Annotated in this window: 64 protein-coding genes (2 of these 64 cut by a window edge); 40 read left to right on the top strand and 24 right to left on the bottom strand. The window is 55.8% G+C overall.

From position 1 onward, the window contains the following. Positions 1-810, bottom strand: partial view of an AEC family transporter gene (locus AC0L7R_RS03775; protein ID WP_348107349.1) — the 5' portion only. The gene continues 72 nt to the left of window position 1, outside the view; 810 of the gene's 882 nt are visible here — the first part of the coding sequence; its start codon is at positions 808-810; its stop codon lies off the left edge, out of view. 82 nt (positions 811-892) lie between these two features. Between AC0L7R_RS03775 and hspQ the strand changes: the two genes are divergently transcribed. Then, positions 893-1,219, top strand: coding sequence for a heat shock protein HspQ (hspQ, locus tag AC0L7R_RS03780; protein WP_247129263.1), 327 nt, complete (start codon positions 893-895; stop codon positions 1,217-1,219). Positions 1,220-1,549: 330 nt separating this feature from the next. Then, a complete protein-coding gene (locus AC0L7R_RS03785; RefSeq protein ID WP_473658899.1) occupies positions 1,550-2,074 on the top strand; it encodes a hypothetical protein in 525 nt (174 codons plus the stop codon). Here the strand turns inward: AC0L7R_RS03785 and AC0L7R_RS03790 are convergent, their stop codons facing one another. Next, positions 2,075-3,652 carry a gamma-glutamyltransferase gene (locus tag AC0L7R_RS03790; protein WP_473660354.1) on the bottom strand — a complete coding sequence of 526 codons (1,578 nt, stop codon included), beginning with the start codon at positions 3,650-3,652 and terminating at the stop codon, positions 2,075-2,077. Between the two features lie 123 nt (positions 3,653-3,775). On the opposite strand from AC0L7R_RS03790, the gene AC0L7R_RS03795 reads away from it, so the two are divergent. The 8 genes from AC0L7R_RS03795 (at position 3,776) to AC0L7R_RS03830 (ending at position 13,511) form a co-directional block, all read left to right on the top strand. Continuing rightward, positions 3,776-4,936 carry an acetyl-CoA C-acyltransferase gene (locus AC0L7R_RS03795; protein ID WP_473658901.1) on the top strand — a complete coding sequence of 387 codons (1,161 nt, stop codon included), beginning with the start codon at positions 3,776-3,778 and terminating at the stop codon, positions 4,934-4,936. A 100-nt stretch (positions 4,937-5,036) separates the two neighbouring features. Then, the gene (locus tag AC0L7R_RS03800; RefSeq protein WP_473658902.1) at positions 5,037-5,489 is read left to right on the top strand and encodes a GAF domain-containing protein; all 453 of its coding nucleotides are present in this window, start codon (positions 5,037-5,039) and stop codon (positions 5,487-5,489) included. A 102-nt stretch (positions 5,490-5,591) separates the two neighbouring features. Continuing rightward, a complete protein-coding gene (locus AC0L7R_RS03805) occupies positions 5,592-6,161 on the top strand; it encodes a helix-turn-helix domain-containing protein (protein ID WP_473658904.1) in 570 nt (189 codons plus the stop codon). Between the two features lie 12 nt (positions 6,162-6,173). Continuing rightward, entirely contained in the window at positions 6,174-6,557 is a 384-nt protein-coding gene (locus AC0L7R_RS03810; protein WP_473658906.1) for a GFA family protein, read from the top strand. A 9-nt stretch (positions 6,558-6,566) separates the two neighbouring features. Beyond that, the gene (locus AC0L7R_RS03815; protein ID WP_473658908.1) at positions 6,567-9,017 is read left to right on the top strand and encodes an FAD-dependent oxidoreductase; all 2,451 of its coding nucleotides are present in this window, start codon (positions 6,567-6,569) and stop codon (positions 9,015-9,017) included. 70 nt (positions 9,018-9,087) lie between these two features. Beyond that, positions 9,088-9,975, top strand: coding sequence for a homocysteine S-methyltransferase family protein (locus AC0L7R_RS03820; RefSeq protein WP_473658910.1), 888 nt, complete (start codon positions 9,088-9,090; stop codon positions 9,973-9,975). A 3-nt stretch (positions 9,976-9,978) separates the two neighbouring features. Beyond that, positions 9,979-10,950, top strand: a complete 972-nt coding sequence (locus AC0L7R_RS03825; protein WP_473658912.1) for a helix-turn-helix domain-containing protein — start codon at positions 9,979-9,981, stop codon at positions 10,948-10,950. Between the two features lie 110 nt (positions 10,951-11,060). Further along, positions 11,061-13,511, top strand: coding sequence for an FAD-dependent oxidoreductase (locus AC0L7R_RS03830; RefSeq protein ID WP_473658914.1), 2,451 nt, complete (start codon positions 11,061-11,063; stop codon positions 13,509-13,511). 12 nt (positions 13,512-13,523) lie between these two features. Here AC0L7R_RS03830 and AC0L7R_RS03835 read toward each other — a convergent pair whose 3' ends face one another. The 7 genes from AC0L7R_RS03835 to AC0L7R_RS03865 all read right to left on the bottom strand — a co-directional run bounded on the left by AC0L7R_RS03835 (position 13,524) and on the right by AC0L7R_RS03865 (position 20,577). Continuing rightward, positions 13,524-14,603 (bottom strand): HWE histidine kinase domain-containing protein, encoded by a 1,080-nt coding sequence (locus AC0L7R_RS03835; RefSeq protein ID WP_473658916.1) that lies wholly within the window; start codon positions 14,601-14,603, stop codon positions 13,524-13,526. A gap of 312 nt (positions 14,604-14,915) precedes the next feature. Beyond that, a complete protein-coding gene (locus AC0L7R_RS03840; protein ID WP_473658918.1) occupies positions 14,916-16,256 on the bottom strand; it encodes a S41 family peptidase in 1,341 nt (446 codons plus the stop codon). A 20-nt stretch (positions 16,257-16,276) separates the two neighbouring features. Next, on the bottom strand, positions 16,277-17,389 hold the full coding sequence (locus tag AC0L7R_RS03845) for a peptidoglycan DD-metalloendopeptidase family protein (protein ID WP_473658920.1): 1,113 nt from the start codon (positions 17,387-17,389) through the stop codon (positions 16,277-16,279). Then, positions 17,386-18,903 carry a 2,3-bisphosphoglycerate-independent phosphoglycerate mutase gene (gpmI, locus tag AC0L7R_RS03850; RefSeq protein ID WP_473658922.1) on the bottom strand — a complete coding sequence of 506 codons (1,518 nt, stop codon included), beginning with the start codon at positions 18,901-18,903 and terminating at the stop codon, positions 17,386-17,388. The genes AC0L7R_RS03845 and gpmI overlap by 4 nt, the downstream gene beginning before the upstream one ends. Before the next feature lie 102 nt (positions 18,904-19,005). Further along, a complete protein-coding gene (rlmH, locus tag AC0L7R_RS03855) occupies positions 19,006-19,476 on the bottom strand; it encodes a 23S rRNA (pseudouridine(1915)-N(3))-methyltransferase RlmH (RefSeq protein WP_473658924.1) in 471 nt (156 codons plus the stop codon). Then, positions 19,476-19,850, bottom strand: a complete 375-nt coding sequence (gene rsfS, locus AC0L7R_RS03860; RefSeq protein WP_473658926.1) for a ribosome silencing factor — start codon at positions 19,848-19,850, stop codon at positions 19,476-19,478. Before rsfS ends, rlmH begins: the two co-directional genes overlap by 1 nt. A gap of 160 nt (positions 19,851-20,010) precedes the next feature. Next, positions 20,011-20,577 carry a hypothetical protein gene (locus AC0L7R_RS03865; protein WP_473658928.1) on the bottom strand — a complete coding sequence of 189 codons (567 nt, stop codon included), beginning with the start codon at positions 20,575-20,577 and terminating at the stop codon, positions 20,011-20,013. Positions 20,578-20,647: 70 nt separating this feature from the next. Between AC0L7R_RS03865 and AC0L7R_RS03870 the strand changes: the two genes are divergently transcribed. Next, the gene (locus AC0L7R_RS03870) at positions 20,648-21,181 is read left to right on the top strand and encodes a hypothetical protein (RefSeq protein ID WP_473658930.1); all 534 of its coding nucleotides are present in this window, start codon (positions 20,648-20,650) and stop codon (positions 21,179-21,181) included. Next, on the top strand, positions 21,181-21,399 hold the full coding sequence (locus AC0L7R_RS03875; protein ID WP_473658932.1) for a helix-turn-helix domain-containing protein: 219 nt from the start codon (positions 21,181-21,183) through the stop codon (positions 21,397-21,399). Before AC0L7R_RS03870 ends, AC0L7R_RS03875 begins: the two co-directional genes overlap by 1 nt. Here AC0L7R_RS03875 and AC0L7R_RS03880 read toward each other — a convergent pair. Next, positions 21,396-22,766: a mechanosensitive ion channel domain-containing protein gene (locus AC0L7R_RS03880; RefSeq protein WP_473658934.1), complete on the bottom strand. Its 1,371-nt coding sequence runs from the start codon at positions 22,764-22,766 to the stop codon at positions 21,396-21,398. The two genes, AC0L7R_RS03875 and AC0L7R_RS03880, sit on opposite strands and share 4 nt — an antisense overlap. Before the next feature lie 96 nt (positions 22,767-22,862). Here AC0L7R_RS03880 and AC0L7R_RS03885 point away from each other — a divergent pair, with 96 nt between their 5' ends. From AC0L7R_RS03885 to AC0L7R_RS03920, 8 genes are all read left to right on the top strand, one after another. After that, positions 22,863-23,144, top strand: a complete 282-nt coding sequence (locus AC0L7R_RS03885) for a hypothetical protein (RefSeq protein ID WP_473658936.1) — start codon at positions 22,863-22,865, stop codon at positions 23,142-23,144. Between the two features lie 236 nt (positions 23,145-23,380). Beyond that, a complete protein-coding gene (gene leuC / locus AC0L7R_RS03890) occupies positions 23,381-24,787 on the top strand; it encodes a 3-isopropylmalate dehydratase large subunit (protein ID WP_473658938.1) in 1,407 nt (468 codons plus the stop codon). Positions 24,788-24,820: 33 nt separating this feature from the next. Continuing rightward, a complete protein-coding gene (locus tag AC0L7R_RS03895) occupies positions 24,821-25,309 on the top strand; it encodes a hypothetical protein (protein ID WP_473658940.1) in 489 nt (162 codons plus the stop codon). Next, complete coding sequence (locus AC0L7R_RS03900; RefSeq protein ID WP_473658942.1) at positions 25,296-25,766, top strand: hypothetical protein; 471 nt, start codon at positions 25,296-25,298, stop codon at positions 25,764-25,766. The genes AC0L7R_RS03895 and AC0L7R_RS03900 overlap by 14 nt, the downstream gene beginning before the upstream one ends. Beyond that, complete coding sequence (locus AC0L7R_RS03905; protein ID WP_473658944.1) at positions 25,763-26,227, top strand: hypothetical protein; 465 nt, start codon at positions 25,763-25,765, stop codon at positions 26,225-26,227. Before AC0L7R_RS03900 ends, AC0L7R_RS03905 begins: the two co-directional genes overlap by 4 nt. A gap of 48 nt (positions 26,228-26,275) precedes the next feature. Then, entirely contained in the window at positions 26,276-26,881 is a 606-nt protein-coding gene (gene leuD, locus AC0L7R_RS03910) for a 3-isopropylmalate dehydratase small subunit (RefSeq protein WP_473658945.1), read from the top strand. Positions 26,882-27,394: 513 nt separating this feature from the next. Next, the gene (locus AC0L7R_RS03915; protein WP_473658947.1) at positions 27,395-28,330 is read left to right on the top strand and encodes a hypothetical protein; all 936 of its coding nucleotides are present in this window, start codon (positions 27,395-27,397) and stop codon (positions 28,328-28,330) included. Between the two features lie 92 nt (positions 28,331-28,422). Beyond that, entirely contained in the window at positions 28,423-29,328 is a 906-nt protein-coding gene (locus tag AC0L7R_RS03920; RefSeq protein ID WP_473658949.1) for an endonuclease/exonuclease/phosphatase family protein, read from the top strand. On the opposite strand, the gene AC0L7R_RS03925 is transcribed toward AC0L7R_RS03920, so the two are convergent. After that, the gene (locus AC0L7R_RS03925) at positions 29,251-30,159 is read right to left on the bottom strand and encodes a Rossmann-fold NAD(P)-binding domain-containing protein (RefSeq protein ID WP_473658950.1); all 909 of its coding nucleotides are present in this window, start codon (positions 30,157-30,159) and stop codon (positions 29,251-29,253) included. The genes AC0L7R_RS03920 and AC0L7R_RS03925 overlap by 78 nt on opposite strands. Before the next feature lie 100 nt (positions 30,160-30,259). Here AC0L7R_RS03925 and AC0L7R_RS03930 point away from each other — a divergent pair, with 100 nt between their 5' ends. From AC0L7R_RS03930 to AC0L7R_RS03940, 3 genes are all read left to right on the top strand, one after another. Continuing rightward, positions 30,260-31,156: a LysR substrate-binding domain-containing protein gene (locus tag AC0L7R_RS03930; protein ID WP_473658951.1), complete on the top strand. Its 897-nt coding sequence runs from the start codon at positions 30,260-30,262 to the stop codon at positions 31,154-31,156. A gap of 59 nt (positions 31,157-31,215) precedes the next feature. Further along, positions 31,216-32,319 (top strand): 3-isopropylmalate dehydrogenase, encoded by a 1,104-nt coding sequence (leuB, locus tag AC0L7R_RS03935; RefSeq protein WP_348394294.1) that lies wholly within the window; start codon positions 31,216-31,218, stop codon positions 32,317-32,319. 120 nt (positions 32,320-32,439) lie between these two features. Further along, on the top strand, positions 32,440-33,399 hold the full coding sequence (locus AC0L7R_RS03940; RefSeq protein ID WP_473658953.1) for an EamA family transporter: 960 nt from the start codon (positions 32,440-32,442) through the stop codon (positions 33,397-33,399). Positions 33,400-33,430: 31 nt separating this feature from the next. On the opposite strand, the gene AC0L7R_RS03945 is transcribed toward AC0L7R_RS03940, so the two are convergent. Together AC0L7R_RS03945 and AC0L7R_RS03950 are read right to left on the bottom strand one after the other, a co-directional pair. Then, positions 33,431-34,423, bottom strand: coding sequence for a zinc-binding dehydrogenase (locus AC0L7R_RS03945; RefSeq protein WP_473658954.1), 993 nt, complete (start codon positions 34,421-34,423; stop codon positions 33,431-33,433). 12 nt (positions 34,424-34,435) lie between these two features. After that, entirely contained in the window at positions 34,436-35,137 is a 702-nt protein-coding gene (locus AC0L7R_RS03950) for a COQ9 family protein (RefSeq protein WP_473658956.1), read from the bottom strand. A 103-nt stretch (positions 35,138-35,240) separates the two neighbouring features. Here AC0L7R_RS03950 and rpsU point away from each other — a divergent pair, with 103 nt between their 5' ends. Beyond that, positions 35,241-35,447, top strand: coding sequence for a 30S ribosomal protein S21 (rpsU, locus tag AC0L7R_RS03955; protein ID WP_100367708.1), 207 nt, complete (start codon positions 35,241-35,243; stop codon positions 35,445-35,447). A gap of 86 nt (positions 35,448-35,533) precedes the next feature. After that, the gene (locus AC0L7R_RS03960) at positions 35,534-36,412 is read left to right on the top strand and encodes an alpha/beta fold hydrolase (protein WP_473658957.1); all 879 of its coding nucleotides are present in this window, start codon (positions 35,534-35,536) and stop codon (positions 36,410-36,412) included. Positions 36,413-36,488: 76 nt separating this feature from the next. On the opposite strand, the gene AC0L7R_RS03965 is transcribed toward AC0L7R_RS03960, so the two are convergent. Together AC0L7R_RS03965 and AC0L7R_RS03970 are read right to left on the bottom strand one after the other, a co-directional pair. Next, the gene (locus tag AC0L7R_RS03965; RefSeq protein WP_473658959.1) at positions 36,489-37,403 is read right to left on the bottom strand and encodes a hypothetical protein; all 915 of its coding nucleotides are present in this window, start codon (positions 37,401-37,403) and stop codon (positions 36,489-36,491) included. After that, a complete protein-coding gene (locus AC0L7R_RS03970; protein WP_473658961.1) occupies positions 37,364-37,585 on the bottom strand; it encodes a DUF6471 domain-containing protein in 222 nt (73 codons plus the stop codon). The genes AC0L7R_RS03965 and AC0L7R_RS03970 overlap by 40 nt, the downstream gene beginning before the upstream one ends. Before the next feature lie 108 nt (positions 37,586-37,693). On the opposite strand from AC0L7R_RS03970, the gene AC0L7R_RS03975 reads away from it, so the two are divergent. Beyond that, positions 37,694-38,656, top strand: a complete 963-nt coding sequence (locus tag AC0L7R_RS03975; RefSeq protein WP_473658963.1) for an IS1595 family transposase — start codon at positions 37,694-37,696, stop codon at positions 38,654-38,656. An 84-nt stretch (positions 38,657-38,740) separates the two neighbouring features. Next, positions 38,741-39,184, top strand: coding sequence for a type II toxin-antitoxin system antitoxin SocA domain-containing protein (locus tag AC0L7R_RS03980; protein WP_473658965.1), 444 nt, complete (start codon positions 38,741-38,743; stop codon positions 39,182-39,184). A 492-nt stretch (positions 39,185-39,676) separates the two neighbouring features. Here the strand turns inward: AC0L7R_RS03980 and AC0L7R_RS03985 are convergent, their stop codons facing one another. The 6 genes from AC0L7R_RS03985 to AC0L7R_RS04010 all read right to left on the bottom strand — a co-directional run bounded on the left by AC0L7R_RS03985 (position 39,677) and on the right by AC0L7R_RS04010 (position 43,498). Beyond that, positions 39,677-40,030 (bottom strand): ArsR family transcriptional regulator, encoded by a 354-nt coding sequence (locus AC0L7R_RS03985; RefSeq protein WP_473658967.1) that lies wholly within the window; start codon positions 40,028-40,030, stop codon positions 39,677-39,679. Positions 40,031-40,163: 133 nt separating this feature from the next. After that, on the bottom strand, positions 40,164-40,616 hold the full coding sequence (gene rnhA, locus AC0L7R_RS03990; protein ID WP_473658969.1) for a ribonuclease HI: 453 nt from the start codon (positions 40,614-40,616) through the stop codon (positions 40,164-40,166). A 1-nt stretch (position 40,617) separates the two neighbouring features. Next, positions 40,618-41,211, bottom strand: coding sequence for a methyltransferase domain-containing protein (locus AC0L7R_RS03995; protein WP_473658971.1), 594 nt, complete (start codon positions 41,209-41,211; stop codon positions 40,618-40,620). Then, positions 41,211-41,669, bottom strand: coding sequence for a DUF3429 family protein (locus AC0L7R_RS04000; RefSeq protein WP_473658973.1), 459 nt, complete (start codon positions 41,667-41,669; stop codon positions 41,211-41,213). Before AC0L7R_RS04000 ends, AC0L7R_RS03995 begins: the two co-directional genes overlap by 1 nt. A gap of 114 nt (positions 41,670-41,783) precedes the next feature. After that, positions 41,784-42,734 carry a 4-hydroxy-3-methylbut-2-enyl diphosphate reductase gene (gene ispH / locus AC0L7R_RS04005; RefSeq protein ID WP_473658975.1) on the bottom strand — a complete coding sequence of 317 codons (951 nt, stop codon included), beginning with the start codon at positions 42,732-42,734 and terminating at the stop codon, positions 41,784-41,786. Between the two features lie 191 nt (positions 42,735-42,925). Beyond that, on the bottom strand, positions 42,926-43,498 hold the full coding sequence (locus tag AC0L7R_RS04010; RefSeq protein ID WP_247129307.1) for a LabA-like NYN domain-containing protein: 573 nt from the start codon (positions 43,496-43,498) through the stop codon (positions 42,926-42,928). Between the two features lie 92 nt (positions 43,499-43,590). Here AC0L7R_RS04010 and folK point away from each other — a divergent pair, with 92 nt between their 5' ends. The 13 genes from folK (at position 43,591) to recO (ending at position 53,091) form a co-directional block, all read left to right on the top strand. Continuing rightward, on the top strand, positions 43,591-44,190 hold the full coding sequence (gene folK / locus AC0L7R_RS04015) for a 2-amino-4-hydroxy-6-hydroxymethyldihydropteridine diphosphokinase (RefSeq protein WP_473658977.1): 600 nt from the start codon (positions 43,591-43,593) through the stop codon (positions 44,188-44,190). A gap of 77 nt (positions 44,191-44,267) precedes the next feature. Continuing rightward, positions 44,268-44,621 carry a DNA-directed RNA polymerase subunit omega gene (rpoZ, locus tag AC0L7R_RS04020; RefSeq protein ID WP_247129309.1) on the top strand — a complete coding sequence of 118 codons (354 nt, stop codon included), beginning with the start codon at positions 44,268-44,270 and terminating at the stop codon, positions 44,619-44,621. Positions 44,622-44,652: 31 nt separating this feature from the next. Next, the gene (locus AC0L7R_RS04025) at positions 44,653-46,791 is read left to right on the top strand and encodes a RelA/SpoT family protein (RefSeq protein ID WP_473658979.1); all 2,139 of its coding nucleotides are present in this window, start codon (positions 44,653-44,655) and stop codon (positions 46,789-46,791) included. A 12-nt stretch (positions 46,792-46,803) separates the two neighbouring features. After that, on the top strand, positions 46,804-47,460 hold the full coding sequence (locus AC0L7R_RS04030) for a DUF2062 domain-containing protein (protein ID WP_473658981.1): 657 nt from the start codon (positions 46,804-46,806) through the stop codon (positions 47,458-47,460). A gap of 33 nt (positions 47,461-47,493) precedes the next feature. Then, positions 47,494-48,246 carry a pyridoxine 5'-phosphate synthase gene (locus tag AC0L7R_RS04035; RefSeq protein WP_473658983.1) on the top strand — a complete coding sequence of 251 codons (753 nt, stop codon included), beginning with the start codon at positions 47,494-47,496 and terminating at the stop codon, positions 48,244-48,246. Next, entirely contained in the window at positions 48,243-48,551 is a 309-nt protein-coding gene (locus AC0L7R_RS04040; RefSeq protein ID WP_473658985.1) for a Dabb family protein, read from the top strand. Before AC0L7R_RS04035 ends, AC0L7R_RS04040 begins: the two co-directional genes overlap by 4 nt. A gap of 32 nt (positions 48,552-48,583) precedes the next feature. Then, positions 48,584-49,042 carry a hypothetical protein gene (locus AC0L7R_RS04045; protein ID WP_473658987.1) on the top strand — a complete coding sequence of 153 codons (459 nt, stop codon included), beginning with the start codon at positions 48,584-48,586 and terminating at the stop codon, positions 49,040-49,042. Further along, complete coding sequence (acpS, locus tag AC0L7R_RS04050; RefSeq protein WP_473658989.1) at positions 49,039-49,437, top strand: holo-ACP synthase; 399 nt, start codon at positions 49,039-49,041, stop codon at positions 49,435-49,437. Before AC0L7R_RS04045 ends, acpS begins: the two co-directional genes overlap by 4 nt. 96 nt (positions 49,438-49,533) lie before the next feature. Then, entirely contained in the window at positions 49,534-50,370 is an 837-nt protein-coding gene (gene lepB, locus AC0L7R_RS04055; RefSeq protein WP_473658991.1) for a signal peptidase I, read from the top strand. Next, a complete protein-coding gene (gene rnc / locus AC0L7R_RS04060; protein ID WP_247129318.1) occupies positions 50,367-51,047 on the top strand; it encodes a ribonuclease III in 681 nt (226 codons plus the stop codon). Before lepB ends, rnc begins: the two co-directional genes overlap by 4 nt. Beyond that, complete coding sequence (gene era, locus AC0L7R_RS04065) at positions 51,044-51,967, top strand: GTPase Era (protein ID WP_473658993.1); 924 nt, start codon at positions 51,044-51,046, stop codon at positions 51,965-51,967. The genes rnc and era overlap by 4 nt, the downstream gene beginning before the upstream one ends. Then, the gene (locus tag AC0L7R_RS04070; protein ID WP_473658995.1) at positions 51,964-52,290 is read left to right on the top strand and encodes a DUF1491 family protein; all 327 of its coding nucleotides are present in this window, start codon (positions 51,964-51,966) and stop codon (positions 52,288-52,290) included. Before era ends, AC0L7R_RS04070 begins: the two co-directional genes overlap by 4 nt. Before the next feature lie 69 nt (positions 52,291-52,359). Beyond that, entirely contained in the window at positions 52,360-53,091 is a 732-nt protein-coding gene (gene recO / locus AC0L7R_RS04075; protein ID WP_348106665.1) for a DNA repair protein RecO, read from the top strand. Here the strand turns inward: recO and AC0L7R_RS04080 are convergent. From AC0L7R_RS04080 to AC0L7R_RS04090, 3 genes are all read right to left on the bottom strand, one after another. Next, a complete protein-coding gene (locus AC0L7R_RS04080) occupies positions 53,079-53,462 on the bottom strand; it encodes an META domain-containing protein (RefSeq protein WP_473658998.1) in 384 nt (127 codons plus the stop codon). The genes recO and AC0L7R_RS04080 overlap by 13 nt on opposite strands. 52 nt (positions 53,463-53,514) lie before the next feature. Beyond that, positions 53,515-55,203: an acyl-CoA dehydrogenase family protein gene (locus AC0L7R_RS04085; protein WP_473659000.1), complete on the bottom strand. Its 1,689-nt coding sequence runs from the start codon at positions 55,201-55,203 to the stop codon at positions 53,515-53,517. Positions 55,204-55,330: 127 nt separating this feature from the next. After that, a protein-coding gene (locus tag AC0L7R_RS04090) for a DUF3859 domain-containing protein (RefSeq protein WP_348106668.1) crosses the window boundary here: on the bottom strand, positions 55,331-55,383 show its 3' end. It continues 487 nt past the right edge of the window; the window shows 53 of its 540 coding nt (coding positions 488-540); its start codon lies off the right edge, out of view; its stop codon occupies positions 55,331-55,333.

Below are 55,383 nucleotides of genomic sequence, written 5' to 3' on the forward strand. Positions count from 1 at the left end.
GACAGGCTGGGCATCGGCCCCGTATTTTTCGGCCAGCATGTAGGATGTAACCGCAACAGGGGTAGAGACCTGCACGATCAGCACCGCTGCCGCCACTGGGGATAACCCGAACCACGTCGCAGCCCACCATGCAGCACCCGCACAAACGCCGACCTTCACGACGGACAAGATCACCGCCTGCGTCATCGCCTTCGTCTCTAGCCGCGCAACGGCAACCCCAAGTGTAATCAGCATGATCGGAATCGCCATTTGGCCAATCAGTTCCAGCGCGTTTGTTAAGAATTCTGGGGTCTCCCAACCGTTCCACAGGAACAATGCGCCAAGTAACGTGGCGGCAACGAGCGGTTCTTTTACGACCTTGGTTAACGACCCACCGCCCGACACCAGCCAAATGCCGACCGTGAACGACAGGATCGCCATGACGGCGAAAACCACCACCGCGTAACCCAATCCGACCTCACCAAAAGCGAACAAGGCAAGCGGTAGGCCAAGGTTGCCGGTGTTCCCGAATATCAACGGGGCAAGGAAGGTCTGCATGTCCAGCTTGCAAACCTTCACGACGAATAAAAAGGCAATAGCAACAAGCGTGTAGGCGACAAGACTGGCCAATGTCAGCGTTGCCAATGCCTCTGGGTCGATCTCGGTCTTCATCAACGCCACAAAGATCAAACAAGGTACCGAAAGTGTCATCGCAAGACGGGTTACAAACTCTACGCGGTATTCAAACCCCATCTTGACCCACGCAAAGCCCACAGCGGCAAGAAGAAAGACGGGGGCAGTGATGTTCAGGACTGTCAGTGCAAGGTTCACAGACTGTTTCCTTTTTTTGAAGGTGTTTACCGTGGACTTTGGCAGGCTTCCGCGGCTAGTAAAAGGGTAGGGGACTATTGTTATGTTTAAGACGCGTGCAAAATATCATCTGGGACAAGTTGTCCGTCATCGCAAACATCCGTTTCGCGGTGTTGTTTTTGATGTCGATGCAATGTTTTCAAACACCGACGCTTGGTACGAAGCGATCCCAGAAGACAGTCGTCCGGAAAAAGGGCAACCGTTCTACCATCTTTTGGCGGAGAACGATCAAAGCTACTACGTGGCTTATGTGTCCGAACAAAACCTTGTCGCTGACTACTCTGGCCAGCCGGTAGAACACCCTGATCTCGACGACCTGTTCGGTCCATTCGAAGATGGGCACTACCCGCTTCAGGTGCAAATGAACTAAGCCATAGGCTTGGATGCGACGCATCGCGGTGCGTGATCCCAATCATCTTAAGATGATCATTTCAAAGACTATTTGATCAATGTTTGGGCTGTTGTTCAGGCATTTCTGTTTCGACGGCAAGTTTCGAAACGAATACCAATACTGATGGGTAGGTTGCGGAAAGAATTCTCGACACAATCGTAACGATAGCGTTAGCATAAGGTTAAGATCAGCGCTTTGCTCGCTCCTGATCGCTCAATAGCTGCCTAACGAGAGAGATTTGTTTTGGAGATTTTCGAAACGTACTTAGACATTTTGCGCGCCACCCATCTATTCTGCTTCGCTATGGGAATGGGCACGGCGCTTTATTTTGACTACCGGTCTTTCCAGTCGCTTTCCGATCCAATCGGTAAAGTCGACATCGAAGACCTCGAACGCATCCACGTTTGGATCACCGCCGCATTTGTCGGGCTTTGGATCACTGGGATTACATTGATCTACATCCGAACAGGTTTCCAACTTGAAGCATTTTCGCCAAAACTCTGGATGAAGATATCCATCATGGTCCTGATGACCCTGAATTCGTTCATGGTCGGGGCGTTCATCCGGCCGATGATGCGTAACAACATGATGCGCCCGATGATTTCGCTGCCGCCGATGCAATTTGCCGTCGCGACCCAAGTCGCAGTGGTGTCATTGTTCTGCTGGTCTTCGGGGCTGTTACTGGGGTCAAGTGCCGCACTCAAAACCGCCCCATGGGACGTGCTGTTGGTCATTTTCCCGATCTGGTTTGCCATGCTGACCATCGGTGGCCATTTGACCATCATGTTCGTGCGCCGGCGTGCCCTTGGGCACTTCGCGGCACCCGCCGAATAATCAATACCCTAAGGCGATCCCATCTTTTCTGGGGTCGCTTGCCCCTTCCAAAACACCGCTGTCGTGGATCGCGATGGCTTGCGATCCGCCCATCGGACCCGGTGGCGTGACGACAACGTGGCCCATATCGGTCAATTCCTGCCTGACCGCATCGCCATAGGTGCTTTCCATCCGCAATTCGCCAGCTTCGGCAAAACAACGCGGCGCGTCCATCGCGGCCTGCATATCCATCCCGTAATCGCGCATGTTGCTAATGAAACGCGCATGACCCGTTGGTTGATAGGCCCCGCCCATCACGCCAAACGGCATGTACGGTTTGCCATTGCGACACAGCAGCCCCGGAATGATCGTATGCATCGGACGTTTGCCGCCCATTGCTTCGTTCGGATGCCCTTCGTCCAATGTGAAACCCGCACCGCGGTTCTGGAACAAGATCCCGAACTTGTCGGACGCAAGCCCCGATCCAAACCCGTGGAAAATCGAATAAATCAACGACACGGACATCCGGTCCTTATCGACGACGGTGATGTAAACGGTGTCTTTGTGGACGGCTTCGGCACCAGGCAATGACGCGGGCAGGGCACGTTTGGGATCAATCAACGCGGCCAGCTTGGCGGCTGTATCCGGCGACAACATATGCGCCAAACGCGCGGTGTGATCCGGATCGGCAATCACACGGTTGCGGGCGTCATAGGCCAGTTTTGTGGCTTCCGCTTCGATATGGGCCCGCAGCGCACCCAGCGGTTCCATTGCTTTCAGATCGAAATGCTTGAGGATGTTCAGGATCAGGATCGCAGTCGCACCTTGGCCGTTGGGTGGATGTTCATACAGATCAAGCCCGCCATAGCCGCCTCCAATCGGATCGGTATAATCGCTTGCAACAGCGCCAAAATCATCCAGCGTATGCGTGCCACCCAAAGCATTCAGCGACGCGACCATATCTTCGGCCACTTCGCCTTCGTAGAACCCTTCACGACCGTCCATCGCGATACGGCGCAACACCTCTGCTTGCTGTGGCGATCGGAACATCTGCCCAGCGACAGGGGCTTTATCATCAATCAGATACTGGTCACGCGCAACGCCCTGCAGATCGCCTTGCAGCAGGTTCCAGTCAAAGGCAACGCGCGGTGCAACTGGCACACCAGCCTCCGCGTAATGGATCGCAGGGGCGAGCGATGCCTTCAGGCCGATCTTGCCAAAATCCCGTGACAACGTGCAAAACGCATCAATTGCACCCGGTACAGTGACGGCTTCAGGCCCGCGCAACGGCACGGTCGAATGCCCCTGATCGCGCAGTTTCGCGGCGTCCAGTCCGGCAGGCGCACGACCCGATCCATTCAGCGCAATCACGCGGTCTTCACCCGGTGGGGTCAACAACACGAAGCAATCGCCACCGATCCCTGTCATCTGCGGTTCGCAAATCCCCAGCAGAACGGCGCCAGCAATCGCGGCATCAACGGCGTTTCCGCCCGCCTCTAGAATCTGTACAGCAACCTTCGCGGCCAGCGGATGCGACGTGGCGCACAAACCGTTGCTTGCAAAAACGGCCGACCGGCCCGGTGTCGAAAAATCGCGCATCATATTCCCCCGAGGTTTGCACGCGACCTTACGAAAATGCAGCCGCATCGCAATCGAAAACCGGACCTTTTGCTTCACAGATTTCCGGTCTAGCCTGCGCGCAATTGGTCAGGGAGGACTAAAATGGAAAACGTGGTCATCACGGGGGCGGCACGTACCGCCATGGGCGGATTTCAGGGGGATTTCGCAGATGTTGACGCAGCCACATTGGGTGGTGCGGCGATCAAGGCGGCAGTTGCACAATCTGGCGCGGTGATTGACGAGGTCCTGATGGGCTGCGTGCTACCAGCCGGTCTAGGACAAGCACCTGCACGTCAGGCGGCGTATAAAGGCGGTTTGACCGATAACGTGCCCGCGACGACGCTGAACAAAATGTGCGGGTCCGGCATGAAAGCGGCGATGATGGCCTTTGATCAAATCGCGCTTGGCGGGGCCGATCACGTCGTTGCAGGGGGCATGGAAAGCATGACCAACGCGCCGTATTTGCTTCCGAAAATGCGGGCAGGGGCGCGGATCGGCCACCAAGGCGTGATCGACAGCATGTTCCTCGATGGTCTCGAAGACGCCTACGATAAAGGACGCCTGATGGGCACTTTCGCCGAAGATTGCGCCGATAAATTCAAATTCTCGCGGGCCGACCAAGATGATTACGCCCTGCAATCGCTCGCCAACGCAATCAAAGCGCAGCAAAGCGGGGCCTTCGCGGACGAAATCACGCCTGTCACGTTTGAAACGCGGCGCGGCAGTGTGACGATTGGCGAAGACGAACAACCAGCCAAAGCGCGGCCCGAAAAGATCCCGACATTAAAGCCTGCATTCCGTAAAGACGGCAGTGTCACAGCAGCCAACGCATCGTCCATTTCGGACGGCGCTGCAGCCCTCGTGCTGTCCGCACAAAGCAAAGCTGCGGGTCCGGTGCGTGCCATCATCAAAGGCCACGCCAGCCACGGCCAAGCCCCCGGATGGTTCACGACCGCTCCCATTCCGGCCGCGCAAAAACTGATGCACCGGATCGGATGGACAACAGACGACGTCGATCTGTGGGAGGTTAACGAAGCCTTCGCTGTGGTGCCCATGGCGTTCATGCATGACCTCGGTATTCCGCGCGACAAAATCAACGTAAACGGCGGCGCCTGCGCATTGGGGCACCCGATTGGGGCGTCTGGGGCAAGGATCATCGTCACGCTGTTGAACGCGCTCGAAAAACGGAACCTCAAACGCGGGATCGCTGCGATTTGCATCGGCGGTGGCGAAGGTACGGCAATCGCAATCGAACGTCCCTAACTTCTTTTGGTCAAAAATATCTCGGGGAGGTCTGGAGGGGCTGGCCCCTCCAGTGTAGCGGCGCGGAACGCGTCGCAAATCCATTCAAACAGGCAGCACCATGCAAGCAGACTACGACACTCTTTCCAAAACCATCGCATCCTTGACCGAAGGCGAAACCGACACCGTGGCCCTCATGGCTACGATTGCCTGCGAATTACATCACAGCGACGACCGTTTCGACTGGACCGGTTTTTACCGCGTCACAGCGCCCGAAATGCTCAAGATCGGACCGTACCAAGGTGGGCATGGCTGTCTGCAGATCCCGTTTTCGCGGGGCGTTTGTGGGGCTGCGGCGCGGACAGGTGAAACCCAATTGGTCAACGATGTTGACGCCTTTCCAGGGCATATCGCTTGCGCGTCGTCGACCCGTTCAGAAGTCGTTCTTCCCGTTAAAAACAAGGCGGGCGAAGTGATCGCGGTGCTGGATATCGACAGCAATCAACCGGCGGCTTTCACGGCCGCTGATGCGTCCGCGTTACAGGAGATACTGGACGCTACTTTCGCGCGCTAAACAGAGAAATTTCACCAAGAACTGCCACTTGGTGAAATTTTGCTTTGAAATTTCACGGGCCTGTGTCACGTTGCTGGAAATGAAACCAGCGATGCGATTCCGATGAAGCACGACATCCCACCTGATGCTCAGACACTTGGTGCCGACTTGCGTGCATTGCGAAAGGCGCGTGGGATGACCTTGATCGCCTTGGCTGACGCGCTTGGCAAATCGGTTGGCTGGCTTAGTCAGGTTGAACGCGACCTTTCCGAACCGACCGTCGCCGATCTACGCGCAATGGCAAAGGTGCTGGACGTGTCGGTCTCTAGCCTGTTCCGCACAGCATCTGCCCCGGGCGAAGAGGGTCTGATTGTCCGTGCGGACGCGCGTAGACCCATTGGATCGCGCGTCGCCGGATCGACCGAACAACTACTCTCGCCCGACCTGACCGATGACTTCGAAATGATCCATTCGGTCTTTGAACCCCATGCTGCCCTTGTTGAACCTGCCTCACGGCCCACCCAGGAGGTCGGTTATATCGTGTCGGGCCGGTTCGATCTGTGGCTCGACGGCACGCTCTTTCACCTGACTGCTGGCGATAGTTTTCGCATTCGTGGTCATCAGTACCGCTGGGCAAACCCGCATGACGAACCTTGTATCGTCATCTGGGTCATCGCTCCGCCAATCTATTAAGGGACAGGACAGATGGTAACAGGTCAGTGCGAATGTGGTGCGGTGAAGTTTGAAACTGCGACCGTGCGTCCGGAAGTGACATTTTGCCATTGCAGCCAATGCCGCCGCTTATCCGGCCACCTTTGGGCGTCGACCCATGTGCCGTTCAGCGCCGTTACCTTCACGAATGACGCAGGCCTTGCATGGTACGCGTCATCTGATTGGGCCGAACGTGGGTTCTGCAACACCTGCGGGTCCACCTTGTTTTATCGCCTGACCGGCAAAGACGATCTCGGGATCGCGGCAGGCTGTTTGGACGATGATGCAGGGCTAAAGCCCGGCAAACACATCTTTGTCGCTGACAAAGGCAATTATTACGAAATAGCGGGCGATGCGCCCCAACTGGATACACACTAGGGAGGTATCATGTCAGATTTTCCAACAACGGCGCGTGTCGTCATCATTGGCGGCGGAGTCGTTGGCGTATCGACGCTGTACCATTTGGCGAAAGAAGGCTGGACCGATTGCGTTCTGCTCGAAAAGAACGAATTGACGGCGGGCTCGACTTGGCATGCGGCGGGCAACTGCCCGAACTTCGCACCGAATTGGGCCGTGATGAACATGCAGCGGTATTCGCTTGAGATGTATCGCACGCTGGCGGACGACGTTGATTACCCGATGAACTACCACGTCACGGGCGCGCTGCGTTTGGGGCACACCAAAGAGCGTAAACAGGAATTCGAACAGGTCTGCGCACAGGCGCGTGCGATGGGGCTGCCGCTCGAGATGATCGGCATCGAAGACATGAAGAACTTCAACCCGTTCATTGAAACACACGATCTGTCGGCTGTGTTGTGGGATCCATTGGACGGTGACATTGATCCGGCCCAGTTGACCCAAGCGCTGGCGAAAGGCGCCCGCGATCTGGGCGCACGGATCGAACGGTTCTGCCCCGCGACTGGTGTGACGCAAAAGCCGTCTGGCGAATGGATCGTGCATACCGAAAAGGGTGACATCACCTGTGACAAAGTCGTCAACGCCGCTGGTTACTACGCCGCCCGCGTTGGTGAATGGTTCAAGCCGTACGGCGGTCGGGATGTGCCGCTGACGGTCATGTCCCACCAGTACTTCCTGACCGAAGAAATCGACGAAATCGCCGCCTGGACCAAAGAAAACGGTAAGAAAACACCGATGATCCGCGACGTTGATAGCAGTTATTATCTGCGTCAGGACAAGAACGGTCTGAACCTCGGGCCATACGAGAAAAACTGCAAGGCGCATTGGACAACCAAAGACGATCCGATGCCGCATGACTTTAGTTTCCAGCTGTACCCGGATGATCTGGAACGTCTGGAATGCTATATCGAAGACGCGATGGAACGCGTTCCGGTTCTTGGCACCGCTGGCGTTGGCCGCAATATCAATGGTCCAATCCCATACGCGCCCGACGGTCTGCCGATGATCGGCCCAATGCCGGGTGTGACGAACGCATTTGAGGCGCATTCCTTCACCTTCGGCATCGTGCAGGGCGGTGGCGCGGGGAAAGTGATGGCCGAATGGTTGATCAACGGCGAAACCGAAATCGACATGTGGGCCGTCGACCCGCGGCGTTACACCGATTACGCCGATGCGGACTATTGCGAAGCCAAAGCGCTGGAAACCTACGGCCACGAATACGGCATGCATTTCCCGCACAAAATGTGGCCAGCGGGCCGCGACAAAAAGCATTCGCCGAACCACGACGCGTTGATCGCGGCTGGTGCGCAAATGGGGGCTTATAACGGCTGGGAAAGGGCGACTTGGTTTGCCGAAGAAGGCGAAGACACATCAGTAGAATCGACCGAAACATGGGAACGCGAAGGCCCATGGAAAGCAGGCGTCGCCCGTGAAGTGGAAGCCGCGACTAACGACGTCGCTGTCCTCGATATGCCCGGTTTCTCGCGTTACACGCTGACAGGTGAAGGTGCGGCTGAATGGTTGCGCACCCAAATCGCGGGGGCTTTGCCAAAAGCGGGCCGCATGAACCTTGGGTACTTCACCGATACACGCGGGCGGATCGTCACAGAGGTCACGATCATCCGTTGGGGCGAAGATGATTTCTGGCTGATGACGGCCGCCGTGGCGCAATGGCATGACTTTGAATTCCTCAAAGGTCGCCTTGCACCGGGTCTGACGATGACGGACATCACCAAAGAATGGTCAACGCATCTTGTGTCAGGCGAAAAGTCACGCGACCTGATGGCAAAGATCAGCGATGGAGATCTGTCGCTGGGATGGCTGACAATTCAGGACGCGGTTGTCGCAGGCAAGGACTGCAAACTGTTCCGCATCAACTTTGGCGGCGAACTCGGTTGGGAAGTTCACACCAAGTTCGACGATGCAGCACCCGTCTACACAGCAATCCGTGATGCAGGCGCCAAGCCATTTGGCATGTTCGCGCTGAACGCCATGCGGATCGAAAAAGGGTACCGGACGTGGAAGGGCGATTTGTCCACCGACTACACCCTGCTCGAAGGCGGGATGGAACGGTTTATCCGGTTCAACAAAGAACAGGATTTCCCGGGCAAAGCCGCATTGTTGGCCGAGAAGCAGCAAGGCAGCAAGAAAATGTTCTGCACGCTGACCTTTGACGACGTGCCACCAGCAGACGCGCCTTACATGTCTCCGATCATCCATGGTGATGACGTCGTTGGCGAAACCACGTCGGGCGACTGGGGCTTCCGTGTCAATAAATCCATCGCCTTGGGCATGTTGCGGACCGATCTGAACACCCCCGGCACGCAGGTCGAAGTTGCGATCTACGGCAAACGTTACACGGCCACCGTGCATGAAGACGTACCGCTGTGGGATGCCGATAATACCCGCATTCGGGCGTGATGATTGACGTCCCATGAAAAAACTATAAGGGGCGGCAATCTTCGCCCCTTACTACGAAAGCGACCCTGACATGACTTGCGATATCATCCTTCTTGACGGCGGCATGGGCCAAGAATTGGTTCACCGCACGGACGACAAACCAACCCCACTTTGGTCCACGCATGTGATGTCCAAATATCCCGGTTTGGTGGGTCAGGTGCATACCGACTACTTTGATGCCGGTGCCACGATCGCGACCACAAACACCTATGCTATTCACCGCGACAGGCTTGTTGGCACCGAACTGGAAAACGATTTCGAAGCGCTGATGAAAACAGCCCTGAAAGAAGCGACAGATGTCGCGCGTGAAGGCACGCAGATCGCGGGCGCAATTGGTCCACTGGTCGCATCTTACCGCCCCGACATTCACCCTGACCATGATACAGCAGTTCCGTTGTATGCAGAGGTCGCCGAACTGCTGAAAGCATCGGTCGACCTGATCATCTGCGAAACAGTCGCATCGGTTAGTCACGCGCAGTCGGTTCTGGCAGGCGCTTTGACTGCTGGAAAACCTGTCTGGATGGCTTTCACGCTCAACGATCAAGACGGCACAAAACTGCGGTCAGGCGAACCTTTGGCCGATGCGATTGCTGTATGTGGCGATGCCGCGGCGCTTTTGGCGAACTGTTCCGCCCCCGAAGCATTAGACGCGGCGATGCCTATTCTGGCGCAATCGGGTAAACCTTTTGGCGGTTATGCAAACGCGTTCACAATGATTACCAAGGACTTCCTTGGGGCAAAGCCAACCGTTGATGCGCTCGAAGAACGCAAGGATATGGGCCCAGAGGCTTATGCCGCGCATGTTATGAATTGGGTCGCGCAAGGGGCAACAATCGTTGGCGGATGCTGCGAAGTTGGGCCGAAACATATCCAAACCATCGCCGACAAACTGCGCGAAGCAGGACATAGGATCGTCTGACACATGGCACCAACCACATCTTCGGCCGCCGCCCAACAGCCCATCGTTTGCGACATCATTGTCGCAGGCGGGTATGTGTTGACGGAATTGGCGGGGGTTGTGGATGTGTTGCGCTTGGCGAACCGGATCAGCAATCGCGAAGTGTTCCAATGGACCTATCGGTCGACATCCGGCGGTTACATCAGCAGCAGCAGCGATGCGGTTGTTGATACGGTGTCACTGCACCAACGCTCTGTGGCGGACTATGCGTTTGTTTTGGGCAATGCGGATGCTAACCATCCAGATTTATCCCTAGGGGCGGTTCTATCTAGCTACACAACCCGCCAAGCGCGGGTCATTTTGCTGTCCGAAGCGGCAAGTCGCTATATCGCGGACAAACGTGAAGACGGTGCAAAGCACACCACGCATTGGGAAAACCGGGCGGTTTTGCTGGAACGGCTCGGCCTGTTTGACACCAAGTCCGCGCTTGCCGTTGATGCGGGCGCGATTGTGACCTGTGCTGGAATGGGGGCGACCGTGGATGTGACGCTGTCCATCGCGGCGCAGCATTTGTCATCGGCCACGATGATGACCGTCGCCGACATCCTGCTGCATGAACGCATCCGTCACTACAACACGTTGCAGCCCTTCGCGGGGCGTGCGGCATTGGCAACGGGGGACGCGGATCTGGATACCTGCGTCAGCCTGATGCAGGCCAATATCGAATTCCCATTGCCCATTGCTGAAATCGCGGATCAAACCGGCGTTTCCAAACGATCGCTCGAACGGAAATTCCATTCGGTTCTGCGGACCACGCCCAACGGCTATTACCGTGAACTGCGGCTTGGGAAAGCGAATAACCTGCTGCTCAACACCGATATGTCGATCAATGAAATCGGTCTGGCCTGCGGTTTCCCGTCCGGTTTTTCGGCAATCTACAAAGCGACGTTCGGGATGACGCCAAACGCGGCACGGCGCAAAGGGCGCACAAAGTAGATTGCGTTGAAATGGGCATTTTGCGCCATCTTTGACGCATTTTGATGGATCGAATCCGGCCCGTCGTGCCACCTTTTGCACAGACATATTTGCGGAAGGATTCTGTCGCCATGGCCACCCCACCTAGCAAAGCCCGCGTCGTCATTATTGGCGGCGGCGTGATCGGTTGCTCTGTTGCCTATCACCTTGCAAAACTTGGCTGGAAGGACGTTGTGCTGTTGGAACGCAAACAGCTGACGTCAGGGACAACGTGGCACGCGGCAGGCTTGATTGCGCAGCTGCGGGCGACGGCAAACATGACCAAGCTCGCGAAATATTCGCAAGAACTCTACGGTAATCTCGAAGCGGAAACAGGCGTCGCGACAGGTTTCAAACGCAACGGATCAATCACCGTGGCGCTGACCGAAGAACGCAAAGAAGAAATCTACCGCCAAGCAGGCATGGCCCGCGCGTTCGGCGTCGATGTCGAAGAAATCAGCCCGACAGAGGTCAAGAACCGCTACGAACACCTCAACATCGACGGTGTGACTGCTGGCGTTTATCTGCCGCTGGACGGGCAGGGTGATCCCGCAAACATCGCGTTGGCATTGGCAAAGGGTGCACGACAAAACGGGGCGCAGGTCATCGAACGGACATTGGTTACTGGCGTCAAAAAAGAAGGCCGCCGGATCACTGGAGCCGATTGGGAACAAGACGGCGAAACGGGGCATATCGCCTGCGATATGGTCGTGAACTGCGGCGGGATGTGGGGCCATCAGGTCGGCAAAATGCTGGGCACGAACGTGCCTTTGCACGCCTGCGAACACTTCTACATCGTCACCGAAAACATCCCGAACCTGACGCAAATGCCAGTGCTACGGGTGCCGGACGAATGTGCCTATTATAAAGAAGATGCAGGTAAAATCCTGCTCGGGGCGTTCGAACCCAACGCGAAACCATGGGCGATGGATGGCATCCCGAAAGATTTCGAATTCGACCAGCTGCCCGAAGATTTCGATCACTTCGAACCGATCCTAGAACAGGCGGTCGAACGCCTGCCAATGCTGGCAGAGGCCGGCATCCACACCTTCTTCAACGGTCCTGAATCCTTCACGCCCGACGACGCGTACCATCTTGGTCTTGCGCCAGAAATGGACAACGTTTGGGTCGCCGCTGGTTTCAATTCCATCGGTATCCAATCGGCTGGCGGGGCTGGTATGGCGCTGTCACAATGGATGGACAGCGGCGAAAAACCGTTCGATCTGGGCGACGTGGACATCAGCCGGATGCAGCCGTTCCAAGGCAACAAAACCTATCTGTTTGAACGGTCCAAGGAATCTCTTGGTCTGCTTTACGCCGACCATTTTCCGTTCCGCCAAAAAGAAACTGCGCGCGGTGTGCGTCGGACACCGTTCCATCACCACCTGCTCGAACGCGGCGCAGTGATGGGTGAACTTGCTGGCTGGGAACGCGCGAATTGGTTCGCGCGCGAAGCACAAGAAGCGCAGTACGAATATTCTTGGTCGCGCCAGAACTTCTTTGACAACGTGCGCGAAGAACATATGTCCGTCCGGCAGAATGTAGGCATGTACGACATGTCATCGTTCGGCAAAATTCGGGTCGAAGGGCCTGATGCGATGGCCTTCATGAACTACATCGGTGGCGGCAATTACGACGTCCCCGTTGGTAAAATCGTTTACACGCAGTTCCTGAATTCCACAGCCGGAATCGAAGCCGACGTGACGGTCACGCGGATCGAACCGGACTGTTTCCTCGTCGTGACGCCTGCGGCCACACGGATTGCCGACCAGACGTGGATGCGCCGCAACAAGGGCAATTTCAACGTTGTCATCACCGACGTGACAGCAGGCGAAGGCATTTTGGCGATCATGGGGCCACGATCACGCGAATTGCTTCAGGCCGTGTCTCCGAACGATTTCTCAAACGAAAACAACCCATTCGGAACGGCACAGGATATTGAAATCGGCATGGGCACCGCCCGTGTGCATCGGGTCACCTACGTCGGGGAACTCGGTTGGGAGGTATACGTGCCAGCCGATCAATGTGGTCACGTGTTCGAAGTGATCGCAGCAGCCGGCCACGATTTCGGGATGCGTTTGTGCGGCATGCACATGATGGACACGTGCCGGATGGAAAAAGGGTTCCGTCATTTCGGCCACGACATTACATCCGAAGATCACGTGTTAGAGGCCGGTCTTGGCTTTGCGGTGAAGACGGACAAGCCGGATTTCATTGGACGGGACGCGGTGTTGCGCAAACGCGAAACAGGCCTGACCCAGCGTCTTGTGCAGTTCAAACTGACCGACCCTGAACTGCTTCTTTACCATAACGAACCGATCCTGCGGGACGGGAAGGTCTGCGGTTACCTGTCATCAGGCGGCTATGGGCACCACGTCGGTGCGGCGATTGGGATGGGCTACGTGCCATGTACCGAAGCCGGTGAAAAGGTGGCCGATATGCTGGCCAGTTCATATGAAATCGATGTCATGGGCACGCGGGTGAAGGCCGAAGCGCAGCTTAAGCCGTTCTATGATCCAAAAGGTGAGCGCGCCAAAGCCTAGGTTTTGCGCCGCTTATCCAGCGACGTTCATCAGCAATTCGAGGTGAAGCCCCTGCGGCTTCATCTCTTTTGTGACTGTGCCGCCAAGGTTGATGGCGCAGTTTTCTAACAAAACTGTGCCGAAGCCGCTTTGCGCTTCAGGTTGCGTATCTCGCGTGTCCGACGTTTCGGACCACACAAGCCGGACCATATCGTCAGCCATTGGCGTCACCGCAATGTGGATTTCACCGACCGGAGTGGAAAGCGGGCCATACTTGGTCGCATTCGTTGATATTTCATAAAGAACCATGGCCAAGGGCGACACTTTGCGCGGATGAATCGTCAGCGCGGGGTCGCAATCAATATGGACACGGGCAGGGGCGTCCTGCTTATCCGTTAACCACGGTTTCAACGACGATACGATAATATCATGAATGCCCAACAGTGAATCCGCATCCGCCGTCGTGCGCGCCATACGCGCCGATACAGCATGGGCCATTGCCATCGCTTCGACCTGAGATCGCAGCGTCGTGACAAATTCGTCTTTGCTGTCTGTGGTGCGATCGCCAAGATTGATCAAAGCACGGATAACCGCAAAGGCGTTCTTGACCCTGTGGTCCATTTCGGCGGCCATCGCAGCTAGTTTTTCTTCGCCGACCTTTTGTTCCGTCGCATCCCAACTGACGCCCACAGCACGCAAAGGGGTGCCATCTTCGGCCCATTCGGTGATTTGCGCCCGCGCACCCAGCCATTGAACCGGCATGTGCGGGTCAGCACGACGCCTGCGGTATTCAACATCGTAGGTCGGTGTTTCACCGCTTATGGCCTTGGCGACGATGCCCTGAACACGGTCAAGATCAATAGGATCGATAAGGTCAGACCCATCCGACAGCGACCATGGCTGCGCATCGTAATCGATGCCCAGAAGATTTGCGATGAAACGGTCGCCCAACACCTGTTCAGTCACCAGATTCACTGACCAGCAGCCCATTCTGCCTGCGTCGAGGGCCAGCAAAGCGCGCGTTGACGCATTGAAATTCTCGAACGGGTCCAACCCGTCCCTAATGCGGGTAACCGGCGCGGCTGTAATATCCGATTTGATTATAGAACTCATGAGGTGAACATTCCGTCGGTCAAGGCAGTCGTAACATTGGTCGTCAAACACCACTTAAGGTTTCAGTCTCGCGGTGATTGTACAACTGCACAACACTGTCATGGATCGCCAAATTTGTCGAACTCACCCCGTATGTTTCGGCCGCAACATCGTAAAAATACAAACTGTCCACCACGGCTCTTCATCAACATAGCGCGATGCAATGAATTTTCAGTTAATTGATTGCATGCGGGCGCGTGCCGGAGAATTTCACAGCACTAACGAAAAAAGGCGCAACCGCGGTTACGCCTTCTTCACATTGGTTAACCGATCTTACTCCGCGACGGGACCAAGGGCGTTAAGACCTTTTAGAATATCGATGGCATAGGCCAGTTGATAATCGTCTTCGCGCAACTGCGCGGCGGTTTCGGCGCGTGCCCGATCCGCTTCGATTTGATCGATCTCATCTTCTGTCAGGCTATCGTTATCCAGCGATCCGCGCAGATCAGCCTCTGACCGGAACTGACGTGATGTTTCTTCTTCCGCGTCCGGATCAACAGATGCAGGGCGCGGCTGTTCGACGATAATGTCAGGCGAAATGCCCAAGGCTTGGATCGAACGCCCTGACGGGGTGTAGTAACGTGCTGTCGTCAGACGCATCGCCCCTTCACCTTGCAATGGCACAACGGTCTGGACGGACCCCTTACCAAAGGATTTCGTTCCAACCACAATCGCTCGACGATGATCTTGCAACGCACCTGCCACGATTTCGGACGCAGAAGCAGAGCCACCGTTGATCAACACGACAATCGGTTTCCCTTCCGCCAGATCGCCCGGCTGCGCGTTGTACCGATCCCCATCTTCAGGATCACGACCACGGGTCGATACGATTTCGCCTGCTTCAAGGAACGCGTCGGACACGTAAATCGCTTGGTTTAACAAACCACCGGGGTTGTTGCGCAGATCAAGGATCACGCCATCGATGTTGTCGATGCCACCTGCTTCTTCGACTTGCTCGCGAAGGCCTTCTTGCAGGTTCGGGAATGTCTGATCGTTAAATGTGGTCACACGCAGAACAACGGCATTGCCTTCGGTCCGGTGACGGACGGCAGTCAATTTGATCGTGTCGCGAACGATAGAAACCTCGAACGGCTCAATCTCGCCTTCGCGCACCACAGTGATGATAATTTCGGACCCAACAGGGCCGCGCATCAGGTCAACAGCGTCGTCCAAAGTCAGACCCAGAACGCTTTCGCCGTCCACTGCCGTGATGAAATCGCCCGCCAGAATGCCTGCAGCATCCGCAGGGGTGCCATCCATCGGGGACACGACTTTGACGAAACCTTCTTCTTGGGTCACTTCGATCCCAAGACCACCAAATTCACCACGCGTCTGAACGCGCATCGCGGCCGCATCTTCCGCGGACAAATAAGACGAATGCGGATCAAGCGACGTCAGCATGCCGTTAATGGCCGCCTCAATCAGGTCCTTTTCTTCCACGTCTTCAACGTAACCTGCACGGATACGTTCAAAGATGTCACCGAACAGGTCCAACTGTTCGTAAACAGACGCGTTATTCTGCGCTTCTTGCGCGATCAACGGGCCTGCGATCTGCGTCGTTGCGATCAGTCCCAAAAGGCTTCCGCCCACTGCGGCGGTCATCAGCTGTTTCATACGTCTTCCCGTTTTTTGTCTTATTCTATCGCGAACCACGTCGCTGGATTGACCGGAGTTTGCCCGTCTCTGACTTCAAGATAAAGCGTTTGTGACTGTGTTCCATCTAATGATCGCGCAATTTCGGTCAATTCCGCGTCAGATTGCGGCGATGATCCGCCCAAAAGCCCCAATGGGGCGCCCGCATTAATGATTTCACCGACTTCACCGTAGACCTCTGCGAGACCCGCAAAGATGAACATCACGTCAGCAGTTGGTTCAATAATCACAACATTCCCGTAATCCAGCAGGGGACCACGAAACAGGATCGTCGCAGGCGTCGGGCTGGTAACAAGGGCGCGGGGGCGGGCGGCCACGATAACACCGGGTCGTGTCACACCGGCGGCATCAGCGCTATTGTACCCGCGCAAAATTTGGCCCTGCACAGGAAGGGACAGATCACCCTTCGCGGCCAATGCATCTGTATTCTCTGGGCCGGTCAACGTGGCATCGCTGATACCAGCGGCAAAACTATCCAACGTATCGGTACTGGCCAACAGCAACGCGGTTTGCACCTGATCTTCGACAAACCGCTTCGGCAGATCAGTCCGCTCTTGGATCGCAAGGCTTAACGCGGCCCGCGCAGATTGGGCACCTTGCAGGCCAAGGGTCAGCGTTTCCTCTGCGGTCTCTTGCAGCAAACGCAACACGGCTAATTCTTCCAACTGCGTCTTCAAAGCATCCGCTTCGGCATGCAACGCAGGCGTGACGTCGGCGACAATCATACCGGACCGCGCTGTGCCGGTGGGTCCATTGGGATGCAACATCAGCAACGGGGCAGGGGCGCGACTGATCGACTGCAATACGCCCAACAGCTCGCCGATTTCGGCGGATTTTAAAGCAAGCGATGTTTCCAGCGTCTGCTGCCTGATCGCTGCACGGCGCAACCCGTCGCGCATGGCGATCAACCCTTCTTCGTAGCCTCTGACGGCTTCGGTTAATGCCGCAACACGGTTACGTCCGCCGGATGCCTCGGACATCGCAATGCCCGCACGGGTCAACTGTTCGGCAGCCGCGCGGGCCGCCGTGGCGGGATTGTCTTGCGCGGACACAGGCCCCGCTAAAGCCAACAAAAGAAGGGTTGCGCGTATCATCTCACGATCAGGGTCTGACCCGTCATTTCTTCCGGCTGCGGCAGTTCCATCAGGTCCAGCACAGTCGGAGCAAGATCAGCAAGCCGGCCATTGCGCAACGTGACACCATCAGGACCGCCTACCAAAGCGACGGGTACGGGGTTCGTTGTGTGGGCCGTATGCGCTCCGCCGGTTTCTGGATCAATCATCGTTTCGCAATTGCCGTGGTCTGCGGTGACGATCATCGCGCCGCCAGCGGCTTCCAATGCGGCCAGCACTTTGCCTAACCCGCGATCAACGGCCTCACAGGCGGCAACAGCGGCATCAATATCACCGGTATGGCCCACCATGTCAGGGTTCGCGAAATTCGTGACGATCATGTCGTAGCCATCGTTGATCGCGCCGACAAAAGCATCAGTGACTTCACCAGACGACATCTCTGGCTGCATGTCGTAGGTAGCCACTTTCGGGGATTTCGGCATGAAACGGTCTTCGCCTTCCGCTGGCACCTCGATCCCGCCGTTCAGGAAGAACGTCACATGCGGGTACTTTTCGGTCTCGGCCAAACGGAACTGGGTCTTGCCCTGCTTCGATACCCATTCGCCCAATGTGTTGGGGATCACGCGTTTGGGGAATACGGTGTCGAACCATGCGGTGTGCTTGTCCGAATATTCGACCATGCCAAGTTTCGCGCTGAGTTCAGGCATGTCGCGTGCAAACCCGTCAAAATCTGGATCAGCAATCGCGGCAAGGATTTCGCGGGCACGGTCTGACCGGAAGTTCAGGCAGAACAACCCGTCACCCTTTGCAAAGCCCGCGTAACCATCAACGACAGTCGCAGGAATAAATTCGTCGGTTTTGTCCGCATCATAGGCCTGTTCAATCGCCACTTCGGGATCTTCCGCCGTGGCTTCGCCCTGACCCAAAACCATCGCGTTGTAAGCTGTTTCGACGCGCTCCCACCGATTGTCACGGTCCATCGCAAAGTAACGGCCAATCACAGTCACGATTTCAACCGCCTCTGGCAGTTCAGCGCGCAAAACAGACAGGAAGTCGAGCGCCGAAGACGGGGCAACATCCCGCCCGTCCGTGATCGCATGCAGCACAGTCGGAACGCCCGCATCGTCCAATGCTTCGGCGGCCGCGATGATATGTGCGACGTGTCCGTGCACACCACCATCCGACATCACGCCCATCAAGTGAGCAGTCCCACCTGTGTCTTTCATCTTGGCAATAAACGCGACGATGGCGTCTTGGCTCGCAAAACTGCCGTCTTCGATCGACAGGTCAATCTGGCCCAAATCCATCGCAACGACGCGACCCGCGCCAATGTTCGTATGACCAACCTCGGAATTACCCATCTGGCCGCTCGGCAAACCGGCGTCCGGTCCGTGGGTCAACAATTGGGCGTTCGGACCTTGCATGATGCGGTCAAAATGCGGGGTATGCGCCAGCAACGGGGCGTTGCCCTCGGGATCGTCACGTAATCCCCAACCATCCAAAATACACAGTACAACAGGTTTCGGCGCAGTCATCTCAAACTCCTTCTGGGCTTACATCGCGTCTATCCGATCCATCACAAAAGGAAAACCGAAGCGGGCTTCTTTTGGCTGCAAATATCCCCGCCGGAGGCTCCCTCAGACGCGGTGATACGGGCCATTCGATAGGATTGATGCGGCACGATACAGTTGTTCGGCCAACATCACGCGGACCAGCATGTGGGGCCAGACCATTTTACCAAAACTCAAGGACGCATCAGCACGGGCACGTAGGCTTGAATCAATCCCATCGGCACCGCCAATCACAAACGTTAGATCGCTTCGACCTTGATCACGCCATTGCCCCAAACGTTTCGCAAAAGCAGGGGATGACATGACATCGCCGCGTTCATCCATCGTGCAAATCAATGATCCGGTCGGAATGGCGCGTTCGAGCAAAGCAGCCTCTGCAGGCATGCCGCCGCCTTTCTTATCCTCGACCTCGATCAGTTTTGCAGGGCCAAGCGCAAGGGCGCGACCCGTGCGGTCAAACCGGGTCAGATAATCGTCGTAAAGTTCGCGCTCGGGCCCCTTTCGCAAGCGGCCCACAGCGCAGATATGAACGCGCATCAGTCGATTGCCGCAGGCGCCTCAACAGGGCCGGAACCCGGTGTCCACATTTTTTCCAACTGATAGAACTCGCGGACTTCAGGGCGGAAAATATGTACGATGACGTCGCCTGTATCGATCAAGACCCAGTCGCCTGTGTCTTTGCCTTCGATCTTCGACAAAACGCCAAATTCGGCCTTCAGTTTGTCCGCCAGCTTTTCGGACATGGCAGACACCTGACGGGTGGACCGACCTGATGCGATGACCATATAGTCACCCATCTCGGATTTGCCGCGCAGGTTGATCTGCACAACATCTTCACCTTTGTCGTCATCAAGTGATTCCAGGATCGCCGCGAGAAGCGTTTCGCTGTCAGCGGTTTGGACGCCGGTCATTGTGACCGCTCCACGAATGGCTGCATCTGCAACCGATGGGGATAAAGACAGAACATTGTCCTCCGTCGCGCGCCGTCAAAAGGGAAGAATGGGAGGCTCGGCGCGGTTGCCTAACTCCCATTTATCAACCAAATCAGTCTTTTTCAACCAACCCCTTCGGTTATTCGCAACGGGCCGCTGGCGGGTTTTGTGCATCATCATCAAGATCTTCTACGGTCTCAATGGCGTCCATGACACGTGCATTGCGTATTAGAGGCATGAATCCGCCATCGACCTGCGTGCGAATCGATACAGAAAACGTGGCGTCGTCTGCAGGACCATCGCCCACGGAACAGGCAACAACTGAAACACCGAAACCGCCCGATGATGCGTCAGGATCATTGGCTTCCCATGTGCGTGCCTTGGCTTGAAAGGCCCGAACCATGTCCAGATCACGCGGATTGATGCGGAATAGAATGCGTCCATCGGCAGACTGGCGGCGCTGTAAAACATAGGTTTCATTAACGTCTTCACCAAGCTCCGTGTGGGACATGAACAGATTGATCGTTGCACCATCCGGCGCGATATCACCGCCTTCAGGCATATCAACGGCGACTTCAAACCCGGCTGGATCGGCGGTGAGAGGGGACGTGGCGTTCAGCGCTGCAACTGTGGACAAAACCACGGTCCCACAGCCTTGCAGTGCAAAACCTAACGCAATGGATAGGGCGAGTATGATCGACTTCATGAGAATCTCCTTTGACAGATATATTTTATTGTTTTACGATAAATTTTAGAAATGAAAAGAGGATTCTGAAATGCAAGTTGATCGTGTGCGACGCCTCGCCGGACCGCTCTATATCGCGACAATCGTCGTGATGGCGTTTGTCGTCATTGGAACCATCGCAGGACTGATCCTGACCTTTCCGACCGCTGAAACCTTGCAGCAAAAGTTTCCGGCATTTGCGGTCACCCCCGACATCCCCAATCATCTGATCTGGCTGTCGATGCTCGCGGGGCTGCTGTCGCTGGGCGTTTGGGTCTGGACGCTTGATCAAATGCGCCGCCTGTTCGGGTGCTACAAAAAGGGGACCGTGCTGACGGATCAATCCGCAGGCTTTATCCAGCGGATTGGCGTTGGTTTTATGGGGGTCGCATTGATCGAAATGATATTGATCCCCGTGCAATCGGTCATTCTCACATGGGCAAATCCCGCCGGAGAACGCGCAATTTCTGTTGGGCTCAACAGCGACATGCTTGGTTTTTTGATCGCGGCAGGCTTGATGACCGTCATTGGTTGGGCCATGCGCGAAGCCGCAAGTGCAGCAGCTGAAAACAAGGCATTCGTCTAATGGAAATCATCGTCCGTCTTGATGTGATGCTGGCCATGCGCAAAATGAAGTCGCGCGATCTGGCCGCGCAAATCGGGATCACTGAACAAAACCTAAGCCTTTTGAAATCTGGCAAAGTCAAAGGGATCAGGTTCGAAACGCTGGCAAAGATTTGCGCAGCACTTGATTGCCAGCCAGGTGATTTGTTGGAGGCCGCGCCGTCCGACGGTGATGCTTAATCCAATGCAACGCTTGGCGGTTTTATCGGCCCGCCTTCCAACACTTTAACCTCACGCTGCGGGAATGGGATTGAGATGCCGTTTTCCTCGAACGCGTCCCAAAGCGCGAGGTACACATTTCCCCGAATGTTGGTCAGGCCGCCCGTCGGGTCGGAAATCCAGAACCGCAGGATGTAGTCCACCGAACTGTCGCCAAAGCCGACGATATGGCACACAGCAGGGCGGGTGGTCAGGACGCGATCGACACTTTTTGCAGCCTCAATCGCGATGCGGCGCACTTCGCGCGGGTTGTCGTGGTAAGCGGTCCCGAAATAGATATCGAGCCGGACAAAATCGTTTGAATGCGACCAGTTGACCACTTGGCCCGTGATCAGATCTTCGTTCGGTATCAGGTATTCCTTGCCGTCGCGGGTGACCACGGACACGTAGCGCGCGCCCAGCGAATTGATCCAGCCGAACGTCGTGCCAAGGCTGATCACATCCCCCGGTTTCACCGATTTATCGAGCAGAATAATCACGCCGGACACAAGGTTCGACACCACCTTTTGCAAACCAAAACCAAGACCCACACCAATCGCACCGGACAGGACCGCGAGGCCGGTCAGGTCGATGCCAATCGCCTTGACACCTGCGTAAAACGCTATGCCGTAAAACCCGATCTGCAGCATCTTCACGATCAGAACCTGCATCGACGGGCTGATGTCTTCGTTCTGGCGAATTTTGTTCGATGTGGACGTGGTCAGTAGCCGCGCGACTGCGATCAACACGCTCAGGATGACAATCGCTTGGACGAGCAATAGCAGGGAAAACCGAACCGACCCCACGCTAAATCCCGCGCTATCCAAAAGCGTTTCGGCTTCACCAACGAGGTCCAAAATCTCTAAGGTCGCGTAAATCCACGCGCCGTAACGCACAAATTTGCGCAAAAACGGGCTTTTGATCAGGCGGGTCACAAAAACGATAAAGAGCCAAGCAAATGCCAGCGTCGCAACAATGCTCAGCAGGTAACTGCGACTTGGCCACGTCCATTCACGCAACGCAAATACGGTCAGCCACAAAAGCGCGACGTAGAAGATGGGGCGGAGCCGTTGATGGATGACAACAAGGATACGAATACGCCATTTCGGCCAGTTCTCGCGGTTCGCCATCCATGTTCGGATATGCGGACCTAGAACAGCCCTAAGAACATGAGCAACTGCAAACAGACCGATCGCAATGGCGATCTGGTAAAGGTTCCATGGACGGAAAAGACTTTCGAAAAGCACCTCGGCGCGGACCAGCAAACTTTGCCCGACATCAATGATCTGATCGACCTCAAGATCGCGTGGTTCAACCGCAGGATCAAGCGCTTCGGTGTGTTCTGCCATTGGTGCCCGCTTTTGTTTCTTTGTAAAACCGTCGCACGTCTTGGGGGATGCGATCAAGTGTTGGATAAGCCCAAGTGACGCGTGTAGGTTGCGAACATGTATTCGATTTATCCATTCGTCGCAGCGTTTTTGCTTTTGATTTGGGGCGCGATTTGCCCGTTTGCCGTGCTGATTGCGCACCCGATTTTTCTGTTTAGCGGTTGGTATGTTGCGCTGTTTGTTCTGGTGCCTGTCGTGTTTTTGACCGGACGCATTTGGTACAAAGGCGTCATGCCGACTCGTTTTGACGTGGCTGTCGCGATTATCGGCACCCTTGGATGTCTGGGCGCAGGTTACTTTCACCTCAGCGTGCTTGTCTATTTCCAGTACGGGCTGTGATCGGCTTGTAATTTAACGCTCATCTGTCGCGTGCTGTGCGGGCTTGGCCCTTGATAGAATGGCTTTTGACGTATATCTGCTACTGCATGAAACAGAATTTCGACATGGATGATCGCGCACGACTGCCTTGGCGGTTCTACAGCGCTGCATGCACTTTGCTATCCATGGGCTGACCAGCCCTTCGTTTCCGCTCGCCCACCTACATCATCACCACCAAACCACGGGAGAGGACCAACATGTCCCCCAAAACGCTTTATGATAAAATCTGGGATGCGCACGTCGCGCATGAAGCAGAGGACGGCACCTGCCTGCTGTATATCGACCGTCACCTCGTCCACGAAGTGACATCACCGCAAGCCTTTGAAGGTCTGCGTATGGCGGGCCGCAAGGTGCGTCGTCCGGATCAGACAATTGCTGTGCCGGATCACAACGTACCAACAACGCTTGATCGCGCGAATGCGGCCACGATGACCGAAGACAGCCGTATTCAGGTTGAGGCTTTGGACAAAAACGCCAAAGATTTCGGCCTGCACTACTACCCAGTGTCCGACGTCCGTCAGGGTGTTGTGCACATCGTTGGCCCTGAACAGGGGTGGACGCTTCCAGGCATGACCGTTGTCTGCGGCGACAGCCACACGGCGACACACGGCGCATTCGGTTCATTGGCGCACGGCATCGGGACATCCGAGGTTGAGCACGTTCTGGCAACGCAAACGTTGATCCAGAAGAAATCCAAGAACATGAAGGTCGAAATCACCGGTAAACTTGCCCCCGGTGTAACTGCGAAAGACGTAACCATGGCCGTGATCGGTCAAACGGGTACGGCGGGCGGCACCGGCTACGTGATCGAATATTGCGGTTCTGCGATTGAAAGCCTGTCCATGGAAGGTCGCATGACCGTCTGTAACATGGCCATCGAAGGCGGCGCACGCGCGGGCCTGATCGCACCTGACCAGACAACATATGACTACTGCATGGGCCGTCCACACGCACCAAAAGGGGCGGAATGGGAAGCAGCGATGGCCTATTGGAAAACGCTCTTCACCGACGAAGGTGCGCATTTCGACAAGGTCCTGACGATCAAAGGCGAAGACATCGCGCCGCTCGTCACTTGGGGCACATCACCAGAAGACGTTCTGCCGATCACATCTGTCGTGCCATCGCCTGACAGCTTTGAAGGCGGTAAAGTTGGTGCTGCACAGCGGTCTATCGACTACATGGGTCTTGAGGCTGGTCAGAAACTGTCCGACATTGAAATCGACACTGTGTTCATCGGGTCTTGCACCAACGGGCGGATCGAAGATTTCCGCGCTGCGGCTGAAATCCTGAAGGGCAAAAAGATCAAAGACGGGATGCGCGCTATGGTCGTGCCCGGTTCCGGTCTGGTCCGTGCTCAGGCTGAGGAAGAAGGCATCGCGCAAATCTTCAAGGACGCGGGTTTCGAATGGCGCCTTGCGGGTTGTTCTATGTGTCTTGCAATGAACCCAGACCAGTTGAAGCCCGGCGAACGCTGTGCGGCGACATCCAACCGTAACTTCGAAGGCCGTCAGGGCCGGGGCGGTCGGACGCATTTGATGTCCCCAGCAATGGCGGCAGCAGCGGCGATCACAGGCAAGCTGACTGATGTGCGGGACTTGATGTAAGCCATGCAAATGAAAAGACGGGGCTTTCTAACAATGTTTGGTGCTGCAATCGCAGCGCCTGCATTGCCTATGGCCGCACCAGCACCTGCAGCGGCGGTGTATAGCCGTTACATGTACGGGCTGGCCGTCTTTCATGCGCGGACCCGTGCACATGTCAGTGCGCGGGGGCTTGCCTTAGGGTTGAAGGTGTCGACAGCGCAGGCTGAAGCGATGATTGCTGAAATGACGACCAACGGATTGGTGAAATCGGTTGGCTTCTCGGGCGGAAACGTGCGGGCGGTTAGCAATATCTTAAAGCCGGATGCGTGGGGGCTGGACAAGGCAGCACGTACAGCGCGGTCCACGGCACGCAAAGCCAAACAGGCGGCGCGTGCGATGGAACTGGACCCCGACTTATCGCCATTGACGGTGCATCTGCACCAGATCTGTCGCAAAGCGGGTTACGCGGTGCACGGGTTGTGCACGCCTTGTGCACGCAATTCACAGGTCGATTTCGGGAGGATCACCTATGCAACGACGTAGCTTTCTGCGGATGATTGGGGCGGCTGTTGCGGCACCCATGATACCGACTGTCGGGGCTGCTGGGGGCTTTTCCAGCTCGACTTATGACCTCGCGATCTTGCATGCCAAGAAGTTCCCGTTAGTCAGTGTTGGTGGTTTGTCCAAACGCATCGGGATCGGCAAACCACAGGCCGAAGCGATCATCGAAAAGATGTCGTCTGAAGGTCTGCTTGGTGCGTTGAACCCAACACGGCCCGGTACGGTCAAAGCGTCGAGCAAGATTTTCGTGAACCCCAACGCGGGTCTCGCGAAAGCCTATGAACGACGTCAGGCCAGATCGGCAAAAGCAAAGCATGATCAACAGACGACGCGGCCATCGCAGCCTCGGGTCTCTGACATGTTTTCGCATTTGCACCAGTTGTGTAAGGCCAACGGCATGGACCTCTCGGCCCGTTGTTTCAGTGGGGTGCACGCATGAAACGGCGTGGTTTCCTGCAAGCATTGGGGGCGACGGTAACGGCGCCGTTTGTACCACTGCCTGCGCTTGCGCGGACCGCAACTGCAGCGCCTTATAGTGCTGCGGCTGTTCATGCTGCGATCTATCACGCGAAATCGCGGTCGGTGTTCAGCGTCTGGGGACTTGCGAAAGCAACGAACATGACGCCGGACCAAGCCGTGGCTGTGATGGAACATTTGGCAGAACGGGGCGTCTTGGGACCGTTGCAAGGCACGACACATGGCGGGCGCTGGGCATCCAGCAATATCATGCAAAGCCAAACACTTGCAAAGGCGCGGGCGGCACGCGTTGCCCGTGAACTGCAAGTGAAAGCAATCCAAACGCGCAAACTGCATTTCGACATCGACCTGACAAAGCTCACCGCACGATTGCGGACAATTCAAGCACGCTATGAAAGCCAGCAACCGCTGGACATGGCGTAATTACAAAGATCAAAGTCGCCCAATCAGGGCGCAAGAAGGACACGACACATGGAAAAGTTTAACCAACTCAGCGGTATCGCGGCCCCAATGGATCTGGTCAATATCGACACTGATATGATCATCCCAAAGCAGTTCTTGAAAACCATCAAGCGCTCTGGCCTCGGCGTGAACCTGTTCGACGAAATGCGTTACAATCTCGACGGTACTGAGATTGAAGATTTTGTTCTGAACCAGCCTGCCTACCGCGAGGCGTCTATCCTCGTGGCTGGCGACAACTTCGGTTGCGGGTCATCACGTGAACACGCGCCTTGGGCCATCGCCGACTTTGGCATCCGCTGCGTGATCTCGACCAGCTTCGCCGACATCTTTTACAACAACTGCTTCAAGAACGGCATCTTGCCAATCGTGCTGCCAGAAGATCAGCGCGACGCGTTGATGAAAGACGCAGAGAAGGGCGCAAACGCGCGGATCGAAGTCGATCTGGAAGCACAGACCGTGACGGCGTCGGATGGCACAACGTTCAGCTTTGAAGTTGACGCCTTTAAAAAGCACTGCCTGCAGAACGGTCTGGATGACATCGGTCTGACAATGGAAAAGGCAGCGGCGATCGACACGTTTGAGGCTAGCGCGAGCCAAGCCCGTCCTTGGGTCTAAACGAACGCCTTAAAGATCGAAAAAGCCCGGCACATTGTGTCGGGCTTTTTTGTGATTGGATGCCACATTCGCGGTTTAAACAACGCGAATTCGCCGTTTTGTGTCGAAATTGGACGGCCTCCCGCCAAAGAGAATCGCGATGAAGACCTGAGCGGACAACGTTGGAATGGGCCTAAACCCCTGATTCAATTGTGGTCATTCGAAGGCAAGTTCTTAGAAAAAACATATTTCCCGTCAGCTTCCCGACACCAAAACACCTGCAAATGGCGCGAAGCATGAATCGCCAAGAAGGCCCGTTAATCAATTATTAACCGCTGAATCGACGGTCGATTGCCCTAAATTTCATGTGGCAGGCTGGATCAAAACGGCTGACGCTTCGTGAAATATCGCGCCGTTGTCTGGTTTTTCCGATGCATTGCTGCACCACTTGTGTCGCAAAACCGCCGCAGTTTTATCGTCTAAAATTTTCAAGGATTGATGACAAAAACAAAGTTAGGCAAAAACGTGGCAACAATGAGGCAACCTGCGCTCAAGTCGCGGGACATAAACGGAACAGGCGAACGGCAAAGTATCGTTCCCGGCCGGAATGAGGGTGAATTCGCAGTGTATCAACGACTGCCAGGAGCGATTGCACGCGGGCTATTTGTGATCCTATTGATCATATTGCCGTCTGCCTTTTTGCCGTCTTCATCGGGTGACGCACGCGTGGTCGTGATGCTTGTCGCTCTTTTTGCCGCGATCTTTACGATTGCAGAATATTCGTCACAAAGCCCCAGCTTAATCGAATTCCGTGACGCGCCGCCATATAACCGCGTGCGTTTCATTGCGCTGTTTGTTGCGATTTTTGCGATGTCCGTCATTCTCAGCGGCGACGCTTCGAACACGCCATCGACCTTCGTGATGTTCTTTGATGTCATTGGTGAACGGATTGGGGCGTCGATCGATTTCCCGTATTCGCCGGTACGGTTGATGTTGGTGATGATGCCAAAAGACACATCGCCCGAAATCATGAGCTCACTGCGAACTGCTGCCGGGCTTAGCTACCTTGCGTCTTTGGTGTCGCTCCTGGTCTTCATCATACTGCTGCGGATGCGCGCATGGCCACGTCGCAGTAGAACCTTTAACGTTTGGGTCAACCTGCCAACTTTTGACCCTGCCGGAGGTGGTGACGTCGTCGACCGGTTGAACCGCGATAGCCTTGTTAACCTTATGTTAGGTACTTTGCTGCCATTCATTATCCCAGCGATGTTGAAAGTCGCGTGGATCTTTATGAACCCGCTAAGCTTTGAAGATCCGCAGACTTTGATCTGGGTTGTGGCAATATGGGCGTTCCTTCCTGCAAGTCTTTTGATGCGTGGCGTCGCGCTTTCGCGGGTGGCCGGGATGATCCATGTGCAGCGCAAAAAGGCCTACGCCGCCGCCGCTGCCGAAGGTATGCTGCCAATCTAATTTGCCTGCTTTGGACGTGCAGTGGTGCGGTTGCCGAAAACCTGCGCATTGCCACCTATGCAGCCCCATTCAGTCGCGATGGTCCCGGTCTTTTGTTGCGTGATCTGCAAAAGGGGGAGGATACACAACTGGCCGCGGCCCAAGCCGTAATTGCGCATATCGATCCTGACATCCTGCTTCTGACCGATTTCGACTTCGACTATGACAGCATGGCATTGCGGACGCTTGCGATGCTGCTGGACTATCCCCATCACTTTGCTGCGCGCCCGAACACGGGTGTACAGACATTGCTCGACCTTGATGGGAACGGGTGGTTCGGGGAAGCCCGCGACGCCCAAGGCTACGGTCGATTTTCGGGGGATGGAGGGATGGCTGTCCTGTCGCGCTTTCCAATCGACGCGGCGCAGGTGACGGATCATGCGCACCTGCTGTGGCGCGATGTGCCAGACGCGGTTTTACCAACGACGATGACGGACGATGTGGCGGCTGTGCAGCGGCTTTCTACCAGCGGTCACTGGATCGTGCCGATCAAGACTAATGCAAGCACCGTCAACTTGCTGGCTTTTGCTGCGACACCACCCGTCTTTGATGGTCCAGAGGACCGCAATGGTCAGCGCAATCGTGAAGAATTGCGGTTGTGGACGCATGTATTGAACGGGGTGTACGGCGATGCGCCGCAGGATTTTTTAGTCATCGGAAATGCGAACCTTGATCCGGATAAGGGGGACGGGATCAAGGACGCGATGGTTGGGTTCCTTTCCGATGACCGTTTGCAGGACCCGCACGTTGGCTTGGACACTGCCGATTGGGATGACGATGGTCCCGGAAATCTGCGGGTGAGTTACGTTTTACCCGCAACAACGTGGACCGTGACCGACGCGGGTGTTTTCTGGCCCGCGCCGGATGACGATCATGCCGCGTTACTGGGCGATGATGGCTTGGCCGCTGGCGTGCACCACCTTGTCTGGGTGGACGTCAGACGGGACGCCGGACAATAGAGCAGTGCGCAGGTCCGTCGGTTTGAAATCCGGCAGCAATCGGTCGAATTTTTCATGGCCAAGCTGATGGGACGTGTTCGGCAGATACCGCATCTTGTGAAACTCGCGGATCATTTCGTTGAACGGGGCCACAAAGGCCATCAACCACCATGGAAAATAGGATAGCTTCATCGGTTTGCCCAATGCATCCGCCATTTCGTCGCGCACTTGGTTCATCGTAAAGCTGTGACCCGGGAAGGGGATGTCTTCGAACCGTGCAAGATCGTTCCGCATGGCGGCAAGTTTCACCGCCGCGCGCGCCCAATCGGGCAGGTAGGCATGCGCCTGCATCGCGTCAGGGTCACCCAGCGTGGTCACAACCCCTTTGCCGACTTTGGCCACGTGCACCATTGAATAGGCGTCGCCGTCTTGACCCGGATCAATGAAATGCCCCGCACGGAGTATGATCGTTTGCACGCCTGCATCACGATATGCGGCCTCCATCGCGACCCTGATGTGCCCCTTTTCGGTGACAGGTGCTTGCGGTGTTGCTTCGTCCCAGATGCCACCCTTGTCGCCAAAGTTATATACGTTGCCGGGTACGATGACTGTTGCGCCGCTGGATTGCGCTGCCGCAATAACTTGGGACGTGATCGCAGGGATGTTTTTGGCCCAATCGTTGTATTTCGGCGGGTTCAGCCCGTTCACAATCACATCCACGCCTTGCGCCTGTGCTGTCATATCAGTGCCGCGCTTGTAATGGCGGACCGTCCAACCTACATTCCAGAATGCTTCTGCTGCGTGTTTGCCGATTTTGCCGCTGCCACCAAGGATCAATACTGTTTGTGCCATGGGTTGGTTTCCTATTGAATTGTATCTGTTGCGGCTAAAATGACCCATGCGTGTGCGTATTTAAATTGCCTGAATTTGTAGGTGTCCTATACATAAACGTATGGATGACACGCTGCAGCCTCTCGACTGGTCACTCGCCCAAGCGTTTCTTGCCGTGGCGGAAACGGGAAGCCTGTCGGCCGCTGCCCGCAAACTCGGCACGACGCAGCCCACCATTGGCCGCCAGATCAAAGTGATGGAGCAGCAATTGGGTGCGGAGTTGTTTCATCGTGCGCCGCGTGGTCTGTCGTTAACCCACACGGGCACGCAACTGGTCGAACCGGCCCAAGCGATGCGCGATGCGGTGAACCAGATGACGCTGACGGCTGCTGGTCAATCAGCCAGTCTCAAGGGAACGGTGCGGATTACGGCCAGCGTAGCGACGTCTGTCTACCACTTGCCGCAGATCATCAGCGATATCAGAGCGGCGGAATCTGATATCGAGATTGAACTGGTCGCATCGGACGAAAGCCGCAATCTGCTGTTTCGCGAGGCCGATATTGCGGTCCGCATGTATCGGCCAACGCAGGAAGACCTGATAACCCAGCATATCGGGGAAATCGCTTTGGGCGTTTTTGCGTCGCGCAGCTACCTGAAGCGGAAAGGCGGATTGGATAATCCGGCACAGATCGCAGAACACGATGTAGTTGGCTACGACGCGGACAAGAGCATCATAGACGGGATGCGCGATGCGGGTGTCCCCGTTGATCGACATTTCTTTAAGGTTCGTTGCGACGATAACATCGCCTATTGGAATCTCGTGCGGGCAGGTTGTGGCGTTGGGTTTGCACAAAAGACGCTGGGGTTGGACGACCCCGAGATTGTCGAAATTGACCTCGGCTTCCCGTTGCCAACGCTACCGGTTTGGTTAACCGCCCACGAAGCGATGCGGCGCACCCCGCGGATCAGACGTGTCTGGGACATGTTGGCAGCAGGCTTGGCACCCTTGGTATCTTGAACAAATGGCCTAAGCGGGGTACGCCGCGTCCAACAGAATTTCAGCCAAGGACGCAGCATATGTCGAACCCATCCCTTTTGATTCTTGCCGGTGACGGCATCGGCCCTGAAGTCATGAACGAGGTGAAGCGCGTCATCACGTGGTTCGGCGACAAACGTGACATGAAGTTTGACGTGTCCGAAGATCTGGTCGGTGGTGCCGCATACGACAAACACGGCGTGCCTTTGGCGGACGAAACAATGGCCAAGGCGCAAGAAGTTGACGCTGTTCTGCTTGGCGCTGTGGGCGGTCCTGCCTATGACGATCTGGACTTTTCGGTAAAGCCAGAGCGCGGGTTGTTGCGCTTGCGTAAAGAAATGGACCTGTTCGCGAACCTGCGTCCGGCGCAGTGCTTTGACGCATTGTCCGACTTTTCATCGCTCAAGCCTGAACTGGTCGCGGGTCTGGACATCATGATTGTCCGCGAACTGACATCCGGCGTCTATTTTGGTGAACCACGCGGTATCCACATCGAAGATAACATGCGTGTCGGTGTAAACACGCAGCGCTACACCGAAGCTGAAATCGAACGCGGCGCACGTGCGGCGTTTGAACTGGCCATGAAGCGGGACAAGAAACTGTGTTCCATGGAAAAAGCCAACGTGATGGAATCCGGCATCCTGTGGCGCGACGTGGTGACAGAAGTCAGCGCAGACTACCCAGAGGTCGAATTGTCCCACATGTACGCTGACAACGGCGCGATGCAGCTGGTGCGCGCGCCAAAACAGTTCGACGTGATCTACACCGACAACCTGTTCGGCGACATCCTGTCCGATTGTGCGGCGATGCTGACTGGATCGCTTGGCATGTTGCCGTCCGCGTCCCTTGGTCTGCCAATGGAGAACGGGCGTCCAAAAGCGATGTACGAACCGGTACACGGCTCTGCGCCGGACATCACTGGCCAGGCCAAGGCGAACCCGATTGCCTGTATCCTGTCGTTCGCAATGGCGCTGCGCTATTCATTCGATCAAGGCGCGGAAGCGGATCGTCTGGAAGCTGCGATTGAAAAAGTGTTGGCAGACGGCGCACGGACTGGCGACCTGATGGGTCCAGAAGGCGGCACACCGCTGTCCACAACCGAAATGGGTGACGTTATTCTGGCCGCGCTCGACGCGTCGCTCTAATCACACCACCATGCGTTTTGCGAAGGGCTGCCAATCTTGGCGGCCCTTTTTGCTTGGTGCCCTTGACCAAGCGTGAACCTTTTTGCACTAAACACTGGTAGCGGTAACGAGGACATTATCATGACGCCCAATGCAAAAGGTGCGCTGTTTGCGCTTGGCGCGTTTGCGGTCTTTTCGACCCATGACGTCTTCATCAAGGTATTGGGTGGATCATATTCCCCGATCCAGATCGTGTTCTTTTCGGTCTTGTTGTCGTTCCCTTTGGCTACTGTAATGCTGATGCGGGATGCAACCGCTGGGACGCTGATCCCAAAACACCCTTGGTGGTTGGCCTTGCGGACGGCGGGTGCGGTCGTCACCGGTATTTCAGCATTTTATGCATTCTCGGTTCTGCCGTTGGCGCAGGTCTACGCCATCATCTTTGCGTCCCCACTGATGATCACGGTTCTTGCTATTCCGGTTTTGGGTGAAAAGGTCCGACTGCGTCGGTGGATTGCGGTTCTGGTAGGTCTTGCCGGGGTGTTGGTCGTATTGCGTCCCGGTGCAACTGATCTGACCTTGGGCCATGCAGCCGCGCTGATGACTGCGATTGGTGGGGCGGTTACGGCAATTGTTGTCCGCAAAATCGGGTCAGAAGAACGGCCTGTTGTGATGCTGCTATACCCGATGGTCGTGAACTTCATCGTGATGGCGATGCTGTTACCGTTGGTTTACGTGCCGATGCCGATCAATCATTTGGGGCTGCTCGGGGTCGTCGCGATTTTTGCATGGATTGCACAACGGATGATCATCACGGCCTATCAAAATGGTGAGGCTGCGATCATTGCGCCGATGCAATATTCGCAAATCCTCTGGGCGAGCGTTTACGGTTTCTTCTTCTTCGACGAACTGATCGACATGAACACGGCGATTGGGGCGGCGATCATTATTGCGTCTGGTCTCTACATTGTTTTGCGCGAAAGCGGCGCAGGCAATTCCGCCAACACGCCAGTTCTGCGCAGCCGGTCGCGGGTGGAAACAGGAACAACCCCACGGGCGTCACTGATCATCCGGATGACAGGACGCACACCGCCGCGGTAAGAAACCGATTTTCGGAAGAATCGCGCGCGGTTTAACCGCCGACGCGTAAAACGATCTTACCAATATGCGCAGAGCTTTCCATGCGGGCGTGTGCCGCCGCCGCATCATCCAGCGCAAATTCCTGATCCATCACAGGCGCGACTTTGCCAGCGGCAAGTAGTGGCCAAACTTTTTCACGAAGGTCCGCTGCAATCCGCGCCTTTGCCAAATCTGATTGTGGTCGCAAGGTCGATCCGGTCATCGTCAGCCGCCGCGTCATCAACTGAACCATATTCAGTTCAGCCTTCATGCCCTGCAAAAATGCGATTTGCACCAGACGGCCATCATCAGCGAGCGCTTTCAGATTACGTTGCATATAAGGCCCGCCAACCATGTCGAGGATCACATCCGCCCCGCCTGCGGCGCGCATCACCTCGACAAAGTCCGAGTCACGGTAATTGATCGCCTGTTCAGCGCCTAGCGCCAAGCAAGCCGCGCATTTGTCGTCGGATCCGGCCGTTGTGAAGACCCGCGCGCCGAATGCTTTCGCCAGTTGGATTGCTGTTGTCCCGATACCCGACGATCCACCATGGACTAAGAACCTCTCACCTGCTTGCAGGCCCCCGCGCTGGAACACGTTGGACCAAACGGTAAAGAACGTTTCGGGCAGGCACGCGGCCTGTTTCAACGTCATATTATCCGGCACAGGCATGCAGTGGGCGGCAGGTGTGACCACGTATTCAGCATAGCCGCCACCGGGCAACAGGGCGCAAACCTGATCGCCTACGGCCCAATCGGTCACACCTGCGCCAAGCGCAACGACCTCGCCGGCACATTCCAAACCGGGCAGGGGGCTAGCGCCCGCTGGGGGATTATACAGCCCCGCGCGTTGCAGCGCGTCGGGCCTGTTCACGCCCGCATAGGCGACCTTGATCAGCACTTCACCGTGGGCAGGCGCAGGCGTGCCCGCCATGTCAGGTGTCAAAACCTCTGGCCCGCCATGTTGTGCAATTTTTACGACGCGGCTTTGCTTGGGTAGGGTCATCGAAGGTCTTTCTTAGGAAGACTTGTGCGTGCGCCACATGCCGGGCAGGTCATCGCGTGTTGCGGTTTGCGGTGCTTTGATGCCAGCGGTCAGGCGTTCCATCAACGTGGTCAGCGGACGCAACGCCGGATTGTCGCGGGTTGCGGATTTCACCCGTTCGAACTGCATCACGTTGTCGATACGGCGGTCGATGAATGCGTCGGTGGCGTGATGCCCGTCCGTTTCATCCCCAAGCCAGAACAAAACGACAGACCCATAGACTGCCGATAAGGTCGCGCGTTTTGTGTACCAGTTTACGTCTTCAGATGTGTCGCCAAGGGCGGTCCAGATCGCATCGGCGGTTCCCCAAATCAGTTTGGCACCGTCTGGCGCCATATGCGGCAGGGCAAACAGCGTTGATCCACGGCGCACCACTTCTTTGTCGTCAATTACAGACAGGCGCAGGCGCACGGCCTCTGCGACCTTGTCGCGAAACCGCATGCCTGCAAGATCAGCCTCTGCCAAGGCTTCGGCCATCGCGGCGTCACCCATCTGATGATAGGCAATCGCCAAATCCGTGGCACCACGCGGGCAGGCCGCGCGGGCTGCGTCCAAACCGATTCCCGCGTCGCTTGCGGCATCTTTGAACGTCTCAACACCCCAGCCATCAAAGGGGACATGGGGCACAGCGGCGGCGACAAGATGCTGGATCACTTGGTCAACAGATACGGTCATCACGGGTCTCCTTATGGACCTTTGACAAGTTAGGGCGTCGTTGCTATATGCCCACTTCCTGCAACTTATTGCAAATCCAACTTAGAGAGGTGGTGAAAACCACATGCAGGTTAGTGTTCGTGATAACAACGTCGATCAGGCGCTCCGTGCTCTGAAGAAAAAACTTCAGCGTGAAGGTGTGTTTCGTGAGATGAAGCTCAAGCAACATTTCGAAAAGCCATCCGTGCGTAAAGCACGCGAAAAGGCCGAAGCAATCCGCCGTCAGCGTAAGCTGGCTCGGAAAAAGCTCCAGCGCGAAGGTATGCTCTAAGCACCCCTTTTCGATGTACGATCAAAGAACCCCCGTGGCTCGCGCTGCGGGGGTTTTTCTTTACAAAACAGCTGTTAAGCTACGGCATGTTTCCAGATTTCCAGACCTTCGATATTCCAACGAACGGCACGACCATCCACGGTGTTATCGGTGGCAGCGGTCCGCCGTTACTGTTGCTGCATGGGTATCCGCAAACCCATGTAATGTGGCACAAGGTGGCCCCGATTTTGGCGGCGCATTACACGCTGATTATTCCTGATCTGCGGGGATATGGGGCGTCCGGAAAACCGGTAACGGACGCAGATCACAGCCCATATTCGAAACGTGAAATGGCCCGCGATATGGCGGGCGTTATGTCGCACTTTGGGCATACGCGATTCGCCGTGCTTGCCCATGATCGGGGCGCGCGCGTGGCCCACAGGCTTGCCGTGGATCACGCAGACCGGGTTACGGCGATAATCCTGCTCGACATTGCCCCGACACGTGAAATGTACGCCAACACGACGGCCGCTTTCGCAACGGTCTATTGGCACTGGTTCTGGCTGATCCAAGACGCGCCATTCCCCGAAACGCAAATCGCGGCTGACCCATTATTCTACCTGAATAAAAAGCTGCGATCATGGGGGAATAAGCCGAAACCGTTCAGCGATGCGGCCTTCGCGGCCTATGCGGAGGCGATCAAAGATCCGGCCACGATCCATGCCATGTGCGAAGACTACCGTGCCGCTGCGACAATCGACATCACACACGACAATGAAGGTGGCGTGATCACCTGCCCGTTGAATGTCTTGTGGGGGGCTGACGGAGCGATTGAGGCGCATTTTGATTGCCTCGATCTTTGGAAGCAACGAGCGACAATAGTGACCGGGCATAATTTGCCGGGCGGACATTATCTGGCGGAAGAATTACCAGATATGGTCGCGCAAGAGGCGCTTCAGTTCTTCGCAGCCCAGCCGCGTTGGTAACGCTTTTCTTTTGGTCTCAAATATCCGGTCTTATGTATCAAACGCACCAAGCGGGGTGTGAGGCATGATTAAGGATTTAGCCTACTCTCGAATACTCAAGAGTTATTGCATAATTTGGCTCTTGATTGCCGTTTTTATCAGCTCTCACGCCGTTTCTGCTGATCCTATACGCGACATCGCAAAAAGAGGCCTCAGCGGGGTTCAGGCTATGTGTGTAAGTCACGCGACTGCCAACGATAAAATCAATCTCCATACTTTGAAATTTATGATACATAATAGGCGGAACGAAGGCTTGAGGACTACTTGCGGAGGTGCCTTGTCCGATAACACCAACACCCGGCGCTTCCTCAAAAATGAAATCATCAAATTTAGCGCCGTGAGGGACTATCTTTTTATGGGCATGAATCTGACAATTAACAGCGGGACTTTGTCCAGAATTCGACCAAATTACTTGCGCAACCTGAACTTCGTCATGGGCGACTGCATCAATAATGGAGTTAGTAGTGATATAAACTCGAATATCTTGGGGGACCAGCCATGGTCTAAGCTGATCTTGACCAATTTTTCGAGTGGCTTCAACGGCACCGTCAGCGGAATCAACAGCCCTTCTCGTCTCATCCAAAGTGGCTTTGATAAAAATAATACCAACAAACGTGACAACAACCCCGACAACGGAAGATACGGCCATAATGAAAGCCCAAAGAGCCATGTAGCGCTGAGCCTTCAAATCCTTTTGGGCGCGATGAGCATCGCGAGTGGACTGTTCTATATCGTTCTTGCATTCAAAAAGAGTAATACCGCCAATACCCGCACACTCATTTTCTATGCGTTCGGAAGCACGCTCCTTATAGGTACTGGTCTCGTACACATTGGATACGGGTACTACATGCTGATAGTCTAGTTTTTGAAATATGATAATTCCAGTTAGTGAGGCGAAGATAATAATACCTATCAGAGCCTTAGTGAATCCGTCTGTATTGCTTTTAGACATGCCAACATAAACGCCGCTGAAAACTTCCCACGGGATAGCTTGTTTGCGACGTTCGCCTCTTTCTCACTGATTCCAATGTCTGCCAGCTTTTCAACAAGTTGGGCGTAAGTCACCCCCTTACGTTTCAACTCTGACTTGAGCAGGTTTGCTGCCTGCTTTTCCCAATCGTTCTGGTCTGGCATATCGCCTCCGGTAAAAATATACTGTTTGTGATATATAACCTATTGCAAACAGTATGTCACTATACTATATTCGATATGAAGTTAACGAAAATAGTAGGCATCAGGACAATGGCACAGCACTTTCTTCTTTCAGCAGCATCTCGGACGCTCTCTTTGCGTACGATTTACAAGGCTGGCGAAGATGCGGCGTACCAGACGTTCTGCGAAATGCGCTGGCCTGAGACGCAAGGCGAGGCTGTATGCCCCCAGTGCGGCCATGACGAAGCGTACAAGATCACCACGCGCCGCAAGTTCAAGTGCAAGGCATGTGCGCATCAGTTTAGCGTCACGTCCGGCACAATCTTCGCATCCCGCAAGATGGACTTTGTTGACCTGTTGGCCGCAATCTTCCTGATCGTGAATGCTTCCAAGGGTATGAGCATGGTGCAGCTTTCCCGCGATCTGGATTGCCAGTACAAAACGGCGTTCGTTCTGGCCCACAAACTGCGTGAGGCTATCTCGCGTGAGGTCCACACTGGCGAAGTGCTTGAAGGTCACGTTGAAATCGACGGGGCTTACTTTGGTGGTCACATTCGCCCAGAGAACGCCAAGAAGGACCGCAAGGACCGCCGCTTGGCCATTCACCAGACAGGCAAGCGCCGCGTTGTTATCGCTCTGCGTGAGCGTGAGGGCCGCACGTTGCCATTCGTAGGCATGTCCGAAGGTGAAGGCGTCGCGCTGGCTAACGAGAACGTATCGCGCATGTCCACCATGTCAGCGGACGAAGCCAGCCACTGGGACGAACTGCACATGGGCTACAACGTGGACCGCGTGAACCACTCAGAGATTTACAGCGACAACGGCAAGCACACAAACATGGTGGAAAGCTTCTTTTCCCGCCTGCGCAACATGATCCAAGGACAGCACCATGGCGTGTCGCCAAAGTACCTGCACCAGTATGCGAACCAATCCGCATGGCTGGAAGACAACCGTCGCACCGACAACGGCACACTAGCGCATATCGTTGTGTCTAACGCGATGGACGCGCCTGTGTCGCGGAACTGGAAGGGGTATTGGCAGCGTGCGGCTTAACGGCCCATTCGAAATGCGTCAAAACAATTTTTCAAGAAGCCTATCGCAATTTCGACTCTGATGCCTTAAATCCAAGGGAGGCCCATGGAGGGGCTGAAAATGGCAAGTGTTTTTGATGTAGCGGATTTTATTCTATCCAAGGCTGGTAAAATGACCGCGATGAAATTGCAGAAGCTGGTCTATTACAGTCAAGCTTGGTCATTGGTTTGGGACGAGAAACCTCTGTTCCCGGAGCGTATTGAGGCTTGGGCAAATGGGCCTGTTGTACCTGCACTTTTCACAGCCCATCGTGGCGAATTTGAGGTTTCAGAAGAACCTGACGGCTCCAAAGACAACCTTACAGTAGACGAAGCCGAGACAGTTTCGGCTATTCTCGACAGTTACGGTGCGCAAACAGCACCTTGGTTAAGTGACCTTACTCATCGTGAAGACCCGTGGCGTGATGCACGTTCTGGCGTTCCAGAAGGCGGTCGTAGTAACGCAGAGATTAAACCTGCGGCCATGGCTGAATACTACGGCAATATTTGAGGCAAGAATTAGAGTTGGCAAAGACCAAGACTCCGAAGATTTCCGAAACGCCTGCGCCTAGCAAAACGCCTAAGTGGAGTTCTGAGCCGAGTATTGGTGGCGAAGGACCGCTTTCATGGAAGTTTAACGGGTGTGATCACGGCGGCCCCTTTAGCTGGGCAAAACTGGATGATGCGAACGCTCGGTCAGTGCTCAATTGCTTGGGCGAATTTGAAGACAAGCCATGGACTGATATCGAGAAAACAGGTTCTCATCCTATCGAGTGCTACAAACTTGAAAAGCCCGCGAGAGATCAACTTCAACGCTTAGATATGGATGATCAAGATAGCCTAATTTCTTTTCGAATATCAGGTGCTTGTCGAGTGTGGTGTGTAAAGGACGGGTCCAAAATGCGTGTTCTATGGTGGGACCCTGACCATCAGGTGTACGAGGTCCCGAAGGATCGAGGGGACAGAAAGAAAAAACACCGCCGCCGGTAAATGTCAAACCGTATCAATCCCCTAACGCCAGCCGCCACAAACACCCTTCCGGCCCAAAGTCCTGCACCACATGCCCCTGAGTGCGATACCTGCAAAGCGACTGATACGCACGGTTGTAGGCGGCATGGTGGCTAAGGTTCGGCACTGCCTTCTCTATCAACTTACCTAACTCTGAGGCGGTCTTAGGCCCATCCCTGAGCGCGTTCATTATGAGTCGTTTGGCATCCCCGCGCTTCATTGGCCTGTCTTGGTGCCAGTCGGTCCAGCCCACGCCCCGCATGTCGAGCAACACTTCGGCCAGCTTGCCTTCGGTGCCACCCTGTTTGCGTAGTGCCAGTAGCGCGTTGTTGATAGTCTTATCCTGCATACCCGTATTATGGATTCACAGCCTTGTTTTTATAAGGTATGTTGTTGGTGCGTTTGATACATAAGGCCGCAAATATCTCGGGGGTGTGGGGGCTGGCCCCCACGCGTGGCGACGCCAAAGGCGGCGCAAAACCTCAGGGTTTAAATGGCGCCATACCCGCGCGCGCCAATTCATCAGCGCGTTCGTTTTCTGGATGTCCCGAGTGTCCTTTGACCCATTCCCATGTCACCTGATGGCGCGCCTGCGCCGCATCCAATCGCTTCCAGAGTTCCACGTTTTTCACCGGCTTCTTTGCGGCATTTACCCAGCCGCGTTTCTTCCAGCCATGAATCCAAGACGTGATCCCGTCTTTGACGTAGGAACTGTCGGTCACAACGGTCACGACGCTGGACCGCTCCAAGGCTTCCAGTGCCGAAATCGCGGCCATCAGCTCCATCTGGTTGTTGGTGGTGTTGGCCTGTCCGCCGTTCAACTCGCGTTCCTTCAGGACGTTTTCGCCATCCTTCGCAATCAGAATGGCGCCCCAGCCGCCGGGGCCGGGATTGCCTGAGCAGGCCCCGTCAGTATAGGCAAAAAGATCAGGCATTTCAGTCCTTTCGAGCGCGAATAGTCACCCATGGTGAGGCATCACCGGCTAAACCGGGGGCCATGCCTTCGTCAACGGCAAGAATGGAAAAACCGGCGTTCGTCAGCAATTCCGACAGCTCTGGAATAGTCACAAATGTGTACATGCGCCCCAAACGGTCGCGTGTCGCGTCCGTTCCGGTCTTCATCGCAACGCTGAACACGCCTTGATCGCGCAACGCGGTGGCTATTGCGTCCAAATGACGTGGAAGGTCGTCCCGGTTGGCGTGCAGCAAGGAAAAATTCGCCCAGACGCCATCGTAGTCCGCAATCATGTCCAGTTCGTCAAACGTCAGTTTGCGCGCACCCAGATCGTGAAGGTCATTGGCGATCTTGATCATCCCGTCCGATGCATCGACTGGATCACATTCAAATCCGGCGGTGCGCATATGGGCAGAGGCGGTCGCAGGGCCGCATCCCAGGTCGAGCACCCGCCCACCGTTTGGCAGCAGGTTCATAAATGCGATCAGTTGCGCATCGGGACGCGACTTCGCGAATTTTGCGGCATAGTCGCCAGCGGCGGTGTCATAGAAAGCAATGGTTTCGTCATCGATCATCACAGCACTCCGGTCAGTAGGCAAAGTACGACAATCGCGGTCAGCAAAACGCGCAATTTCATCCACCACGCAGGTGCCAGCCCTTGCCGCCAAAACTGCCAGTCGAGCAACAGAAGGCCGATGAAACCTGCGATCAGGTTCATGCTTGCGGTAACTGCGCCGCCGCCCGTCATAAAGAACGCCCATAAGGCAGGGAGCACTGACAAAATATAGCCGCCCGTGGCCTTTGCACCGTCGGCCTTCGTAGCAAAGCCCCACAACACGCCCGACATGAACGACAGGATCACAGCGCCGTAGTAAAGCTGCACGTAAGGCCCAACAAAACGGCTCCCAATTATACCCGAGGCCTGCAAGCCAAGTGTCGGCACCAGTGTGGTCAACGCACCCCAAACAAAAGGTACAAGCCCAGCCAACCCCAACAGAAGAGCGGATCGCGGGATGTTTTGCGGTGATGTCATGTGACCCTCATGTCTTGGTGCGCCCTCGATCAAGCACACGACTGTCGATTCTTTGACGTTTTCCAAATCCCCGCCGGAGGCTCCCGTCGCTTAGAAAAAGCCCCGACTGCCCGTTTAAGCGGGTTCGCGCAAAACACGCGGCACTTTGAATTCAACGTTTTCGACCGCTGTTTCAACCATCTCGACTGTCACATCAAAGCGGTCTTTGAAGGCGTCGATGACTTCGTTGATCAGTACTTCTGGGGCGGATGCACCGGCGGTGATCCCCATGGATGTGATGCCTTCAAGTGCCCGCCAGTCAATGTCGGTGGCTCGCTGCACAAGTTGCGCATATTCGCAGCCAGCGCGTGCGCCGACCTCTACCAAGCGTTTCGAGTTGGACGAATTGGGCGCCCCAACCACAAGCATCGCATCGCATTTTGGCGCCATTGCCTTGACCGCTTCTTGGCGGTTTGTGGTGGCGTAACAGATGTCTTCTTTGTGCGGTCCGATGATCGCGGGGAACCGGTCGCGCAGGGCCGCGACGATGTCTTTGGTGTCGTCCACCGACAGGGTGGTTTGTGTCACAAAGGCCAGTTTGTCAGGGTTGCGCGGTGTGACAGTCGCCACGTCAGCGACGGTTTCCACCAGTAGCACTTCGCCGTCTGGCAACTGCCCCATGGTGCCGACGGTTTCAGGATGACCTTCGTGACCGATCATGATCATTTGCAGACCGTTGTCGGCATGACGCTGCGCTTCGATGTGTACCTTGGATACAAGCGGGCAGGTGGCATCGACGTAGACCATTTCGCGTTTTGCAGCGGCTGCGGGAACTGCTTTTGGCACACCATGCGCGGAAAAGATCACAGGCCGGTCGTCGGGGCATTCATGCAGTTCTTCAACGAATACGGCGCCTTTTTCGCGCAACCCGTCGACCACAAATTTATTGTGGACGATTTCGTGGCGGACGTAGACAGGTGCCCCCCATTTTTCCAACGCCATTTCAACAATCTTGATGGCCCGATCTACGCCCGCGCAAAAGCCGCGCGGCGCTGCAAGGTATAGCGTTAGAGGGGGCTTTGTCATGACTGTCTCCGGCTTGGCTTGTTGTAGAGGTAAGCCTTCGTAGCGGCGGCGTCCAGAGGGCCAGGTTTGATCCAAAGGGGCGCCTGCGGCGCAAGCCATGTTAGGCGGTCAGTCGATGTGGTCAAAATGGGCGTTGCGCAGCCGAACGAACAGGTGCGCAACGCGTTTGTCATGAACAGAAGCAGGCCGCCTTATGCGTCCGTGGTTTCTGCCGCTGTTTCTTCAACGCGCGGTTCGCGTGTCGGACGACCGATCACGTCGCGCAATTCATCCAGTTCGATGAAGTTGTCGCACTGACGGCGGAGCTCGTCTGCGATCATTGGCGGTTGGCTGCGGATTGTGGACACCACAGAAACCCGTACGCCTTTGCGCTGCAGTGCTTCAACAAGTGGCCGGAAATCACCGTCGCCCGAGAACAGCACAACGTGATCGACATGTGGCGCAAGTTCCATAGCATCGACAGTCAATTCGATGTCCATGTTCCCTTTGACTTTACGCCGTCCCATAGAGTCAGTGTATTCTTTGGCCGGTTTGGTCACCATGGTGAAACCGTTGTAATGCAGCCAATCCACGAGTGGACGGATTGGCGAATACTCATCGTTTTCCAGAAGTGCTGTGTAGTAGAAGGCCCGTAGCATTTTGCCGCGGCGCATAAACTCTGCGCGAAGCAATTTGTAATCGATGTCAAAACCAAGCGATTTCGCTGCTGCATAAAGGTTCGAGCCATCAATGAAGAGCGCGAGACGCTCGTCACGATAAAACATGGAAAAATTCCTTTCAAAATACAAAGCTTGCACAAACCGTGAGTGTGAGTGGTAGATGCCGTGCAAGCTTCAATACAAATAAGGATATTCCGTTGACCTCGCAAGTCCAGCCAAAGCCACGTAAGCATCACGACGTTGTGGTTGCTTTAGGGGCTAACCAGCGGTCAAACCTCGGAAAACCTGAGGAAACTATCAATTTGGCCTGCGGCGTCCTATCCGAACGGGTAGGTTTTTCTATACGTAAAAGCCACCTGTATCAAACGCCCGCTTTTCCGGCAGGCGCGGGGCCGGATTTCGTGAATGCGGCGGCGGTTTTCAAGACGCATTTATCACCTGACGCAATTTTGCAGATTTGTCATGAGATCGAAGAAATGGCAGGCCGTACCCGCGAAATCCGGTGGGGTCAGCGGACCTTAGACATTGATTTAATTGCATTTGATGACGTCGTGCTGCCTGATCATACCACCCACGAAAAGTGGCGAATGCTGCCGTTGGAAGACCAGGTTCGCCTGTCGCCCGATCAATTGATTGTGCCGCACCCCCGCCTGCAAGATCGCAGTTTCGTGCTGGTCCCGATGGCGGATGTGGCCCCTGACTGGCTTCATCCAATTTTGGGCCAGACGACACGGCAGATGCTGGATGGGCGACCTGCCGCCGAAAAAGACACGGTTTGTCCGCTGGATGCGGCGTGAATCTGCTTGTCAATTTCTATTTCTGCGCCTAAAGACGGGGCTTCCTAGGAATCCACCCGCTGAATTGGAGTGCGCTCATGGCTCGCGTCACCGTAGAAGATTGTGTCGATAAAGTCCCTAACCGGTTTGAACTGGTCATGTTGGCCGCACATCGCGCCCGCGAAATCGCATCCGGTTCTCCGATCACTGTTGGCCGCGACAACGACAAGAACCCTGTTGTATCACTGCGTGAAATCGCGGACGAAACACAGACTGCTGACGATCTGCGCGAGCGCATGATCGAAGCAAACCAGACGCAGATCGAAGTGGACGAGCCAGAAGAGGACAGCATGTCCTTGCTGATGGGCGCAGAAGCTGACAAGCCTGCAGAGGACGACATGTCCGAAGAGAAACTGCTGCGTGCCCTGATGGAAGCGCAAGGTCAACGCTAAGGCGCGACCACGAATAAAGGCGCAGGACGAGATGACGACTGCTGACGATCTGATCGCTCTGGTCCGCGCCTACAACCCTCGTACAAATGAACAGATGTTGCGCGACGCCTATGCGTTCGGCGACGAAATGCACGACGGTCAATTCCGCCATTCGGGCGAGAAATACTTTACCCATCCTGTTGCTGTGACTGTCATCCTTGCTGAACAGCAAATGGATGACGCGACCCTTGTCACCGCTTTGCTGCACGACACGATTGAAGACACGAAGGCGTCTTTTGCCGAAGTCGAAAAACGGTTTACCCGCGAAATCGCTGAATTGGTGGATGGCGTCACGAAGCTGACGAATCTGCAGCTGAACTCGCGCGAAACGAAACAGGCTGAAAATTTTCGCAAACTGTTCATGGCCACATCTCGTGATCTGCGGGTGACGCTGGTTAAACTGGCTGACCGTCTGCACAACATGCGCACGATCAAATCCATGCGCCCCGATAAGCAGGCCCAGAAGGCTCGCGAGACGATGGAAATCTTTGCCCCGCTCGCCGGACGCATGGGGATGCAGTGGATGCGTGAAGAGCTGGAGGATTTGGCGTTCCGCGTTCTTAATCCTGAGGGCCGCAATTCCATCATCCGCCGTTTCATCACGTTGCAGCGTGAAACAGGTGATGTGGTCCAAAAGATTACCGCTGACATGCGGGTCGAACTGGAAAAGGCGGGAATCAGCGCAGAGGTCGTGGGCCGCGCCAAGAAACCCTATTCGATCTGGCGCAAAATGCAGGAAAAAGACCTGAGCTTTTCGCGGCTGTCCGACATCTACGGGTTTCGCGTGCTGACGGCGACAGAGGCAGATTGTTACCGCGTACTTGGGGTGATCCACCAGCGTTGGAAATCTGTGCCGGGTCGGTTCAAAGACTACATCAGTCAGCCCAAAACAAACGGCTACCGGTCGATCCATACAACTGTATCAGGCCGTGACGGTAAACGCGTAGAGGTCCAGATCAGAACCCGCGAAATGCACGAAGTCGCCGAAACTGGTGTCGCCGCGCATTGGTCCTATAAAAACGGGGAACGTGTTGAAAACCGCTTTGCCGTTGATCCTGTCGAATGGATCAACAAGCTGACAGAACGGCTGGATCAGGAACAAGGTCACGAGGAATTCCTCGAGGCTGTGAAGCTTGAGATGTATCAGGACCAAGTGTTCTGCTTCACACCGAAGGGCGACGTGATCAAACTGCCGCGCGGCGCTACGCCCATTGATTTTGCCTATGCGATCCACACACGGATTGGGTCTGCCATTGTGGGGGCTAAAGTCGACGGATTGCGGGTGCCGCTGTGGACGCGTTTGAAGAACGGTCAATCGGTCGAAGCGATCACCGCCGAAGGCCAGACTCCGCAAGCGACTTGGATTGATATTGCCGTGACGGGCCGCGCCAAAACGGCCATCCGCCGGTCGTTGAAAGAAGAAGATCGCGATCGGTTCATCAAACTGGGCAGCGAACTGGCGCGGGTTGCGTTTGAAAACGTTGGCAAGAAATCAACCGACAAGGCGCTTCAAACGGCAGCCAAAGCATTGGCGATTGAAAGTGTCGATGAATTGCTGTGCCAACTTGGCAGCGCAGAAATCACGGGCCGCTATGTCGTTGCCGCGATCTATCCAAAGCTTGTCGAAAAAGAAGGCGAACAGATTGCGGCGAACCGTGCGGTGGTGGGCCTCTCCCCGAACCAGCAGCATCGCCGTGCGCGGTGTTGCCAGCCTGTACCGGGCGAACGGATCATGGGGATTACGTATCGCGGCGAAGGCGTGGTTGTGCACACCATTGATTGTGACGCGCTGGCCGATTTTGAAGACCAGCCAGAACGTTGGATTGATTTGCAATGGCAGGATGGCGTGCACGGTGCAGTCAACGCTGTGACGCTTGATTTGACAATCACGAACGACGCGGGCGTTTTGGGCCGGATTTGTACCTTGATCGGGGAACAGACGGCCAACATCTCGGACTTGAAGTTCATCGAGCGCAAGCCAGATTATTACAGGTTGATGATGGATGTCGACGTCAGTGACGTTGAACATTTCCATCGGGTGCAAACAGCCCTTGAAGCCGACAGCAATGTGTCATCCATTGGCAGGCATCGCGACCCCGGGTTGGCGAATGTCGAACGAAGCGGCACCTAAGAGGACGTAAACTTGGTTTTTAAGCGCAGGGATAGACGCCCGGTCTGGCAAGTGGTTGCCGACTTTATCTATCCGCGCGGTGGGTGGTCGCGTGCGGCCCAATACGTCAAACACCGAGTGCGCAGGCTTCCCGATACCCCTGAAAAGATTTCGCGCGGGGTGTGGGCCGGTGTTTTTACTGCATTCACCCCGTTCTACAGCATGCACTTTGTCGTGGCGTTCCTGTTGGCGCGTCTCATGCGTGGGAACGTGTTGGCCGCGCTTATGGGCACGTTTTTCGGCAACCCGCTGACCTATGTTCCGATCGCGGTCGCCTCGCTCGGGACCGGACACTGGTTGCTCGGAACCCGTCCGGTTGACGACGTTGATGCGTCGATTGGGGCAAAGTTTGGCGGCGCGTTTCACGATCTATGGCACAACTTTCTGGCCATTTTCACACCGGCACGTGCCGATTGGCGTGGTCTGGCGATTTTCTATGACGAAGTGTTCTATCCCTATATGATCGGCGGGATCATCCCTGGCATTATTTGCGCGACGTTTTGTTACTACCTGTCTGTGCCGCTGATCAGCGCCTACCAGAAACGCCGCCAGAAGGTGCTCCGCGCAAAATTGGCATCGTTACAAAAGAATACTGGGCAAAACGATGACGGCGGTCCAACGTCGGGCTAGATGCTGCGTTAATCGATTGCAAAGGACACTGCGATGACCTCTTCAAAACTACGGCTTGGCGTGAACATCGACCATGCGGCGACTGTGCGGAATGCGCGGGGCGGGGCGACCCCCGATCCGGTGCGTGCGGCGTTGCTGGCGCAAGAAGCAGGCGCTGATGGGATCACAGCCCACCTGCGCGAAGATCGGCGTCATATTCGTGATGCCGACATGGCCGCCATTGCCGAAGCGATTGACATCCCACTGAATTTCGAAATGGGCGCCACGGAAGAGATGCAAAAGATCGCGCTCGCCACGAAACCGCATGCTGTCTGTCTGGTGCCAGAACGCCGCGAAGAACGCACCACCGAAGGTGGGCTTGATGTGGCTGGTGATGATAACCGCCTTGCGGCCTACATTGCCCCATTCAAAGACGCAGGCACCCGCGTGTCGATGTTCATTGGACCAGAGATTGCACAGGTCGAAGCATCGGCGCGGATTGGCGCGGACATTATCGAACTGCACTGTGGTTTGTACTGCGATCTGCACGATGAAGGGCGTTTTGATGAACGCGATGCCGAACTTGCGCGCCTGACGGCGATGGCGACCCATGCACATGGTTTGGGTCTTGAAGTCCACGCAGGCCACGGTCTGTCGTTTGACAATGTGACGCCCGTCGCAGTGTTGCCTGAGGTGGTCGAATTGAACATCGGACACTTCATCATCGGCGAAGCGATCTTTACGGGCCTTGGTCCAGCAATCAAAGAAATGCGCCGTATCATGGACGCGGCGCGGGGCCTTTCATGATCCAACATATTGTGATGCTTGGCCTGCCTGAAGGCTACGACGCGGATGAACTTGATGCTGTGATGCAAGGGCTCGCCGCGCTTGATCTGCCAGGGTTCACAGGTTTCACCCATGGTCCAAACCGCGATCTTGAACACAAGACGCCTGATTATCCTTATGGCTTTATCGGCACGTTCACCGACACCGACGCGTTGCGGATTTACGCGGCACATCCGGGTCACAAGGCGCTTGGCGGACGGTTGGTGGCACTCTGCGGTAGTGGTGATGCAATCATGGTGATCGACCTTGAAGTGCCGGCCACCTAAGCGCATCCTTAGGCGATAGACCGGAGATGATTATGAAATCGATTTTATCTATTCCGCTGGTGGCGCTGTTTGCGACCCCACTGGCCGCGCAAACCGTCAGCGATTGTGACTGGGAATCCAGCGCCCGTAATTTGATCGAACCTTGGGAAGACCACACAAAGGTCTTTGCCGAAGGGGCCGTGCGCCTTGCCATGTTGGACACGGTCGAACCGGCTGTCGCGGCGATGCATCTGTTGGTCTTATCCCCGCCCTATGACGAAGTCGGCGACAGGCAGTGCAAGACGCTTGGGTCCGGCGACCGCATTGGGTTCAGCGGGATCAGGTGGGACGCCCTAACGGCCGGATATGATCCGGCGGTTGGGTTGATCTTTGAAGTCCCCGTTAGCCGATACGATCCCGAAAGCGACGGGTTCCCGACCAGCCTGTTGTCGTTCACGCTGAACCAATCCACAGGTGAAATCGACGCGGTCATTTTGGCGGATACGGAATGATCCTTGGCATCGGGACCGATCTGGCGAACATCGAACGGATCTCGGGAACACTGGAACGGTTCGGGGATCGTTTCAAAAATCGCGTGTTTACGGATGTCGAACAGGCCAAAGCCGAACGCCGCCGCGACGTGGCTGGCACCTATGCGAAACGCTGGGCCGCGAAAGAGGCCTGTTCAAAAGCGCTGGGCACGGGGCTTTCCATGGGAATCGCGTGGAAAGATATGTCGGTCACAAACCTGCGCACCGGCCAACCCGTGATGCATGTCACAGGCTGGGCGAAGGACCGTTTGGACCAAATGACGCCCCCCGGACACGAAGCCACAATTCACGTCACATTGACCGATGATCACCCGTGGGCGCAGGCCTTTGTCGTGATTGAGGCCAATCCCCTATAAATCAGTGGCGTTTTCCAGCTTTGCCGTTGTGGCATCGCTTGACACAGCGCAGTGTCGCCCGCATGTAGCCTTGCAACTCATCAAAGGAATTTGCCCATGTCCGAAGAGCCCGGATTTTTCGCAAGCGTCAAAGAAACCGTTAAGACGGTTGTCTATGCCTTGCTGATTGCAGGCCTGTTTCGGACGATCTTTTTCCAGCCGTTCTGGATCCCGTCAGGGTCCATGAAAGATACGCTGCTGATCGGGGATTTCCTGTTCGTGAATAAGATGGCGTATGGCTATTCCTACGCGTCATGCCCGTCGATCCGCATCCCGGCTGTTGGCATTGATATTGGTGCTGATGATTTCTGTGGGGTGTTCGAAGGCTCAAACGAACGTTTCTTGGGCTCTGAACCAGAGCGCGGCGATGTTGTCGTATTCCGTCATCCTGTGACGGGGCGTGATTTCATCAAACGTCTGATCGGTATGCCGGGTGACCGCATCCAAATGATCGACGGTGTTTTGCAGATCAACGACGAGGCTGTGATCCTCGAAGATGGCGGCGTGTTCGAAGAGGTGATGGAATACCAAGGCCCGCAAGGCCTGCGTCCGCGTTGTGAAAACGGCGCTGTGGGGCAGGGCGCGATTTGTGAAAAGTCGCGTCAGTACGAAACACTGCCCGGTGGCACACGTCATTCGATCCTGAACATCGGCGATCAGTTTTCTGACAATACAGGCGTATTTACAGTGCCGGAAGATCACTTCTTCTTCATGGGCGATAACCGCGACAATTCCACTGACAGCCGTGTCGCACAAGAAGCACGCGGTGTTGGATTTGTCCCGCGCGAAGATATCGTTGGTCGTGCAGACCGTGTGATGTTCTCGTCCGCTGGTCGGTCCATGCTGGCGTTCTGGACATGGCGCAGCGACCGTTTCTTTAAGGCGATTGAATGAAGCTTTCGGCGGAACTTGCTGCTTTTGCAAAACGGATTGGCCATGATTTTGCCGATCCGTCCCTATTGATCCGCGCGGTCACGCATTCGTCGATGATGTCCGCGCATCGCGACGATAACCAACGGCTCGAATTTTTGGGCGACCGCGTGCTGGGTTTGGTGATGTCCGACGCCTTGCTGAAGGCTGATACGGATGCGTCCGAAGGCCTGCTTGCGCCGCGGTACAACGCGCTTGTGCGCCGTGAAGCTTGCGCAGATGTTGCCCGCCAGATTGATATCGGTGCTGTCCTGAAACTCGGTCGGTCCGAGATGAAATCAGGTGGGCGGCGCAAAGAAGCGTTGCTGGCTGATGCAATGGAGGCTGTGATCGCTGCTGTGTTCTTGGACGCAGGGTTCGAGACCGCCCAAAAGATGGTCGTGACCCTTTGGGGTAATCGCATCTATAATGTGGCTGACGACGCGCGCGACGCCAAAACCGCCCTGCAAGAATGGGCGCAGGCCCGTGGCGAACCGCCGCCCGCCTACGTCGAAGTGGCCCGCTCTGGCCCAGACCATCAGCCGGTATTTACGATTGAGGCGCGCCTGTCCTCCGGTCCCGCTGAAAAAGCGACCGCCGGATCAAAACGCCAAGCCGAACAAGCCGCCGCAACCGCCCTTTTGAAGAAAGTCGACCCATGACAGACACAACACGCGCCGGATTTGTGGCCCTGATCGGCGAACCAAACGCCGGTAAATCAACGCTTTTGAACCGGATGGTTGGCGCGAAGGTGTCCATCGTGACGCACAAAGTGCAAACAACGCGGGCGCGTATTCGGGGCATCGCGATTGGCGGTGAATCCGGTGAAGCGCAATTGGTTTTCATCGACACACCGGGCTTGTTCAAACCGCGCCGCCGTCTTGACCGCGCGATGGTTGCAGCCGCGTGGACCGGGGCAGGGGACGCGGATATCGTCGTTCTGATGATCGAAGCGCACCGCGGGATCAGCGAAGGCGTGAAAGCGATCCTTGCGTCGCTAGAAGAACGCACAGGTGGGGGCAAAGTGGCCTTGGCGATCAACAAGATCGACAAGGTGAAGACCGAAGCGCTGCTCGCACTGACGTCCGAGATGAACGAACGCTACCCTTTCGCGGAAACCTTCATGATCTCCGCTGAACGCGGGCATGGTGTGAAGGCGCTGAAAACATGGCTTGCTGGTGAAGTGCCTGCCGGCCCGTGGTTGTATCCCGAAGATCAGATCGCCGACTTGCCGATGCGCAATATCGCGGCCGAGATTACACGCGAAAAACTGACGCTGCGCCTGCATCAGGAATTACCATATGAGCTGACGGTCGAAACCGAAAACTGGGAAGAACGCCCCGACGGGTCATGCCGCATTGATCAGGTCGTTTACGTCGCTCGCGATGGCCACAAAGGCATCGTGCTTGGCAAGAAAGGCGAAACCGCGAAAGCCGTGAACACGGCGGCGCGGTTGGAACTTGAAGAATTCCTCGGGCGTCGCGTCCACCTGTTTGTGCAGATCAAAGTGCGCAAAAACTGGTTGGAAGAAAAAGAACGTTACTCAGAAATGGGTCTCGAATTCAAAGACGGCAACGCTTGAAACTGACGGCTGACATCTGGGTGTCGGCCTATTTGACGCGCCTGCGCCTGTCCGAAATTCCCGCTTTTGTCGTGCGAAAAGGGGATGCGACAGCGGGGGCGGTGCTGATCAAGCTGAACACGCTTGATGGGCGGGCCTGCTGTTATCAACGCAGTTTCGATCTGATGACGGGCGACCGGAAATGGGTCGTGCTGTCGGACGGGCCCGAGGGCGATGTCGACGGGTCAATCGCAAAACAACGCGGCTTTGATCCTGATCTTTGGGTGATTGAGGTCGAAGATAAACAAGGCCGCCACCTGTTGGATGAACCTGGCTTGGACTGAGTTGTTGCGGGTGGAAGAAACAGGTCGCCCGCCCTTTTCAACGCGTCTGTTTCCCCCCACATTAGCGCCATGATCAGTTGGACCGATGACGCAGCCCTTTTGGCCACTCGCCCGTTTGGGGAAACCTCGGTCATTATCGAAGTGTTCTCCGAAGAACACGGGCGTCATGCAGGCGTCGTGCGTGGCGGCACCAGCCGTAAGGTTGCACCGTTGTTGCAGCCCGGCGCGCAGCTATCGGTCACATGGAAAGCGCGGCTTGATCAGCACCTTGGGTCGTTCACGGTTGAACCCATTCGCAGCCGCGCCGCTGCTGCAATGGGCGACAGGTTATCACTGGCGGGGTTGAACGCGGTCTGCGGTTTGCTGACGATGGTGCTGCCCGAACGCGAAGCCCACGCGCCGCTGTATGACCGCACAATGGGACTGCTTGATTTGCTGGGGCAGACGGATATCTGGCCGTTGGCCTATTTGCGGTGGGAACAGGCGTTGCTTGAGGAAATGGGTTTCGGCATGGACCTGTCCGCTTGCGCTGTACGCGGCGTGAACGAAGACTTGGCGTTTGTATCGCCCAAGTCCGGCAAAGCCGTCAGCCGCGACGCTGCAGGCGAATGGGCGGATCGTTTGCTGGCCTTGCCCCCCGTGCTTGCGGGCAAAGGCGACGCCACGCCCGACGAGATCGTCAAAGCATTGGCCACAACGGGCTATTTCATTGAAAACCGCCTGATCAAAAGCCTTGGTGATCGCCCAATGCCCGCAGCACGCGCCAGATTGTTGGATGCGATCGGCCGTTATTCGACCTGAAATACCATTTCGCGGTCGTCTGTGTTGGACAGGATCAGCACATTTTCGAATGCTTCCGCCAACGTCATGTCTGCGAGCGTGGCGAAATATATCTGCTCTGCCGCGAGATCGGGGCAGGCCATGCGCGTGCTTACGATGGGGTCAAGGTTGAACCACGGATAGGGGAGGGTTTGCGTGCTGTGAAAGTTGTTGCAAGGGCCGCGCCCTGTCACGCTGCCGTTGTCGCCGAAGCTAATCGTCGCGCGCGCCGCAAAATCAGTGCCATCGATGTCTATCAGTCTATAGGTCGCGTCGCGCACGGCGTAGCCTGATATGGTTTCATCAGGGCCGCAAGCGGTGAGCAAAAGCACGATGGAAAGAAAACGAAGCATGGTGTTGCGTCGCATTGCAGGCCCGCGAAGGCAAGCCTGCTACACGTATGTTTTACCCAAGCAGCCGCCGGGCGATGACTTGCGCTTGGATTTCTGCGGCACCTTCAAAGATGTTCAGGATACGCGCATCACACAGGATACGGCTGACTTTGTATTCCAGCGCAAAGCCATTGCCGCCGTGGATTTGCAGCGCATTGTCCGCACAGGCCCAAGCTACGCGCGCGCCTAGCAATTTCGCCATACCCGCTTCCAGATCGCAACGGCGGTCGGCGTCTTTTTCCGCAGCGGAGAAGTAGGTCAACTGGCGTGCCACCATGATTTCAACAGCCATCATCGCCAGTTTGCCCGACACACGCGGGAAGTTGATCAGTGACTTGCCGAATTGTTTGCGGTCCTGTGCGTACTGCATCCCGACATCAAGCGCGGATTGCGCCACACCAATGGCGCGGGCCGCCGTTTGGATGCGTGCGGATTCAAAGGTTTGCATCAATTGCTTGAAACCTTTACCAGTCTCGCCGCCCAGCAGATTTTCGCCTTTCACGGCAAACCCGTCAAAGGCCAGTTCATATTCTTTCATGCCGCGGTACCCGAGAACTTCGATCTCGCCACCGGTCATGCCGTCGGTTGGGAACGGGTCTTCGTCTGTGCCCGGGGTCTTTTCTGCAAGGAACATCGACAGACCTTTGTAGTCGGTCGTGTCGGGATCGGTCCGTGCGAGCAATGTCATCACTTGGGTGCGGGCGGCGTGGGTGATCCACGTTTTGTTACCGGTTACTTCCCAATCGTCGCCCTTCTTCACCGCACGTGTACGCAGCGCGCCAAGGTCGGATCCGGTGTTGGGTTCTGTGAATACGGCCGTCGGCAGGGTTTCAGCGCTGGCCAATTGCGGCAACCACTTCTGTTTCTGCTCTTCGGTACCGCCGCACAAGATCAATTCGGCTGCGATTTCGGACCGCGTGCCGAGAGACCCAACACCGATGTAGCCGCGCGATAATTCTTCGGAGACGACACACATCGATGATTTCGACAGGCCAAAGCCGCCGTATTCTTCAGGGATTGTCAGGCCGAACACGCCCATTTCGGCAAGTTCGTCGATAACTTCCATCGGGATCAATTCGTCGTTCAGGTGCCAATCGTGGGCAAATGGTTCGACCTTTTCGACCGCGTAGCGGCGGAATTGGTCGCGGATCATTTCCAGTTCTTCATCCAGACCGGACGCGCCCACGGTCACATTTGCGGACTGTTCCTGCATCAGCTCGACAAGACGGGTGCGGGCGGTCTGCGTGTTGGCGTTGTCAATCAATGCTGCGACTGCACTGTCCGTTGCGAAAGCTGCCTGATCCGCCGCTGACACGCCCATGTCGCGCAAACGGATCATTTCGCCTTGGTTCATCTGGATGCCACCAGCGATCTGCGCGAGGTATTCGCCAAACGCGATCTGGTGGATCAAATGTTCTGTTTCGCCAAACTTGCCGTCAGCCATTAAACGATCAGCCCAAGCCTGCATTTGCTGCAAGGATTGGTCGTATGTGGCCAACCAAGCATAACCATGCGCCGCCGTTTGGTTTTCTTCGATCAGCGCGCCGGAGATGCGCCCGCCGTCTGTGGTCAGCGCTGCGACGCTGGTTTTTGCGGCTTGCACGATGGTCGCCACGGCGGGCAACGACGCGGCGGTCTGGGCCAATAGATCAGGCATTCCTGCGGTTGCGATCAGTGTCATGTCTTGTCCGTCATGGGCCATGGGGCGACTCTCCTGCTTGTGCAGGTGCAGAGATAAAGTGTTTGCATCCGCAGCGCAACAATCATTCGTCGGATAATACACTTTTGAACAAAAGTGTCGCAGTGGCTTGCCTGACTGCGAGCCCGCCCTACGAAAATAAGTCTACATAACCGCAGATATCGGCAAGTTCGGGTATTTGTT

The organism is Yoonia sp. D2-7 (assembly GCF_055809435.1).

Bases quoted from the DNA above. Each gene is read 5' to 3' on its own strand.
- hspQ (WP_247129263.1), top strand. From the start codon at position 893: ATGTTTAAGACGCGTGCAAAATATCATCTGGGACAAGTTGTCCGTCAT.
- AC0L7R_RS03785 (WP_473658899.1), top strand. From the start codon at position 1,550: ATGGGCACGGCGCTTTATTTTGACTACCGGTCTTTCCAGTCGCTTTCC.
- AC0L7R_RS03790 (WP_473660354.1), bottom strand. From the start codon at position 3,652: ATGCGCGATTTTTCGACACCGGGCCGGTCGGCCGTTTTTGCAAGCAAC.
- AC0L7R_RS03795 (WP_473658901.1), top strand. From the start codon at position 3,776: ATGGAAAACGTGGTCATCACGGGGGCGGCACGTACCGCCATGGGCGGA.
- AC0L7R_RS03800 (WP_473658902.1), top strand. From the start codon at position 5,037: ATGCAAGCAGACTACGACACTCTTTCCAAAACCATCGCATCCTTGACC.
- AC0L7R_RS03805 (WP_473658904.1), top strand. From the start codon at position 5,592: ATGAAGCACGACATCCCACCTGATGCTCAGACACTTGGTGCCGACTTG.
- AC0L7R_RS03810 (WP_473658906.1), top strand. From the start codon at position 6,174: ATGGTAACAGGTCAGTGCGAATGTGGTGCGGTGAAGTTTGAAACTGCG.
- AC0L7R_RS03815 (WP_473658908.1), top strand. From the start codon at position 6,567: ATGTCAGATTTTCCAACAACGGCGCGTGTCGTCATCATTGGCGGCGGA.
- AC0L7R_RS03820 (WP_473658910.1), top strand. From the start codon at position 9,088: ATGACTTGCGATATCATCCTTCTTGACGGCGGCATGGGCCAAGAATTG.
- AC0L7R_RS03825 (WP_473658912.1), top strand. From the start codon at position 9,979: ATGGCACCAACCACATCTTCGGCCGCCGCCCAACAGCCCATCGTTTGC.
- AC0L7R_RS03830 (WP_473658914.1), top strand. From the start codon at position 11,061: ATGGCCACCCCACCTAGCAAAGCCCGCGTCGTCATTATTGGCGGCGGC.
- AC0L7R_RS03835 (WP_473658916.1), bottom strand. From the start codon at position 14,603: ATGAGTTCTATAATCAAATCGGATATTACAGCCGCGCCGGTTACCCGC.
- AC0L7R_RS03840 (WP_473658918.1), bottom strand. From the start codon at position 16,256: ATGAAACAGCTGATGACCGCCGCAGTGGGCGGAAGCCTTTTGGGACTG.
- AC0L7R_RS03845 (WP_473658920.1), bottom strand. From the start codon at position 17,389: ATGATACGCGCAACCCTTCTTTTGTTGGCTTTAGCGGGGCCTGTGTCC.
- gpmI (WP_473658922.1), bottom strand. From the start codon at position 18,903: ATGACTGCGCCGAAACCTGTTGTACTGTGTATTTTGGATGGTTGGGGA.
- rlmH (WP_473658924.1), bottom strand. From the start codon at position 19,476: ATGCGCGTTCATATCTGCGCTGTGGGCCGCTTGCGAAAGGGGCCCGAG.
- rsfS (WP_473658926.1), bottom strand. From the start codon at position 19,850: ATGACCGGCGTCCAAACCGCTGACAGCGAAACGCTTCTCGCGGCGATC.
- AC0L7R_RS03865 (WP_473658928.1), bottom strand. From the start codon at position 20,577: ATGAAGTCGATCATACTCGCCCTATCCATTGCGTTAGGTTTTGCACTG.
- AC0L7R_RS03870 (WP_473658930.1), top strand. From the start codon at position 20,648: ATGCAAGTTGATCGTGTGCGACGCCTCGCCGGACCGCTCTATATCGCG.
- AC0L7R_RS03875 (WP_473658932.1), top strand. From the start codon at position 21,181: ATGGAAATCATCGTCCGTCTTGATGTGATGCTGGCCATGCGCAAAATG.
- AC0L7R_RS03880 (WP_473658934.1), bottom strand. From the start codon at position 22,766: ATGGCAGAACACACCGAAGCGCTTGATCCTGCGGTTGAACCACGCGAT.
- AC0L7R_RS03885 (WP_473658936.1), top strand. From the start codon at position 22,863: ATGTATTCGATTTATCCATTCGTCGCAGCGTTTTTGCTTTTGATTTGG.
- leuC (WP_473658938.1), top strand. From the start codon at position 23,381: ATGTCCCCCAAAACGCTTTATGATAAAATCTGGGATGCGCACGTCGCG.
- AC0L7R_RS03895 (WP_473658940.1), top strand. From the start codon at position 24,821: ATGTTTGGTGCTGCAATCGCAGCGCCTGCATTGCCTATGGCCGCACCA.
- AC0L7R_RS03900 (WP_473658942.1), top strand. From the start codon at position 25,296: ATGCAACGACGTAGCTTTCTGCGGATGATTGGGGCGGCTGTTGCGGCA.
- AC0L7R_RS03905 (WP_473658944.1), top strand. From the start codon at position 25,763: ATGAAACGGCGTGGTTTCCTGCAAGCATTGGGGGCGACGGTAACGGCG.
- leuD (WP_473658945.1), top strand. From the start codon at position 26,276: ATGGAAAAGTTTAACCAACTCAGCGGTATCGCGGCCCCAATGGATCTG.
- AC0L7R_RS03915 (WP_473658947.1), top strand. From the start codon at position 27,395: ATGAGGCAACCTGCGCTCAAGTCGCGGGACATAAACGGAACAGGCGAA.
- AC0L7R_RS03925 (WP_473658950.1), bottom strand. From the start codon at position 30,159: ATGGCACAAACAGTATTGATCCTTGGTGGCAGCGGCAAAATCGGCAAA.
- AC0L7R_RS03930 (WP_473658951.1), top strand. From the start codon at position 30,260: ATGGATGACACGCTGCAGCCTCTCGACTGGTCACTCGCCCAAGCGTTT.
- leuB (WP_348394294.1), top strand. From the start codon at position 31,216: ATGTCGAACCCATCCCTTTTGATTCTTGCCGGTGACGGCATCGGCCCT.
- AC0L7R_RS03940 (WP_473658953.1), top strand. From the start codon at position 32,440: ATGACGCCCAATGCAAAAGGTGCGCTGTTTGCGCTTGGCGCGTTTGCG.
- AC0L7R_RS03945 (WP_473658954.1), bottom strand. From the start codon at position 34,423: ATGACCCTACCCAAGCAAAGCCGCGTCGTAAAAATTGCACAACATGGC.
- AC0L7R_RS03950 (WP_473658956.1), bottom strand. From the start codon at position 35,137: ATGACCGTATCTGTTGACCAAGTGATCCAGCATCTTGTCGCCGCCGCT.
- rpsU (WP_100367708.1), top strand. From the start codon at position 35,241: ATGCAGGTTAGTGTTCGTGATAACAACGTCGATCAGGCGCTCCGTGCT.
- AC0L7R_RS03960 (WP_473658957.1), top strand. From the start codon at position 35,534: ATGTTTCCAGATTTCCAGACCTTCGATATTCCAACGAACGGCACGACC.
- AC0L7R_RS03965 (WP_473658959.1), bottom strand. From the start codon at position 37,403: ATGTCTAAAAGCAATACAGACGGATTCACTAAGGCTCTGATAGGTATT.
- AC0L7R_RS03970 (WP_473658961.1), bottom strand. From the start codon at position 37,585: ATGCCAGACCAGAACGATTGGGAAAAGCAGGCAGCAAACCTGCTCAAG.
- AC0L7R_RS03975 (WP_473658963.1), top strand. From the start codon at position 37,694: ATGGCACAGCACTTTCTTCTTTCAGCAGCATCTCGGACGCTCTCTTTG.
- AC0L7R_RS03980 (WP_473658965.1), top strand. From the start codon at position 38,741: ATGGAGGGGCTGAAAATGGCAAGTGTTTTTGATGTAGCGGATTTTATT.
- AC0L7R_RS03985 (WP_473658967.1), bottom strand. From the start codon at position 40,030: ATGCAGGATAAGACTATCAACAACGCGCTACTGGCACTACGCAAACAG.
- rnhA (WP_473658969.1), bottom strand. From the start codon at position 40,616: ATGCCTGATCTTTTTGCCTATACTGACGGGGCCTGCTCAGGCAATCCC.
- AC0L7R_RS03995 (WP_473658971.1), bottom strand. From the start codon at position 41,211: ATGATCGATGACGAAACCATTGCTTTCTATGACACCGCCGCTGGCGAC.
- AC0L7R_RS04000 (WP_473658973.1), bottom strand. From the start codon at position 41,669: ATGACATCACCGCAAAACATCCCGCGATCCGCTCTTCTGTTGGGGTTG.
- ispH (WP_473658975.1), bottom strand. From the start codon at position 42,734: ATGACAAAGCCCCCTCTAACGCTATACCTTGCAGCGCCGCGCGGCTTT.
- AC0L7R_RS04010 (WP_247129307.1), bottom strand. From the start codon at position 43,498: ATGTTTTATCGTGACGAGCGTCTCGCGCTCTTCATTGATGGCTCGAAC.
- rpoZ (WP_247129309.1), top strand. From the start codon at position 44,268: ATGGCTCGCGTCACCGTAGAAGATTGTGTCGATAAAGTCCCTAACCGG.
- AC0L7R_RS04025 (WP_473658979.1), top strand. From the start codon at position 44,653: ATGACGACTGCTGACGATCTGATCGCTCTGGTCCGCGCCTACAACCCT.
- AC0L7R_RS04035 (WP_473658983.1), top strand. From the start codon at position 47,494: ATGACCTCTTCAAAACTACGGCTTGGCGTGAACATCGACCATGCGGCG.
- AC0L7R_RS04040 (WP_473658985.1), top strand. From the start codon at position 48,243: ATGATCCAACATATTGTGATGCTTGGCCTGCCTGAAGGCTACGACGCG.
- AC0L7R_RS04045 (WP_473658987.1), top strand. From the start codon at position 48,584: ATGAAATCGATTTTATCTATTCCGCTGGTGGCGCTGTTTGCGACCCCA.
- acpS (WP_473658989.1), top strand. From the start codon at position 49,039: ATGATCCTTGGCATCGGGACCGATCTGGCGAACATCGAACGGATCTCG.
- lepB (WP_473658991.1), top strand. From the start codon at position 49,534: ATGTCCGAAGAGCCCGGATTTTTCGCAAGCGTCAAAGAAACCGTTAAG.
- rnc (WP_247129318.1), top strand. From the start codon at position 50,367: ATGAAGCTTTCGGCGGAACTTGCTGCTTTTGCAAAACGGATTGGCCAT.
- era (WP_473658993.1), top strand. From the start codon at position 51,044: ATGACAGACACAACACGCGCCGGATTTGTGGCCCTGATCGGCGAACCA.
- recO (WP_348106665.1), top strand. From the start codon at position 52,360: ATGATCAGTTGGACCGATGACGCAGCCCTTTTGGCCACTCGCCCGTTT.
- AC0L7R_RS04080 (WP_473658998.1), bottom strand. From the start codon at position 53,462: ATGCTTCGTTTTCTTTCCATCGTGCTTTTGCTCACCGCTTGCGGCCCT.
- AC0L7R_RS04085 (WP_473659000.1), bottom strand. From the start codon at position 55,203: ATGGCCCATGACGGACAAGACATGACACTGATCGCAACCGCAGGAATG.